We start from the raw sequence: 56,917 nt of genomic DNA, 5'->3' as shown, positions 1-56,917 counted from the left end.
CCACAAGAAATACAGTACGAAGACTGGAACCATAAACACATACCCACTAATTGAGCGGATGAGAATATCAGAAATTGGTATCATTATTATCTCCTTGTCAAATTCAAATTTATTGCCCATTCCAGCATTGAGCATTTTCTCATAAAGCAAACAGAATACTGTCATTAGTAACGACGGTATTCCCATAATGCTAATCGTAAGTCTAATTGTTCAATGTCGATTAGACATTCACTTTTGCATTTTGGACAAAAGAGAGGAAAATTTTTAAGTACGGTATCTTCCCGAATTTTGTCGCGTGTTTTATTCCCGCAGACTGGGCAGCGGATGAACTCTGTTTTCTCCATATTGTTCACTCCGAATTGCGATCATTCTTTTTCTTATCCCGATATTTCCGTATGAGTTTATTACGGATAGGAACGCCAACACCAAGCAAAAGCACAACTACCAAAATTGTAAAATCCATACAATCACCTCACATTTCTTTGTTCTTCATAATCCGAATGGACAAGAAGATTGAAACCGCATACATCACAACAATAGCAAAAACCGCAAGGAAAACGAGAAGTATCGGAGAAGATTCAACGACTGAAATAATTGAGTTCCCGATAGCTGGCATTTTAGAGAGAAGAAGTAAAGTCACCAAAAAACCGGCCACTGGAATATACATAAATACCCGTCCTTTGATTGAGCCGTACTTGTAATATCCCGGAATCTGGAACACGGTATAGAGTGCAAATAAGAATACTCCTGCAATAGCGGCAGTTACAATATCAAATACGCCAACTGTTTCACCCAGCACTTTCAAGACAAGCGGCTGTGCAATCAAAGAAATAATCAAGGAAAGAAGCCCCATTGCAAGGACAAAAACATAGCGTCCGATCACAAGCTCGCTTTTACGAACAGGTAAAATACCAAACAGACGATCCATGCTGTTTTTTTCTGTGATGGAAAAGGTATATCCCGTCGTCATGGCAATAAAGCACATAGCAAATGATACCCCTGTCAGCAAAGAACGATTGATTGCGGCAAACACAATCGGCAGGAGCAGGGTAAAGCAAATCGTCTTAAAATATGGTTTTACCAATGCAATATCTAATTTTGTGGATTTCAAAATATTACTCATAATCGTCACCTTTCTTGCTTGTAAACACTACAATTTCATCAATGGTGGCAGGATCAACGGTCAGGTTAGGGAAACCGCTAATATCTTCGGTTTTCATCAGAGCCTCAAATCCCGTAGGGAATGTACGAATACCAGCCGCCTTATTTTTCAGATCATCGGACAGTTCCTCAATTCCACCTTTTACAATGCGGAACATATCTACAAAATCATCTTTGCTGCCAGTAAAGTACAGCTCGCCATAACTGATGTAGGTAATATAATCGGCTGCACGCTCCAAATCGCCTGTGATATGGGTGGAGAACAAAACACTATGCTCGCCATCTTCAATATACTCTGAAAGAATTTTCAAAAGTTCATCTCTGGAAACCGGATCAAGTCCACTGGTCGGCTCGTCGAGGATCAGCAGTTTGGCGTCGTATGAAAACGCACAGGCAAGCATTAACTTCATCTGCATACCTTTGGAAAGTTCTTTTACCTTTTTGGTTGGTGCAATGTGAAATTTCCGTAACATATCCGCAAATTTCTGGCTGTCCCAATTTGGATAAAATACCGAAATGGATTTTTCAACCTGCGACACTTTCCAATCATCACTGAAATAATTTGTATCGAAAACAACGCCCAGCTCTGATTTTACTTTTTGTTCTTCTGCGATATTATCCAGCCCCATCACTTTGACTGTGCCACCGGTGCGCTTGAGCATATTCAAAATCAGTTTGATTGTCGTTGTTTTGCCAGAACCATTCGGGCCAATCAAGCCCATAATATATCCCTTTGGCAAAGTAAAGCTGATATTGTGAAGCTGAAAAGAATCAAAAGATTTCGAAAGATTCGTTACCTCTAAATAATTAGTCATCTGTTTTTACCTCCGTTAAAATGTCCAAAAGGCGATGTAATTCCTCTGTGGATAGATTTGCCATTCTTGCAGCTTTTATTGCTTCGGTGAGATTGTTTTCTACTTTGCAAATAAGCTGCTCCTTAATCAGTTCTGAACCAGACCCCATTACGAAACATCCACGCCCCTGCACATTTTTAACAAAGCCCTCTTGCTCTAATTCTGTGTATGCCTTTGTCACTGTTAAGACGCTGATCTTTAAGTCTTTGGCAAGTGTTCTAAGGGAGGGCAAAGTTTCTTCGGCTTGAAGCTCGCCAGATAAAATAGCCGCCTTGATCTGCTGTTTAATCTGCTCGTATATGGGGACGCCAGATACATTTGAAATAATCAGTTTCATTTCTGCATCCTCCGTGTGTTTTAACTGTTATGCTGTTGTGTATAACAGTATAGCACAAACGCGGCTAAGATGTCAATACATGGAGCTAAACTTACTGGCAAGCAATGCAATCTTACGTAAGATTGCGTATTTAGCAGAAATCCCGTTTCCGGAATTCCTGCTAATGCTTGTTGGTGACATATCCCCAAACCCCTGAGATCATTGCCGGTGGCAATGGCTGCGCGTTCCGTTGGAACGCTGAAAACCAAAAGCAGACAAATCTTATTGACGGGATTTTTCTGTGCTGCGCTGCGGTTGTGCTGATTGTAGTTTACGCAAGGCTTCTGCCAATTCATCATCATAAACACGAATATCGTAACCGCATACATTGAAAATCGTATAGTCCGTTTCATAATCGTCCCAGACAGCCAGATTTTCTACAACGATTTCTGGGAGTTCGCAAAAGAGCGTTTCTTTCTCTTGTCGTCGTTTTAATTTCTGCTGGTAGTCCTTAACAACATGACGGACAACTTTCTTCAAACAACTTTCAAAACGGCATTGAACTGTTTTCTGGAAGTCAGACGGTTTCATCAATCTCACCCCCTTTCCGCTATGACGTGAAAAGTGGTTCTCCCTCTTTCCGCACCATATAGGGAACGGCAGGTGTGATTTGTTAAGTTGAGAACTCAAAAAATCCAAAATTTTTCCAGAATGAAAAAAGCCCGCACAAAACAGACTGTTTGCACGAGCGAATGAATTTATATATCTAATTAACGATTTTATTGATTGCTTTTTCCATTTATAGCCGATAGATTTCTTTAAAACATTCCATGAAACATACTCCTTGATTTACACATCAAAATTATTTTCCAAAATCATAAAGTATATTTCTAAATAATTTCTAAATGTACCATAGACTTCTTTGTTTGATGTGGATAGCATAAAAACCTTATGATACAATATCTAATTAAAGGAGATGAAATCACATGAATAAAATTGCTATTATTGAAGATGATATAGACATTTGCAATATGATTGCAAAATTCTTAGAAAATAATAAATATATCGTTCATTATGCCTTGAATGGTGCAGAGGGAATAGAATTATGTAAATCGCTTGTTCCAGATTTAATAATACTTGATATTATGTTACCGAAGTTAAATGGAAATGATGTATTACAGAGATTGCGTAAATTTACAAACGCTCCTGTCATTGTTGTTTCCGCCAAAACAATGGTACAGACAAAAATAGATTTATTAAAATTAGGTGCTGATGATTATATGACTAAGCCGTTTGACCTGCATGAGCTTCTTGCTCGTATTGAAGCAAATTTGAAAAGGACTTCAAATACGTCCTGTCAAAATGATACTTTGACATATAGAGATATTGAAATCAATAACTCTCTAGTTTATATCAAAGAGGTATTAGTATCTTTTACATCAACCGAGTTAAAGATTTTAAGACTATTATTGCAATATCCGCAAAAAATTTTTTCAAAGCAAAATTTATATGAATCCATTTGGAATAAAACTTATGCTTATGATGATGATACGATAAATACCCATATCAGTCATATTCGTAAAAAAATTAAGGCGATTACAAATGAAGATTATATACAAACCATTTGGGGAATCGGTTATAAAATTAAATAACTTTAGATTTTCTTTAGACTTATTAGATATAGTGGCATAGAAAGGAGTGTTTAGAATGACAAAATTTATATGCGAAACAAAAAATCTAAGCAAAAAATATAAAGATTTCTATGCTTTAAAGAATGTGAACTTAACTATTCCAAAAGGAGAAATCTACGGTCTTGTAGGCGAAAATGGGGCAGGAAAAACGACTTTAATCAGGTTATTAACAGGTCTTAATTTTAAGAGCGAGGGAGAAATTATCCTATTTGGACATAAGGATAATCTGCAACATGAAAGGTCAAAAATCGGTTGCACGATTGAAATGCCTGCGTTATATAAGGATATGACAGCTTCTCAAAATTTGGAAGTACAAAGAATACAACGAGGTATTCCAAATAAAAAATGTATTACCGATACTCTAGAGTTGATAGGCTTATCCAATGCTGGTAAAAAAAGAGTAGCAAACTTTTCTTTAGGAATGAAACAAAGGCTTGCTTTAGGCGTTGCATTATTAGGCGAGCCAGAATTTTTGATTTTGGACGAACCCGTCAACGGACTTGACCCAACAGGAATTATTGAATTAAGAGAACTTCTTAAAAAATTAGTAAAAGAACGAGAGGTAACGATTTTAATATCCAGCCATATATTAAGTGAATTACATCAGCTTGCTACCTGTTACGGATTTCTTCATAAAGGAGAACTTTTGAAACAAATTTCTACCGAAGAATTAAACGAAGAATGTAAACGCCATATTTGTTTAAGGACAGATAATATCCAAAAAACCACTCTTTTATTAGAGCAAAAGGGAAATATTAACAATTACTCCGTTTACCCCGATAATTCTATTCGGATATACGAGTGCTTAGATAATGTAAGAATGATTTCTAAATTACTATCCAGTAATGGAGTTATTATTGATGAAATTTCTGTGCAAGGAGAAAATTTGGAAACATACTTTGAAAATCTAATAGGGGGACGAAAAAATGTTTAATCAAATAAGAGCAGAATTTTATAAGTTATTTCATACAAAGGCATTGTACTTAACCTTTGCTTTGATTTTAGCAGTCTTTGGAATTTTCTCCATAGGCGGTCAGCAACAATTTGTGGCATCAAGTTCAAGTTTAGACAAAACATGGAAAATAGGAGAAACTGTTGGATTTCTTGCTCGTGCTTATAGCGATACAGCACACCCATTGATTGAAGAAATAATAAGGACAGCCACATCTTATACTGTATTTTTCTGGCTGATTGTTCTTATATTTTCTGTCATTTTCTTTTCAAGAGAATATACGGATTCAACAATTAAAATTGCAATCGCAAGCGGACAAAGCCGAATTAAGTTTTTTGTTGCGAAATATATTGTGATTTCGATTACCAGTATATTTCTATACTTTTCATTTATTATGATTGCATTTATAATAGAATGTGCGAAATTTAATATTCCAATACAACTGTTTCCAATGCTGAAAATTGCAGGACTAAATTGTATGATTATGGGAGCATTTATCGGAATTACACTTATGTTATGTGTAATATTCAAACATACGGCAATCGTTGTAGGTGCTATGTCATTGTTTACATTTAGCGGACCGCTTATCTATATGATGACATGGGATAATATGTCAACTCAATCATGGAGAGTTCTAACCTATTTAAAAATAAATCCTATGTATTACTGGATGAATACCTGTTCTTATAATATGATAAATAATTTAGAAATCAATATTTTGATTTATTTCGTGGGAACTGTAATTATTACATTTCTTGTTTCAGCATTGATACTAAGAAAGCAAGAAATACGCTAATCATAACAGAAAGGGGAAATGCGAATATGTTATATTTCTTATTGATTTGCTTTATTTTCATATTAGCATTTTCCTTATTCTCTATTATCAGAACAATTCGCAACATAAATAAGCAAATAAAGCAACAACGGAAAATACGAGTATCTTTATCAAATAGGGACATTGAAGAATTAGCTTATGCAATCAATCAAAAAGATAATCTACATAAAAAATTACAGGTTCAAATTAAGCAGGAAGAAGAACAGTTAAAACAGTCTATATCTAATATAAGCCACGATTTAAGAACACCTTTGACATCTATACAAGGCTATTTAACACTTCTGCAAGAATGTGAAGATAAACAGGAACAAGGACAATGCATTAAAATCATTAAGGCAAAAACAGATTATCTCACGGATTTAGTACAAGAGTTTTATGATTTATCTGTGATAGAAAATGAGCAAGTTGATGTTGAATGTGAGCGTGTTGACATAAATAGAATTGTTACAGATTGCTTAATTGAAAAGTATTATGAATTTGGAGAAATCCAACCAACCATTCAAACAGAAAATACTCCTGTATGGATATACGGAAATAACCTTATCTGTAAACGAATTATTGAAAATTTAATTGTAAATGCACTTCGTTATTCAGATAATTACATTGAAGTTTCTATCAATCAAAAAGGAGTGTTCACAATTAAAAATTCAACAAAATCCCTTGATGATATTGATGTAAACTTATTATTTAACAAGTTTTATACTGTTGATAAATCACGCACCAAAGGAAGTTCTGGTCTGGGCTTGTATATTGTAAAGGAATTGCTGAAAAAGATTGACGGTAAAATTGAAAATGTAAGTTACGAAAAAAATATTTTGTCTATTAGCATTTGTTTTCCCTTGTATAATGATAAAAAGTTACTGTGATCAGAACATCTGAATACAGTAACTTTTTTAGTAGCTTTAACTCTCTTTTATAAGTTTTTCAAAATATTCTCTTTTCTTCTCTGGAAGTTGATTTAAAAATTCTTCCAGCCATTTTTCTTCTTCTTCTAAAATTCCCTCGTCCTCATAATACTCTGGATATTCCAAATATATTTCATGTTCTCTTTCTTCTCGTTCTTCGTCAGCTTGTGCTAAGTCCATATATTTTCCAATAAGGAATTGAAGATATTGACTATACCCAAGAGAACTAACTAAATAAGTAATTCGTTCATAGTCTTTCAATGTCATTTCTTTTTTTCCAGTTAAAAGGTCATGGTCGTAAGAAGAACAAACTTCTAAAAATTCCTGTTCCTGCGTTTCTGCTTTTTTCATTGTTCATACGGAATTTTCCATAAGGTAAGAGGTCAGCAGAAGTAGAAGCGATACCCTCAATATCGGTACGAATTATCTTTACCACTTCATTTTTCTTGTATAACTTGCCCTCAACCAATACCGCATTATCATTTAAGGAAATGATGTCAAAGGCAGTATCTTTCAAAGTAGCACTTCCTTGTGGCTTTGTATCGCCCGTTTCTAAATCTCGTTTCTGAATTTTGACACCGCCACGGATAACCTTGTCTGATACGGAAAACTGGTTACTTCCAGTAAGTACGGCAAGGTCGCCGTCCTCTGTAATTTGTGTAAGGTATAAGCCCTTAATCTGTTCGGACTTATCGCCAGCCTGCATATATGCACCGTCCAGCAAGTAACCGTTTGGAGCTTTTGTTTCTTCTACGGTTAGTGTTCCAAGTGGAAGAACTGCCTTGCCGTCCTGCATATAGAAACTGTCGCCAGATACTTTGTATGTGTCCGCTAATTTTGTAACATAATGGATTGTACCGTCGCTGTCTGTTTCGGCGATTGTCTTTGTAACCCATGTTCTTGTAGCTTCGGCAGGGAGATTGTCTTTATTGTAGAAGCCAGTATAATACTTCCATGTAAATTCCGCACCTGCTAAAGAAGCGTTCCCCTGCGGATTGTCTTTCTGTGTTTCCATATCAATCTTGAAGAGTTCAATCAAAGTGTCTGTTACCTTTGGTGTATCTGATACGTTCAAGGTCGCTGTCTTTCCAGCTTCAACCTTTAAGGAATATATATTTGTATCAACCTTATATCCTGCTGGTGCGGATAATTCCTTGATATAGACTGTGTCAGCCTTTACCTCTACGACATCTGTATTTCCGTTTTCATCAGTCGTAAGGGTGGCAAGCTGTTTCGTGCAGTCCTTATCAGCAAAGACACCGTATGTCGCACCAGCGATAGAGTAATTCCCGTTACCGTCTGTAATGCTGGTATTACTGGAAGTCTTTTGAAGTTTCGCATTTCCAACATTGAGTTTCGCCCAGAATTGTCCCAATTCCTGCCCTTCGCCAGAGTAGATATAACCGCCACATTCATAGCGTCCTTTATTCTCTTTGACAAAGGCTCTTGCACCAGAGAAAACTTCGTCCTGCGTAGCTTTTGGAATTTCATCATAAGAAGCTCGCACGTTGTCGCACTGCCAGCCAAGATGTACGCTCAATCTCTGCCAGACCACACATTGTTCCAACAGATAGACTTGCTTGTAGTTCAATTCCTTGTGAGTTTCGCCATACTGTTTGACATACTCTAAGGATAACGCCACATCTGAAATCTGGTCGGCACTCATACGTGAGCTTGCGTCAGCTCTGGTCTTGTAACCATTCTTAAAATCTGTATTGATGTCGATACAATAGGCAGTTTCGCCCTCGACTTTCATATAGCCCTCATTGAATGTCGAACCGATAGAACCGTCATTCATTACTTTTTCAATGATACCGACACGCTCTGCACTTTCCGTCCAGTATTGCTTACTTTCTGCATGGACGGGTGTAGTCGGTAAAGCAGTAACGACAGTTGCAAGAGCTAAGAAGCCCGTACACAATCGTTTTAACATCTTTTTCATAAAATCTAATGCTCCTTTCATTTTGGGTATAAAAATAGACGCTCATTTCTGAACGTCTACATTATTGAAAGGCTTGTCCTCTCACACATATTCTATTTTAATAGGTACAACAGTTGCCTTTCTCCTTGTATTTTCGTTGTTTTCATCACTTGCGTTATCTACAACCTCCATGTGGTGGGGAAGAAATCTCTAATAGATATTCCACATTGGCCCGAACATTATGAAGTTCTTTCATATCATTTTTGGCCTGCTTATAGGCAGAATAGGCTTTCCGTTTTTGTTCCAGAAGATCGGTGTATTCCTCTCGGAGAGATTTGACAGAGGGGAGCTTTTTGATTCCCAGTTCGTCAAAATGATTCTTCGCTGTCTGGTGCAGTAAGATTTCCGCCTCATGTGCAACACGGAATTAAAAGGCTGAGCGCCAGCGGAAAAGATACCTCCTGTCTACGCATTTAGGGCGTTAAAAGTCCACGGAAATCAAGGGTTTTTCCGCATGGCCGGCAGGCAGGTGGATAAAGTTATCCTGTTCCCCGCAAAACGGGGTTCTAAATGCGGGAAAAAGGACAAAAAAGAAGCGCCAGATGCAGAGGCTTTGATACCTCTGCGCCCGGCGCTTTTTCAGCCTATTAGCTGATCTACATAGGTAATTAGAGGGTGCAGATGTTTCAGGCGAAACATCTCAAATAACTTATCTGGATTTACCCATTGAACATCCACAACTTCTGTTTCCTGTAAACGCATTTCTTCAATCTTTATATCCTTATGAAATAGCCAAACATCGTAAAAATCCTGCACATTTTCCCGTCTGCTCTGATAAATCAATTTTTCACTTCCGGGAGTAAGCAGTATTCCTAATTCTTCTTTTACCTCTCGGATTGCTCCTTGTAAACTGGTTTCCCCGGAAAGTACAGAACCACCCGTACATTCCCAATAAAGAGGGTATTGCTTTTTCGGATGCCGCTGTGATAAAAGATACTGCCCCTGCTGGTTGACGATCCATACACTCACAGATAAATGATACAGCCCTTTGGGTATGATTTCTCCACGGCACACTGTTATTCCAGACTTTTCCCGTTTTGCATTATATAAATCCCATTTTTCCATTTTCATACCTCTTTGTGTGGGATCGGTGCTTGCCGAAAATCAAGTAAGTAAATATCCGCAATCCTTTCTATTTCTGTACGCTGATCTGCGGAATACTTATCATAAATCCCGCCTGCTAACATACGGGCTGCCTTTGCGCTTTTAATTGCTGGAAGCACATCATCAAACACAATACAGTGTTCAGGTGCAACCCCTAATTTTCTTGCGGCCAATTCAAAGACATCCGAATATTCTTTTCCCCGCTGAACCTCATCTGTTGAACATAGAGCGTCAAATAATTCTAAAATAGAATTGTTCTTTAAGCATGGAATATAGAGCTTTTCCGGCAACCCCGTAGCAACTGCAAGTTTTATTCCATGTTCTTTTAAGCGCAGAAGATAATCAAGGGCATGGGGCAGCAGACCGACATGGTTACTGTATTCCTCGACCGCCATATTATTCCATTCCTCAATAATTCCCTCTACCGTTTCCTGCAATCCAAAAAGATCAATGGTATATTGTGCGGCTTCCTCAAAACTCCTTGCACATATTTCAGTTACATAATTTTCCGGGACAGGAAGATTTCTCTTTTTCAAAAACTGAATATCTATATGCTCCCATACATCCATTGAATCCAGAATTGTTCCATCTAAATCAAAGATTGCCGCATTAAAATCCATGTTTCTTTTCCTTTCCGCAAAATAAATCTTTCAGTTCCGCAGCAGCAGCTTTTATATCGGACTGCGCTATGATGGCAGATACAACAGCCAGCCCGTCAATTCCCATGGGCTTGAAACGCCCTGTATTTCCTTTATTGATACCGCCAATAACAACGATCGGCAAAGAAACGGCTGTGCGGATTTTCTGTAATTCCTCCATTGATACAGAATCAGCGTCGGTTTTAGTTCCAGTAGGGAACATTGCGCCAACTCCCAAATAATCTGCACCATCCTGTTGTGCCTGTATTGCTTCTGCAATGGAAGATGCAGATACTCCCAACAGCATATTTTCCCCAATTACTTTGCGGACGGCAGCCGCAGGTAAATCATGCTGTCCAATATGTACCCCCGTAGCCTGCACAGCCATTGCAATATCTATCCGGTCGTTTATGATAAGGGGAATATGGTATTTATCCGTAACCTGTTTCACGGCAACAGCCTGATTGTAAAATTCTAATGAGGACAATTCTTTTTCTCGGAGTTGTATCATTGTGCAGCCTCCTAAAATTGCCTGTTCTACCGCTTCTGTCAGGCTATCGCAGCTCATTAGTTGACGATCAGTAACAAGATAAAGTGTATAATCAAAGTTCATTTTGCACCTGCCTATTCTTTAGATAAACCATGCTGATACAATTCGTAGAAATGGTGCGTTGGGCCACAGCCTTTTCCAATCGCAAGAGAGTGTTCGATTGCCATTGTGACATAAGCCTTTGCAGATTCGACTGCAAGCGGAACACTTTTTCCCTTTGCAAGCTGGGAAGCGATTGCAGAAGAAAAGGTACAGCCTGTCCCATGAGTATTTTTCGTATCAATGCGGGATGTTTCAAAATGGTAGAAATTTTCTCCATTAAATAGGACATCAACAGCATTTCCTATATGATGTCCACCCTTGACAACAATCGCCTTACAACCCATGGCATATATTTTTCTTGCGGCAGCCTCCATATCTGAAACTGTGGAAATCTGCATATCTGCTATTTTCTCTGCCTCTGGAATATTCGGAGTAAGTACATCGGCCAGTGGAATTACTGTGTCTATCAAGGTGGAAACCGCCGTAGGATTCATCAATGGGCAGCCATTTTTGGCATACATAACCGGGTCGATTACGACATTTTGGGGCTTATATTGTAATAGTTTCTTTGCCACCGCTTTCATACATTCTGGTGTAGAAAGCATACCGATTTTTACTGCGTCCACTTCAATATCTTCAAATACGGCGTCAATCTGTTTTTCAATCATATCCGGGGTAATATCTTGGATGTCGATAACACGGCTGGTGTTCTCTGCAACAACAGAAACAATAACACTCATTCCAAATACACCGTGAGCAGAAAAAGTTTTCAAATCAGCCTGAATACCTGCACCTCCGCTGCAATCTGATCCGGCAATGGACAATACTTTTTTCATTTTGCATTTTCCTCCATTCTCTCGTTCCGATAGGCCATCTTCCAAAAAGCAAGCTCTAACAAACTTGCTTTTTCAAAAATATCAGCCAGATACTTTTTATTTGCTACTGATAACCCGGCACATTTATGCTCTGCAAAAGCAGACCATTCTTTGCAGCTTTCTGCATATTGTTCATCCGCATAATCTTTGATAAAGTCCCAATATCTTGACTGTCTGCTTGTAGGAACAGCCGCCAATTTGCGGAATATATAGCTGTAACTTAGCATACAGGGAAGAACCGCCATTAAAATTTCTTCATTCTTTCCATGTGACGCAATCTCAAACATGAAATCAATGTAATTTTGATTTTCAGGCAGAGGAGCGATCAGTTCAATATCATTATCCGTCATGCAAAATTGCTTTAGATAATCCAGACGCACTTCTGATTCCGTATCATTTACAAAATTCAGCATGGAATAGTAAAGCTGAATTTCTCTTAATGTATCAGCATGAAAAATTGCCTTGCCGTATATACGGGCATAGTTTTTCAGATAGATACTATCCTGAATCATATATCTCTTGAACTTTTCAAGAGGTAGCTTTCCAGTTTGCACTTCCTGCACAAATGGGGTAGCTGCACATTCTTCCCAAATGGGGATGTTGCGGGTTAAAATGTCTTTCATAAATGCCATGTTTGTTCCTCCTAAAATAAAAAAATAGAGCCTCTAAAACAATTAGAAGCTCTTTCAGACGCAATACGAGCGTAAGAAATTGCTTCCCTACGCCGGTATTAGCCGACAGGTCCAGAGGTCAGGTCTTACCTTTTTCAACTTGTTCAGTTCCCTCGCAAACACATATCATATCTTATTCAATTAAAAAGGACATTCCCAAAACAGAGAATGTCCAAAAAATACGAATCTGTATTCTTTAGCTCCCTGCGTTGGTATTAGCCAACAGGTTCAAAGGGTCAGGTTTTAACCTTCTCAACTACAAGGTAGTCCCCCTGCTTGAGTATTATTATAGTTAAGAAGTCCCGGAAAGTCAAGGTCTATAGAATTCAAGTTAGCAAACCTTATTGACGGGATTTTTCTGTGCTGCGCTGCGGTTGTGGTGGGGAAGAAATCTCTAATAGGTATTCCACATTGGCCCGAACATTATGAAGTTCTTTCATATCATTTTTGGCCTGCTTATAGGCAGAATAGGCTTTCCGTTTTTGTTCCAGAAGATCGGTGTATTCCTCCCGGAGAGATTTGACAGAGGGGAGCTTTTTGATTCCCAGCTCGTCAAAATGATTCTTTGCCGCCTGGTGCAGCAGAATTTCAGCTTCATGTTCTGTTCGGAATTTTTTGCTGTACCCGGCTTTGCGATATTCTACATAGACAGCCCGCGTTTTCGCATAGTTTACGATCTGTTTTTGCAGCTCGGCATTGGCGTTCATTTTTGACTCCAGATCTTTGATCTGAACGGATAAGGTATTGAAATTAGTGGTAGTGGCGTTGGCTTTTTCCAGAAGATCCTCATAACCCATATCGCCATGTTCTTTTAAGTAGAGCACTGCCTGAGAAAGCTGCTTTAGGTTGAACACTTTTGCCCAGCGCTCATAACCAGGGCCCTTGCCGGAACGGATTGCAACTTCAATATCAACCAGCAATCCAACTTTGGAAACCGTTTTTTTAGAAAAGGCATGGCGGGGTTTTACTGTCCGTGTACCGGCAATCCGTTCTTTGATGGCTTGTTCTGTATAATCGCCTTTGAGCGTATCGCATCGGGTATAATTTTCTTGTCCCGGAACTCGGAACCGAAGATGTTTTCTTTCACGGTTGACTTCCAGCCCAGCAGTTTCCAGCTTCTGTAGAAGTTCCTCAAAATCTTTTGGCTTTTCCTCTAATGCAGCATCAATAGCAATGCGTATCTGCTCCTGAAAGGAAGGCTGCTTTTTATTCCCCAGCCATGTGCCATAATGCTCCCGGCTGGGTTTCGGATTTTCTACAATCGAAAGTCCATGTTCCAAACACAGCTTGTCATTCATTCGCCGGATTGCCCAGGTAGAACCCCAGAAGTTGCGAAATTTTTTCTGACAGTCCAGTGTAGTAGAGTTGATAATGATGTGATTATGGACATGGTGCTTATCCACATGGGTGCAGACAACAAAGGCATGGTTTCCTTTTGTGAGCTTCAGTGCCAGCTCCCTGCCGATCTGATTAGCTTCTTCTGGCGTAACTTCGCCGGGCTTAAATGCCTGACGGAGATGGTAGGCGATCACATCATCTGCACCCTGATTTCTGCCGGTCAGATTTGCATACTGTCGTTTGGACAGAAGAAACTCTGCATCAGCAAGCCGGGTATCACACTCATAGCCATAAATGAATTTTCCAAAATCGGTTTTCTGCGGATTTTCTACATAATCAATAATATCTGCAATCGCAGTAGAGATATTCCGACCTTTTCCTACATGCAGAGGCATCAGTCTTGTGGTCGCTATTTTCGTCACCTCCTTAACTTAATTTCAATCAGAGAAGTTATAATTGCAGAAAAAGAGCGGGGCTGCCTATGCGCCCCGCCAAATCTGCTTAACCAAATATAAAATCCTTTAAGGCACTGTTTGCCCCGCCAATGATCCCTACCAGCCATGCAGCCGCCAGAGGCAGACCGTATGGACTGATAAGAAAGGCGATCATAAGCCATGCAAGACCCGGCAAAAAACCTGCGACAAAGAACAGCACCAATGCCGCCAGAAAGATGATCCCGGAAAGAATCCCAAGTACCGCACCGGAAAAAACCACTAAAAATTTACATACCAGATAAAGAATCCCCGTAACCAGCATAAAGGGAAGTGCCAGTAATTTACCTATCAAACGCATACGCTTTGCCTCCTTTCAGAAGGGCATCTGCCCTTATAAAAATTTTACCGTGACGGCAAAAAGAAAGCAACGGCTTTCCGGTTGTTTATGAAATGTTTGCAAATCCCCGGATTAGTTTATCCATGCCATCCCAAAGGCTGTCCAGACGGGTGCGGATGTCCTCTATATCTGCGGCATAAATACTGCCGGTCTCATTGGCCCGTCTGGTATATTGGTTTAAGTTATTGGAACAAATGCGGAGAAGTCGGATCATTTCTTGAATGTCTCCCATATCAAGGTGAATGATGTAACCGTCTACGGCCATCTTTCGCAGATATGCCGACAGGTTGGTAATGCCAAGTTCCGCCATGCGTTCTTTTACCAGTTCGGCCTCCGCTTCGGACATGACAAATTCGACGCGGACGGATTTTTTGTTATGCCTGCCCTTCATCGTTCCAACCCTCTTTTATGAGATGAGACCTCCTGTGTTGAAACCACCGTCTTTGCTCTTTTGAGTTTTTCCCGCAGGGTGGTCTTTTCCAGCTTATCAAGATATTCCTCCAGATTTCCGGCTGTCGCATGATAGCTGCGTTTGAAGCGTTCCCGTTTTAGGATCATCATCAGCTCCGGCTCATTTTCCGGCAGATAAGTCATTGTTTTAGGGACTCCATGCTCTGGCATAAGCCGGTTCATAAGCTGTCTCCGTTCCTGATAGGGAATCGTGATAACATTTCCATCCTCAAATGCAACGGCTACATTTCCGATTGGACAGGTCAGCTTTTTCATCCGTTCCACATGTTCTCTATAATTTAGCGGATAGAGATCGCCAAATATTTTTCCGTCCCTGACTTCTTTCGAAGAGATGGCATAAGCCAAAACTGGATCATTTGTCTGTTCATGGTAAAACCGCCACACTTTATTTTCATGGCTTCCATCCAGATAAACTTCCCGTTCGCGCAGGGTATAGGTTCCGCAGGAGCGTGACATCCAAAGAAGCTGTTTATCCTCTGAACGTTCTGACACAGCCAGTTTTGAGATTAGTTCTTTATCCAGGTCAAAGTCCTCTTTATAATGTTGGGTATGAAGATCTACGATACGGGAAAGAGCACCCAGAAGATCTACATCCTCAAATCTTACCTCGGCCATCAGCGTTCCCTTTCCGGCACAGGAGGGATCATCTGCCTTGCTTCATGCTCCGGTTTGTCTGCTTTCAAACGGTCCATCAAAGACGGCTTTGCTTCCGGCACCAGCTCCCGGATTTCTTCATCCGTCTGTCCGTCTGTCAGATCCGGGCGCACAGGAGGTTCGTTGTTCAGCCTGCCATCCAGCATATTGTAGTTGCCGGTCTGACCTTCCTCATAAAGTTCCGCATTGCGCAGATAACTCTCCGGCGCCTGAAATGGCTGTCCGGCAAACAGAATTTCTCTTTGGGTGGTAAACTGTGCAAGGACCCCATTTTGCAGTCTTGCAAATTCTTCATACTGGCGCAGGGTAAGCCCTCGTTCCAGCATTTCCGCCTGGGTATGCGCCCAGCCTTCTCCATAGAGAAAATAGTACATGTCGGGCTGATCACAGACAAAACACAGGGAACCGTCCTGATTGTCATAGTAAGATGGCTGCATATTCTGGTAATGGCAGCGTTCCTCACGCCCCAAATACACACGGTTGTCCGCACCCAGCATAGCGACCATACCCGCGTAATTACTATGGACCGCAGAGCGGATTTCTACCAGCGGATCTGTTTGAGAAGGAATCTGTCTGCCCGGAATCTCATTTTGTTTTTCCGCTGCATCATTTCTTGGTATCACTTCTTCATGGCTGCGTGCATCCAGCTCCGATTGAGATGTTCCTTTCCGAACAGCACCGGGCTCCGGTTCTTTTTCTTTCACATAGTATCGGACATTTGCTGTCGTATGTTCGTTGGCTTCCTTTGCATAGTTTTCAGCAGCAGCTTTGGTATCAAACTCCAACGGTTTTCCATTTTCCTTGCACCAGCTTTGTGCCGGTCCGAAAATAGAAGTGCTGCTTCGTACTGCCCATACACCATAGGTCCGTTTCCTTTCCATTTCGCATCCCTCCTTATCGTTCCTGCTGTTTGGAAGTTTGTTGCTTTTTTACTGGGTCTGCCGGTTTTGTTGCCTTTAGCTGCTGACGGAGAGAATTCTTATGCTCCGGTTCGGAATCTGTGATGTTGACATATTCGCCAATGATACAGAGCGCTTCTCCATAACTGCCGGAAACAAATACCCGATCAGACATTTCTTTTGCCTGTTCTTTCAAACCATGCTCCCGCAAAGTACGGGAAGCAATACCCAGCAGATTAAAAATGTTCCCATCTGCTCCGATCAGCGGACAATCCGGTTTATCTGCCAACGCTTCCGGTGTTTCTATAAATCCGCCTAAATAATTCGGCACAAAGTCCGACAGCCATGTGCCGCCATAGACTTCATGGGTCTGTAAACGCCACAGGGCAAGTTTTCCTATATCCAGTTTCACATCATCAAACGGGTAAAGCAGACAGGTCAGTTCGCCGTGCTGAAAAGCAGCCACATTCTCAAACTGACAGCCATCTTTCAATATGCCTGCTTTTGTCAGCATTTCATTGATCCCGTCCACCCACTCTGTCAGATCCCAGCCACAGCCCTGTAAAATCAGTCCTTCCTTATCCGGCATGCGGCGAAGGTCCTCCGCGGTAATCGTGTTGATATTCAAAAAATCGCCTCCTATCGTTTTTGTTAAAATATATGTTTTGTCTGCAACTTAACCTCATTTCAAAGCACCGGAGTATTCTTATACAGCTCCCTTGAAAACAGGTGCAAAAAGCCCTTGAAAATCAAGGACTTTTAAGGCTAAGTTGCGGACATATCATGGTTGGTTTTGCCGCTTCCGGCGTTTGCGTTCCCGCTCGGATTTCCGTCTTGCATAGACCCGGCAGGCAGCGGAACAATATGCCTGGCTGGTTGTAGGAAGATATGCCTTTCCACACACAGGGCATATTTTCTGTCTCATGGAGGTGTCCTCGCCGGTAATGGCTGATTCCAGTGCTGCATCCACCGGCAGCACCGCTTTTTCAAAGTACCTGCAATAAGCACCGGTCCACCATTTATTCAGCATGTAACAAGGGCTGTCCAGAGGAAGGCAGATCTTATCCTGGGAGTCATAGTTGGCGCAAAGCTCCGTAACCAGCTTTCGGATCGTAGCCCGCTCCGAGCGGTTCAATTCTCTCTCCGCCATAACGCCTACCTTTCCGGGGCTCTGCTTTGCCGACCGCTGGAAATTTCGGTTGTATCAGTAACATTCCTGGGCTGTGAAAGGGCATCGGCGATAGAGTTCCGCTTTTTCTGTTTTGGTTCATGGTAAATAAAAAGTTCATTTTTTCCTGGTACATACAACAATCCATTTTCTTCGCAGCGGAAAATATCACATTCTTTGTCTGTTGAAACGGTATAAAAGTCTTTGTAATCATAAGGTGCTTTTTGCCGATCCTGATAGGTACACAGCCCTAAGTTGGGGTCACTTGCCAGCCGTTTCGATATGGCGAAAAAGTCGCCTTCTTTTTTGTGAAATTTTCGTATGGGCGTGAAGTGATAACCGCCATATTCAAAGGTTTTTCGATCGCTCATTTACGCCTGCCTTTCTTTACTGGAAATTCCAGCTTGAAATTCACATATTTACCGCCGGTATCATCCAGAATCACTTCCGCATCATAGGTCCTTCCTGTTTTTTCACTGTAAAGCCCGGACATAGAAATGCGGCCCTCTTTCAAAAGAGCCGCTGCCACAGACTTTGTGATAGATTTTTTCTTGCTGGAAAAGAAACGGTTATCTTTCCAAAGAGCAAAAGAACATTCCCTGTTGCCGCAGAAAAAACCTTTCTTTCCTTCAAATACCGGGGCACCGCAGCGGGGACATACCCCCACGGCTTCGTGTGCAGTTCCTTTGGAAGAAGGAAACAGATCCGCAAAACGTTCTTCCGGGGTAGTATGTTCTTTTACCAGCGTCCGGCTCATATCTGCAATCTGATCCATAAAAGATGTTGCCGACAGTTCGCCATGTTCCACTTGTTTCAGCATGGATTCCCATTCTGCAGTTAAGATGGGAGATTTGATATTGTCCGGCAGGACTGCGATCAGGTTCTTTCCTTTTTCCGTAGGAATGAGCTGCTTTTTCTTTCGCTGTACAAATCCGGCAGAAACCAGCTTTTCCAGTGTTGCCGCACGGGTAGCCGGAGTACCCAATCCTTTACGCTCGGCATCTTCCGGCATATCTTCCGCACCGGCAGTCTCCATAGCGGACAGCAGTGTGTCCTCCGTATAGTGTTTCGGCGGTGAAGTTTTCCCTTCACGGAGACTTGCTGATACAGCTTCAAAAGTCTGTCCTTCCTGCAGCACAGGGAGAGCGACAGCTTCATTTTCTTTGTGTTCCGTTTCACTCTGCCTGATACTCATACGGTGAATCCGTTCCACCTCTTTCCAGCCGGACTGTAAAATAGTCTTTCCTTTTGCCGTAAAAGTATATCCCTGGCAGTCCAATATAGCGGTGACCGCTTCAAATCGGTGTACCTGCGTTGTGGCACAAAGCAGTCTGACGGCAAGCAGGGTAAGCACATCCCGCTCCCCGGAAGGAAGCTCTGACAGGTCTGTCCGTGCGATTTCCACAGTTGGGATAATGGCATGGTGGTCAGTCACTTTGCTGTCATCTGTTACCCGGTCAATGTCCGGCTCTCCGGCGTAGCCTTTTCCAAAGGTCATATTGTCACGCAGCCACAGGATCAGGGAAGCGGCGGTTGCCTGCATGTCCTTCGTCAAATACTGGCTGTCCGTTCTCGGATAGGTTGCCAGCTTCTTTTCATAGAGAGATTGCACATAATCAAGGGTCTGTTGAGCCGTATAGCCATAAATACGGTTACATTCCCTTTGCAGAGTTGTAAGGTCATAAAGGCGGGGAGGCTGTATAGTTTTTACCTGCTTTTCCACAGAACGCACAAAAGCGGAGTTGTGGTCACAGTCCATACGGATTTTTTCAGCCTCGGATCGTTCCGTCATTTTTTCGCCGGAAGCAGTAAAACCTCCGCAGGTGATTTCCGGCACATAAAAAGGCTTACTGATGAAGGATTCAATATCCGACTCACGCTGTACCAAAAGTGCCAGTGTCGGTGACATAACACGGCCGACATTTAGGGTGACACCATACAGGACAGAAAAAAGCCGGGTGGCATTGATCCCGATCAGCCAGTCGGCTCCTGCCCGGCAGACCGCCGCATCATAGAGCTTATCGTAATCACTGCCGGGGTGGAGATGGTCAAAGCCCTCACGGATCGCCGCATCCTCCATACTGGAAATCCAAAGGCGCTCCATAGGCTTTTTACATCCGGCATATTCATAGACCAGACGGAAGATCAGTTCTCCTTCTCGTCCGGCATCCGTAGCGCATACCACGGAATCCACCCGTTTGTCCTTCATCAATCGGCACAAAAGGGCAAGCTGCGTTTTCTTATCCTTTGGCACTTCATATTTCCAGTTTTCCGGTAGGATCGGAAGATCCTCATACCGCCATTTGGCGTACTGTTCTTTGTAAGCCTCCGGCTGTGCCAGTTCCAAAAGATGTCCCACGCACCAGCTCACCAGATAGCCGGAACCTTCGAGATAACCGTCTTTTCTTTCCGTTGCGCCTAATACTGCTGCCAGTGACATAGCAACAGAGGGCTTTTCTGCAATCACAAGTTTCAATTTTTATTCCTCCTTCATAGTTTCAAATTCTTTATCCGCAAGTTTTCCGGTTTGCATAAGACACATCAACATAACGCCGGAAGCCATTCCTCCGGCAAAGGTAAGGAAATGTGAAATCAGGTTCCACATAAGCATTCCTCCTAAAAATGGGTAAAGAAAAACGCCCACTTCAAAGTGAGCGCATCAACAGGTATCTATTTTGTTTTTGGTTTCAAGTGATCCGGCAGGACGATCTCTCCAACCGGGATTTCCCGCAGTTCCTTTTTCATCCGATGGGTGAAGCGGATCGTCTTTGCCGTACCGCCGGTTTCCCGTCCGTCATATACAGCGATCACTCGGTCGGAGTGCTCCACCATATAGCGGTTTCTGTGGGAGTAGACGCTTGGGAGATATTTTTCCTGTATGACAACAACATCCGCACAAGCCTCCAGCAGTTCACGGGTTCTTGTTTTCTTATTCAGGCTGTCCAGACGTTTGCGGTAAGGGATCACTGCGATCAGCTCCAGCGCCGGATTAGTCTGCTTTCTTTCCAACACCAGCTCTGCAAAATACTGATCCACGCCATCTGCAAAGCCACTCATAAAACAGGTAAATCCATCTGTAACGGCAGCATCGATCTCATGTTCCAAAGCGGCTTTTATTTTGTTGATCTCATTCTGCGGCAAATCCCTGTGTCCGGTAACACAGCAAGTCTTTCCTTTCATCGGTCATCCCTCCATCTGATAGGTAAAATTCTTCACTTTTCATATAGTAATAGATTTAATTTAGCAAGTCAACGATAATACCCTTTTTCCTTTTGCGGATAATAAAGGGGCGTGAGGTACAATCTATTACAGAATGGGAGGTGAAGGCGATGTATGAAGATTTTGTCCCGGAACGATTAGCGAAGCTGCGGACACAAAAAGGAGTTTCCGCACGCGATATGTCTTTATCGTTAGGTCAGGCAAACAACTACATCAATAATATTGAGAATAAAAAGTCACTTCCCGCTATGCAGTCTTTTTTCTACATCTGCGAATATCTGGGTGTGACACCGCAGGAATTCTTTGATGAAGGAAATACCTACCCGGAAACCTTAAAGGAATTCATTGCAGAGGCAAGACAGCTTGATCCTCAATCCATGCAATATATCCTCGGTATTATGAAAGAACTCAATAGCAGAAAGTAAGCGGTCACGGTAATGGCCGCTTTTTTCGTGACTTTCTTTATTATATTTTATAATGTTCTCGAAATGTCCGCTCCCTATACCGATAAGTATTCAAAAACTGTTCTCCAAACAGCCTTTTTCTATTCGCCGGTACTGCCAAAGCTGCCGGTTCCTCGTTCTGTTCCCAGATCGGTTACAAAATCCGCAATGACGATCGGCGTGATCACAAGCTGCCCGATACGGGCTCCCTTAAAAAGAGACTGCGCCTGATTGCTTACATTGCTGATGATCGCATGGATCTCTCCACGGTAGCCGGAATCCACAGGCGGCAGTTCACAGACCAGACCTTTTACCGCCATGCTGGTACGGGGAAAGATATATCCCGCATATCCATCCGGTATTTCCAGTCCAAAACCCAAAGGAATTTTGGCGATTTCTCCGGGCTGTAAGGTACAGTCATAGGGCAGATAAACATCCGCTCCGGCATCATTGCCATGCGGACGGTAAGGACGCTGGTGCTCCGGTACGCCAAAGTCGATCAGTTTTATTTTCATCGGCAGTCTCCTTCCCAAAGAGCAGGATAATCTTTTTCCAAAATATCCTCTGGCGTCATATTTGCCTGCAGTTTTCGTCCGCAGGTCATTTTCCCTTCCAGACATCGATCCATCTGACAAAAAGGCCCGGTCAGTGATGGGGCAAACAAAGTAGGGCTTAGTTCATAAAGTTCTTTCCAGACCTTTAGCAGCACGATCCTTGTTTCATCTGTATTTCTCCGGCATACCCGCTGGCTGATGATATGTTTCCACTGATAAGGGGTGGCGCTGATGAGCAGTACATTCCGCAATCCCTGGGGCGTGGCATAGCCGGCCGCATCGTGCCCGCTTCCGGCAGTGCACAGGGCTTCATAACATTTCATGCTTTCATTACAGCTTTTTAAGTACAGTTCCCGTACCACTGCCGGAGCCGTCATAATAGAATACGGGACAGCGAAATCCGCCTGTCCCGTATAGTTGCTGTACTGCAGCGATGCACTCATAAATTTTACTTCGTTCTGGTGGCGGGTGATCTGCGCCAGAAAACGCCTGCTGGCGCCGACAATGGCTACCGTGATCACCGCAAATTTCTGGATGGTAGGATGGGGAAGCGCCCCCATAGCTGCTACTGTCTGAACGCTGAATGATTTTTCGTAGAGCTCCATCAGGTCGTCCATTGAGGCAATCTTATGTCCCTGCTGGGTAAGCCTTGCCGCAAAGACCATGTTTTTTTCTGCTTCCGCTACCGCCTGGCAGTTCAAAATTTTTACTTCAATCTGTTTAATTGGTATGTCCCTCCTTTACAATCGCTTTCAGTAAGAACAGATAGTTAAGACTGTCTGTGATCTTTTCGTCCCATGTGTCCATCGGATAAACCACTTCTTCGGCAAAGCACATATCGTATAGAGAAACAATATGCTTTGCCAGCATACCGGCAAGGGCACGCTGGGGCGTTGTGTGCTGTAAAGCTGCCGCTGCCTTAAATGCACCCAGCCGGTCCGGGTCATCCCCGGTGTATTCTTTGGTTTTCCGTTTCAAGGTATCAGCACAGAGCCGCACCTGTTCGTCAAAAACGGCATTGACTTCATTTTGCGTAATATAGCATCCCTCCTTTGAAAACAAGAAACCGGCTATTCTAAAGCATCTTAGAATAGCCGGCAAATAAATGGATATGTAATTGTTTATAGTGTATTGATCTCTTTTTCCAGTTCCTGGACCGCTGCTATGACTGTCTCAAATGTCGGAACATCCCCATACAACATATCCTGCATAGAGTTATAGTCCGCTTCCAATGCTGCAAACCGATATTCCGGCGGGAGTAATTTTAATGTGCCCGGCACAGCCTCCGGGTACTTCGCCCATGATCTGGGATAGAATTTCATTTTGAAATCTACAACTTTCTTCAGGAGGTCAAGCCTGGAAAAAGCAGCTTCTTTAACCGGTGTTGCAGCCATGCGGTAGAGATCATAATAATGTCTGGAATACCGCTGCGGCATTTCCAAATGTTCCGGTCTGTTCGCTTCATGGTGCAGGATTGTGGCTTTTTCCCAGAAGGTCCGTTCCGGGGCAACGGTAAGGATTGCGGTTTCTTTTTGCTCAAAAATCTTCGGATAATATTTTGCCGCGTATGGTTCGATCAGCGCTGTTTTTGCAGGAGTCCACGCTGCCAGCGCACCAATCTCTAAACGGATCACCTGTAAAGTCGCCGTATTCGTAAAAAGGTGCGGATAGGCGAAAATGACCGTCTGTTTATCCTTTTCATCTATGTAGACATTTGCTTCACAACCGATTTCCTGGGATAAGCCGGCTTTGACTGCCGGGCAGAATGTTTCGGACAGAAATACCTCTGCACGCACATTGGCTTCTTTGTTAAAAGCATCCTGTTTTGTATTGGAACGTTTCTCCCATGGTTCATCTTTGCCATATCCCAATACACGCCAGTCCAGAATCAAATCAATATCTTCTGAAAACCGGCTGATCAGGTGAAAGGCTTTTGAAAGGCTGGTACCACCCTTAAAGGTGATGGACTCTTTCCATGGTGAGCGGTGAAATAAATAATCCAGCGTAAAACATACCCAAAAGTCTTTTTCCACGATGGCATCATTCAGCCCCATTTTATCTGCTGTATTTCTGAACAGCTCCCTGCGGTCGTTATCTGAAAGTCTTGCTATATTTCTCATTGTACCTTTTCACCTCCACAAATCTGCCGTATCGTATCGTAAACCCAATCCGTAGACTCGGTTGCTTCCTTCAAACAAGCCTGTTTATCCTTGTCTGTCAGTTTTTCGGAAAGCATCTGTATGACTTCTGGCGTAACATTCGATCTGCCAAGCGTTTTTAATGCCTGTATAACCAAACTTGTCATATAGGACAATCCGGTAATCTCCTTATTGGTCCGGTGCTTAAATTCCAGCTTTGTAGAGTTCCACTCGTAGGTCTTATATGGACCATCGCTGATATAGGACCATACTGCTGTTACCTGTGTTGAAAGACCTAACAGGTTCAATGCTGTATTCCCACATGGGGCAATCGTCCAGTGATAACTTCGTGCCAATGCGTTCGCCACCGCTTCCGGGTCTGCCGCCACATATTCATCCAGAAGTTTGCTATATTTTGGTTTTTCATAAACTCCTTTCAAAATACGGCGCAATGTTCCTGATTGCACTAAACGGCTTAAACTTTGACGAATAGTGGATGTATCTGCAATATCCGCAAAATCAGACATCACAAAAACAGTTCCATCTTCAAGAGAAAGAACACGCTCTCGTATTCGTTTTGTATATCCGTTGTCCACAATACCGCCTCCCTTCATGTCACGAATATTATATATTATTCGTGACATGATTGCAATAGGTCCTATTCCTCTTATTTTGAGTGTTCCCATTAAAAATCTGATTTATACATCAAAAATCAAAAATTTTGCAAGGCAGTACAGTTTTCATATATGTCACATATTTTATATATTATTCGTGACATCAGGCAGTTGGCAGGTAGATCCAGTCGTGCATCAGGCACACGCTGGGTTCATCCTCCCTGGGAACCAGACGGTAGGTACATTCCCCATAGACCGTGCGTTTGTCCTCGATCTCCATGCCATAGGCTTTATAAAAGCGGTATTCCAGATTGGAGATAATACAGCGCAGGGTTTGCAGAGCCTCCCTTTGAGCTGATACGATCAGGTCACGGTCAATGCTGCGCTTCAAAAACAGCAGCGATTTGTAAAGCTGTACCTCTGTGCGGTAAGGGCGGCAGTCTTTCGTTTCCAGCCATCCGCAAAAAGCGACCGGTCCGCTCTGGATCACACTGCGGTCCGGGTGATAATACTCATAGCAGTCCAGGTTTGCCGTATTCAGAAGATAGAGCATTTCCCGGACTTCATTTTCCGGCATGTCGTAAAACCGCAAAAGCGAGCGGTAAAGATGGACATAGCCGGGAATGGAAATCATGGTATTTACCATAAAATAAAATCCTCCTTGTAAACAGCAGGTGCGGGAGCTTTTGCCCCCGCACCGTCTAAAATCTATATTTCGTTATCTACTTTCACGAGTTTTCCCATGACAAGAAAGCGTCCTGTGCCGCCCGGCGTACAGGTAGAAAGGGTCAGTACCTTATCGCTGCAGGTCACAGTCACATCACTTTCCACCGCAGAACGTTCCTTCATAGCTGTAAGCCAGGTAGTATAAGCACCGTCATCCTTCCAGGAAAGCTGCCAGGGAGAAGTTTTACTGCCGGATTCTTCCGGTTTTGCTGCAAATGCCGTAAAGATCTCCATGACATAACCCCCCTTCGGAGTAACGAGATACATCTGCCTGTGAGTATCAAAGTAACTTTGTTCATCGTACCGGTTCAGCAAGGCAAACATGGAACCATCCCGCATATTATGACCGTAAATGATCGTATTGCGGTCTGAAAAATCTGCCCGGTTTTCATAGTCGGCAAACAGGCAGCCAACCTTGTTATAGGTCCCGTCATAAAGATGGTTCAGGTAATACTCGTTGTTGTCGGTCTGCGTCACCGGATAATTGAGCACCGTATCAGGAAGAGAAAGCCATCCGATGATGTCCGGTCCATTTTCACGGAGCGTTTCAAAGTCTACCGAAGGCAGGACAATATCGGTATCGTCCCGTTTTGGTTCTGTCGGATCGGGTGCCGACTCCGGGGAAGCTGTCTGCTCCGGCACTTCCACATATCCGGCAAGATCTCGATAGGCATCTTTACTCTCAGCATACTGGTTCAAGTCACGGAACACCAAAAAACCGCTGCCAAGAGCCACCAGAACGCAGAGTGAAAGGACAGAAACCCCGACAGCCGTTCTTTTCAGGGAAGTCCTGCTGTATTTTCCCTTTTTGAAATAATACACAGCAAATACGCTGCCGCCGATCAGTGCGGCTGCCAGCAGTCCGCCATACAGGAAAATATACGGATCATCCCCGGTCTGCGGTACCGGCTTTTGAGGGGTGGAAGGATTGGAGGGAACAGAAGGCTTTTCCGGGTTCTTTGGGTTATCCGGCTTTTCCGGTTTTTCATTAAAGAACTGGACCGTAGATGTCTGATCTGCCTTGATCTCCACCGTAGCGGCATCAGGAATGATGTAATCCTTGCTTGCCCGGTTTGCAACTTCTGTTACGGTATAAATACCGACACGAAGGCCCTTAACTTCAATCACGCCGGATTTTGGAGTGGTGAATGTCTCGCAGTAGGAGCCGTCCGCACTCTTAACCTCGATGGCAAAACCATCTTTGCGCCCGTCGCTGGAATCCTTTGTGATCTTTAAGTTGCCGCGGTAAGCCTCATTGGTAAATCCGTGCCCGGCTTCTCCATTTTCCACAACTGCGACCTGTCCATCTTCTGTGATGGAAAAATAGTAAGCGTTTGAGTCAGGCTGATAGCCCTCCGGCGCTTTGCTTTCTTTGATAAAGTAGCCGCCAGCCAGAAGGTTTTCCGCCGTATGATAGCCTGCATCGGTTTCTTTCAGCGTACCGATCTTTTGATCGTCAGGATCATATTCCTGGTTGGCGTTGGAATCCGCATACAGGTCGAACACTGCACCGGGCAGGAAGCGCAGGAAAGAATTCTTGTCTTTCTTATCCTCCTTTTCCACAGGGGACGGTTCCTCCACAGCTTCGGTTTTAGTTACCTGCACACTGCCGCGGATCAGGGTGTTTTCCACACGGATCTCGATATGCTGTCCGTCTGCACCGATATATACATGGTGCTGCTGCGGGCTTACCGTATAAAGGTCAGGGGCAGAGATCTCCTTGACGATCCAGGGTCCGTAAGGAATGTTCTCAAAGGAAAAACTGCCGTCTTTTCCGGTAATAGCAGTAAGCAGCGCATTTTCTTCAGTAAATTCTTCGGTATCAGGTCTAAACAGACCCATGAGCGCACCGGCAAGCGTGACATCCTCGCCGCCTTCCGGGTTTTCCCCGACTTTTACACCGTCTACACGCCCACGGAGAAGTTCATTGGAAACAGCCTCGCCTTCATTGACAAGGATCTGTACCAGGGCGGTTTCCTGACCAGCATACTCAAAGACAACCGGATATTCCTGATTCGAAAGGATATAGGCGCCGTTGGTTGTGCGTTCCTTGACATAATAGCTGCCAAAAGGCAGGTCGGAAGCGAAGGAAGCGCTGTAACCGCCGGATTCCTCAGACGAAACAGAGACCACTTCCAGAAGTCCACCTGCCGGGATTACGCTGCCATCTGCCGCCGTCAGGTCTGCGGAAGCATAAAGTCCAAAGGAAATATCCTTATATTCCTCGTTCATGCCAAGACCGAACAGGTCATCGGTCTCCATTGCCTTGAAAAGTGTGACATCCACTTTCTGGCGTTCGTCATAAAGACCGGCCGCTGTCTGTGTAACCTCTACGGTCTCACCCGCATAGGTCAGTTCCACATATTCCGGTTGAGGATTCAACACACAGCCGGAAGGCGCCTGACGTTCCTCCAGACGATAACGGCCAAGATAGAGAGACCCGCTTTTCGCTGTGCCGTCCTCGCCGGTCGTAAGTGTTTCCACAACCGTATCTTTTTCTGCCCGCAAGGTACCGTCACCGGTATAAATATCTTCATCTGCGATCACATCATAGACCGCTCCAGGAAGTCCGGCAACCTCATATACCGGTTGGTACAGTCCGTCGTTTTCCTGGACAGAAGCAAATACTTCTCCGGTCTTTGTGATGGTAAGCTGGCCTTTCTGCGGCATATTGTACTGAGTGACCGTCACAACCGCCTCGCTGCCGTCAATGGTAAACGGTACCGGCTGATCGGAAAGCACATAGCCATAAGGGGCAGCCACCTCATAAAGTTCATAATCCCCGGCGGCCAAAGGCTCCGGCAGCATCAGCCAGCCCTCGTCAGAAACATAGAAGGTATCCAGTGTTTCCGGGTTCGGATAGTAGACGGTCTGGGTGATAAATTCCCCGGTGGAAAGATCCTTGATCTGAAAACCGGTTCCGGTCACAGGGATAATCTTTCCGGTCTCTGCGTCACATTTTTCAACTTTCAGACGGGCTGTGATGGTGCGGTTGTTCAGGATATAGCTGTAAGTCTTTCCGTCAGAGGAAATGAATACCGTAAAGTCCGGGACAAAGGCTTTGCCTTCCTCGCCTGCGATCTGATGGACCGTATAATGTCCATAAGGAAGCGGTTTACTGGAAGCAAAACCATCCGCATCCGTGGTAAGAAGGTCACGTTCACTTTCCTTTGCCGCGTCATAGCTCCCGGCTGCCTTTAAGTAAACTTCAAAGACTGCGCCTGCTTCCGGGCGTTCGATGATACCAGCATTGGGATCGTCGGTATTTTCGCCCTCAGGCACATCCGGGTCCAGGTCATCGGTGTGCTTGACAAGCTGGATATTTCCGTAAATAACCGTTTCCGTCACCTGATTTTCTGTGGTATTGAGTTCCACTTCATACAGGGAAGGGGATGCACCCACTTCATAAATGGTTTCATTCAGAAGATACCCGGTGCTCGGTTCGATTTCCCGGATCGTCCAGCCATCCCCGCATACATAATAGCGGGTCATAAAGCTGCCATCCGGTCCGGTAGTATAAGTGTCGATCAGTTCGCCATCACGGAAGATCCCATAGGCCGCCCCTGCAAGCGTGGCATCCCCCTGAGCATTTCCGGTGTCAGCATCACTCTTTACCACATGGACGCGAAATTTCTTCAGAATATTGCTGAAATGTACCGAAGAAGTCTGCCCGCTTTCAATGGTCACGTACTGTGCGGAAGGGGTCACATAGCGGTCCACCGGAAGTTCTTTTACCAGATAGGTTCCCGGCAGGAGCTTCTTTTCAATCTGGCCGTTTTCTCCGGTCGTAACTTCCTCATTGACTTCATTTCCCAAAATGTCCGTACCGGAGATATGGAAGGTGATACCGGAAACAATGCCGTCCTCACTGGTCTTGACAAGTTTTGCGGTACCGTAAGTTTCCGTTTTGAATTTTACAAAGAAGGAAACCGGATCGCTGGCGCCGGTCATCATGGTCTGGTAGCCGGGTCTGCCCCAGATCAGCATGTCGTTTGCCACCGGGATATTCTTTCGGAATTCAAACAGCACCGGGTCCATCATCATCTGCCTGCTGGTAAAGGTGTATTCATTTCCGTTTCTTGTCACAGAAACGCCGCTGCCTTTCAAAGCCTCCAGATCGATCTTCAAGTTATTGGTATCTGTGACCGTCAGGGTATAGACCTTTTTTTCTACATCCCATTTCAGTTCCAGTTCCGGTGCTTCGCTTTTCTTAGAAGAAGTAAAGGAAGGTACTGTGGAATGGGAAGCGACCTGTGCAAGAATCCAGTCATAGGCTTTTTCTGCCGGTCGTCCGGCGATCACGCTGAAATACTGGTCGGCGTCTGCGTGGCCGTTTCCGTGGCGGTTGTACGGATCGCTTCTAAGTTGCTGCTGGTATTCCCAAAGGATGATCTGGGTTGCCATCTTATAGTCATCCTCGTTGATTCCGGAAACAGGGAGCGCCGCACCGGGTTTCCAGCCATAGATCGCAGTCAGGGTGATCCCCCTCCTTGCCTCGGCAGGAAGCAGGTTCAGGTATTGGCTGTTGGTCCCGCTTTCCGAAACATAGGTATTTTCCGAAGTATGGTAAGGAATCCCGCTCTCCACACAGTAAACCTGGTGGCTGATCCCGTCAGAATCCGTCAGCATATAGTGCCGGTAAGCATTGCCCCCGGAACTGGTGTGTACATCGATGGTTCCGTCTGCATGGTAGGCAAGATAGGTGTAAGGCGCCGGGGCACGGTAGTGGTTCCCATCAGAGCCCACATACTGGTCGCCCAGCCAGGAGCTTGCCGTCTGTCCGACAGACATGGCAAAAGCCTGAGCCGGAAGAAGCCCCAAAATGCTTGCCATACAAAGCAAAAACGCCAACAGCTTGCGAAAGCCGCGGCGTCTGGTTATGATATGTTCCATGAAAAAATCCTCACTTTCATAAAATCTAAAAGGACAGCCTTATTTGCTGTCCTTGTCGTCAAAATCATCCTCGGAAAGATATTCCGGTTCCCCGTATGCCTCATCCGGGTCAAAGCCTTCGCCATAACCGTCATCCTCAAATTCCGCATCGTCCTCGGCCTGCTGTTTCGGACGCACGATTTTTACATAGTAACCGATCCCGCCGACCGCAAGTAAGGCAGCAAGGATAAACAGGATCGTGCCGACGCTGCCGGTTTCTTTCTTCGGCTTTTCCGGTTCTGCCGGTTTTTCAGTTTCCGCCGGCTTTTCTTTTCCTTTGCAGCCATTTAAGTCATTTTTGCAGACCGGACAGCCGGTATTAACCTTTCCTGCCTCACATTTTTCTGTGCAGTTACAGCTTTCTTCCTGGGGGATCATGCTCATGCTGCCATTGTTCTTTTCTGCAAGTGCCATCAGGTCGGACTCTGTGACGCCGTTTAAGAAGTAGACATTGTTATCTTCCCGTTTCCCGTCGATCACCAGATAAAAGACATTGCCCGCGTCCGTAGTGATGGTGTAAAACTGTTTTTCCCCATCCGTACCGCTGATGTTGTCCTGTACCGTTCCGGTGCCTTCCGGGGTAAATGCACCTTCCGGGATCGCAGAAGTATTTTCCTGCTGTCCGGTACTGTTATCTGAACCGGAAGAATTTCCGCCGCCGGAAGGGGTTGCAGCGTTTGAGCCGGAAGGTTTTTCTTCCTTAGGCGGTTTTGTCTGTGTACCGGACGGACTCTGGGGTGCTGTCGTAGCAGGTTTCTTTTCAGGAGCCGGTTCTTTGTAATACGGATTATCCAGCTTTACCACATCAGAACGGTTGCCGGCATAATCTTTTGCGTATATGCTTACCTGTTTTTCTGTTCCGGCATAATCTTTCAGTGCGACCGACGCTTTCCCGTCGGTGAGGGAGTTGATACGGTTTTCATCAACAAAGACCGCCTCCACGCCGGATAGATCGTCACTGCTTTCTATTTTCAGGGCATCGCCCTCCATGGAAGCAGTCAGCGTTGGCGGTGTGGTGTCTTTGGAACCGCCGGCATGAGCCGTTACAGGTAATGCGCTGACACTTACAAGAAGCGTAAGCGCCAGCAGCAGGGAAAGTTTTTTAAGCCTCATGCACATCCTCCTTCTCCTGCGGTAAAACAGTTTCCGAAGGGGCTGCCTGCTGTGATTTCAAAAAATCCGCAAGCTGCTGGGGCGTCAGTTTGAAACTGCGCGCCACCGCTACATAATCGGTATTTTCCAGCTCTGTTTTCTGTTCCTCCAGCTTATGGAGCTTTGCCTGCATTTCCGCAATCCTTGTTTTGGTCTTTTCAATTTCCTTTTCCAGTTTTTCAATTTTAGGATTCAATTTATTACCTCCAATCTGTTAAGGCAGACGCCCAAATGTATAAAAATGCTGCTGCCAGTAGCTTGTATTGATGTTTGCATAAGAAATCGGGTCTCCACAGTGGATCATCATTCCATTTCCCACATAGATCCCTACATGGCTTGCGCCGCTGGTGTTGTAGGTCCCCTGGAAGAAGATCAGGTCGCCCGGTTTTGCATCCGCACTTGATACCGGCGTACATACACCTAAAAGACCATCCGCGGTCAGCCTTCCGAAATTCCAGCCAACGCCGCAGTTGTTGATCACCCAGGACACATAGCCGGAACAGTCAAAGGAAGTGGAAGGGCTTGCGCCTCCCCATACATACGGATAGCCAAGATATTTTTCCGCCTCGGCCATCATTGCGGCAAACTGTTCATCCGCAAGGGCTTCCGGTGGAATGTCATAATCGAAGTAGTTTCCTGTGCCGCCTGAACCAACTTCCGGCAGGTGCCGTTCGCTGGTATCGCCGGTATCGGCAAAATACAGGGGATTCAAATACTGGCCGTCAACCAGGACTTCTAAGTGCAGGTGGGCCCCGGTAGAATTTCCGGTATTCCCGACCTTTGCGATCACATCCCCGGCTTTGACCTCCTGCCCGGCAGAAACAAGGATCTGGGAACAGTGCCCGTATTTGGTCGTCAGGGTATGTCCTTCGTATGCCTCGCCTTCAATAGCGACACACAAGCCATAACCGCCGGCATTTCCCGCAAGGGTGACCGTTCCGTCATGCCCGGCAAGGATCTCTGTGCCCTCCGGCATCCCGATGTCCACACCGGTGTGATAGTTCTTTTCCCCACTGATGGGATGTACCCGGTAGCCGTAATAACTGGTCACATAAGGGAGCCAGTTGGTGCCAAAGACATTTTTGACATACTGGCGGTTTCCTTTTGTCTGCAGCAGGATCTCGCAGATCTCTTTCTGGTCTGCGTTCATCCGGGAAACGACCAGGTTTTCTAGAGGTGTGACTGTGAGCTTGACATTTAAGATGCGCCATTCATAAGGCACTTCCTCCTGGGTTTCTTCCCCGGTTTCCGGATCAACGGAAGTTTCGGTGCGGTAACGGATCTCGGTTTCTTCTGAAAAGGACAGGGTATATTGTTCCTGGAAAAGCTGCCGCAGCACGCTTTCCACTTCATCGTAAGTAAATCCCTGATAAGCAGAAGTCAGATACCCCATCAGCACATACGGGTCATGCTCGATTGCGCCCAGGTTATACCGGTATTCGTCATAGCCGGGGCGGTCTGATTCCACCCGGTCTATTTCCATTTGCAGATCCGTTTCCCATTCGGTATAGGTAAGCTCCGCCTGGTTGATGTCCTGATCATCTGCAAGATAGGTAGAAGCAGCCAGACTTCCCAAACCGCCGGTCCCGATATTGGAGAACGTGGAAAACAGGGATGTGATCAGGAAAATTACCAAAAGGAGAAGCAGGAGGACAAGGCAGATTACAGGGTGCCGTTTGACCGCATGGACAATACCGACGCTGACCCTCTCTGTTGCGACTGCGGCATTTTTTGCCTGTTTCCCGGCTTCACGGGCAGCCTTGGCATACTGCCTTTTCAGTTTTTGTTTCTGCCATATCCGGGCAATCGCATGTTTCTTCAGCTCCGGGTGGTCGCTAAGAGCCTGCCGGTAAGCAAGTCTTGCGTTTGCTTTTGCTGATTTTTGCTGTAATTTCGCTGCCTTTCGGTAGGGGGCAGTTTTATGCCGGTGATATGCCGTGCGAAGCCCTGCCTCGCCCACAAGTTCAGAGCGGTGGGCTGCCTTGATGCCCACATTTTCATCCTCTGCCTCATAAATCTTTTTATGAGCGTAACCAATGGCAGTATTGGCGCCCGCCTTGACCGGACGCAGGGGTACAGGTCCTTTTACATGGACCTTTTGGGATTTGACCTCCTTTTCAAATTTTAAGTGTTTTTTGGCTTTTCCGGTCTCCGGGTCGGAAACCGTCTCCATGCGCAGTTTCTTCCGGGCAGGTAGACGATTTTGCGCCTGCTCTGCTTTTTGTGCAGTCCGTTCCGCCTTCCGTCTTGCATGGGTGAGCTTTTTATCCTTTGTCTCCGGCGGTAGTTCATCCGCAGTAAATTCCAGCTTGGATGTTTTCGGCGGTTCGCTATCCATACCCTTTTCCTTCTGCGCTGCCTGTTCCTCCGCCTGTGCCGCTTCCTGAAAACGCTGCTGATATTTGTTCCCATGCTGGTGTGTTCGGTAACGGTGTTCCTGACCGGATCTGTCTGTGCCGTTCGGTGGGGCTGAGCCTTCGGAAGAAGGAGCATATTTTCCGGTATCATGGTCTGTCACATCCTCTGTTACAAAAGAACGCCTGGAAGCCTCCTGCCGGAAATTGCTTCGCACGTTGTCCTGTATCGGGGGCGCTGTCCTGGTAGCATCCGGTGTCTCAAAGTGTTCCGAAAAACCATCCAAAGCGGTTGCATACGCTTCGCCCTGTTCCAGCAAGGACGCCGGTGTTTCCGGTGACAGATGGGAAAATTCCGTCTGTACAGGGATGTCCTGCCTGTGTGTCTTGCCGTTGACAGAAGAAGGGGTGTCCCGTGCCCTGCGCAGGTCAAAATCCTGTTCGGTCTGCCTGGCTGCCGGTTGATCCTCCCCGTGGGAATCACGCACCGGCATCCGGGTATCTTTGCGCTTCCTTTGAAATTCCCTGTCGTGTGCCATTGTTCTCACCTCCGATCCATTTTAATTTTTGTCTCACGCTTTGGTCCCCGCTACTTCATCCGGTCTTGTGGTAAGCACGCTGTACAAGAGTGTGTCCTTCGGGAAGTGGTCCACAAAGGGGATGATCACATTTCCAAAGAACAAAAGCCCCTCGCCGGGACCGGAATGGGTCACATACGAAAGCTGGTGCGGGGAGATTCCCAACTGCTTTGCCAAAATCTGACGGTCTCCCTGGGCCTGGTTGAGCATATAGATAAAGTCCGAGTTCTCAAAAATATTTTCGATCTCACGGGAAGCCAGAAGGTCCTTGACATTCTGCGTTAAACCTGATGGGATTCCGCCCCATTTACGGAAGCGTTTCCAGATCTCCACGCTGAAACTTCCTGTCTGCCCTTTCAAAAGAAGATGGAATTCGTCGATATAGAACCAGGTTGTTTTATGTTTGGAGCGATTGGCCGTGACACGGTTCCACACCGCATCCTGCATGATCAAAAGCCCGATTTCCTTTAAGGCTTTTCCCAGTGACTTAAGCTGGAAACACAGTACCCGGTGTTTATCCATCTGGATATTGGAACGGTGGTTGAACACGTTAAGGGAACCATTGACATAGATTTCCAGCGCCGTTGCGATATTCTGTGCCTCCGGTTCAGACTGTTTCAAAAGCAGCTCGTAAAGATCACCTAAGATCGGCATATTTTCCGGGCACGGGTCCTGCAGGTATTCCCGGTACACCAGTCTGGTACAACGGTCGATGATCGTCCTTTCAATGGGGGAAAGTCCTTCTTTGCCGCCGATGATAAGGTCACACAGCGACAGGATAAAATCACTTTTCAAAGTGATCGGGTTTTCATCATCGGAATAGTCCAGATTGATGTCCATCGGGTTGATGTAGTTCGTGGAAGTAGGGGAAATATCAATGACCTGCCCCTGGGAACCGAACTGCTGTACCAGCGGCCCATACTCATTTTCCGGGTCGGCGATAATGATGTCGTCCTCCGTCAGAAGGAACACATTGACGATCTCACGCTTGGCAGAGAAAGATTTGCCGCTTCCTGGGGTACCGAGAAACAGCCCATTGGGGTTTTTCAGCGTTTTTCTGTTCGCCATGATCAAGTTATTGGAAAGGGCGTTCAGGCCGTAATACAATGCCTCGCCCTCCTGGAACAGTTCACAGGTCGTAAACGGTACAAAAATCGCTGTGCTGCTGGTCGTAAGCCCGCGCTCAATTTCAATCTGGTTCGTACCAAGAGCAAGCGAGGACATAAGCCCCTGTTCCTGCTGGTAATCCAGCCGTTTTAAGGCACAGTTGTATTTCTGTGCCACACCCGAAGCGGCAAAAATATCATTGAACAGCTTTTGGCGTTTGGCAGCGATATTTTCCACCAGTACCGTCACAAGGAACATGCGCTCATTGCGGCTCTGCAAATCCTGCAAAAGATTTTTGGCTTCCTCTCCATAGGTGGCAAGGTCGGTGGGAATGATGTCCATGTCATACCCGGATCGGACCGCTTTCTTTTGTTCCTCAATGGTCATTTTCTGCAGGTCCGACATTTTGCGCTTGATGTTTCGGATCGCCTGCGCCTGGTCGATAGACTGGATATGCAGGTTGACGGTCACGGCGTCGTTTAAGTCAAGAAGATCCGCTAAAAGCCGGTCAGTAAGCTCCGGCGCTAGAATCTGCAAAAAGGAGACAGCACCGGAATGGTCGCCTACCCGAAATGTCTTTCCATCCTTTGAAAAAGACAGCCCGGATGGGGAAACGAAGTCTTTGGTAGAAAGACCGGTCTTAGGCAGATCCGACCACTGGAAATGAAACTTTTCCTGGCCGTCCGGGTGAAGCTGGCTGTGAAGAAGTTCCAGACGTTCCAGTCCGTTTAAGGATCTCGCCTGAACTCCCAGAGTCTTGAAATTTGCCAGCACATCCGTTTCAATGCGTTCCAGACGCATTTTCGCAGTACGCAGGTCATCTGCCTCGATCCCAAAGGTAATGTATTTGCGTTTGGTGAGACCGTTATTTCCTTTCTGCAACTGGTTCTTTAACATATCCCCGTATTCCTTGCGGATTCCGTCATACTCGTCGCCGCGGGGAGGGATGTCAATGCTTTTGGTAAAATCCTGCATATTGGCTCGCTGGTTGATAAAGGTAAGCTGCACATGGATCGAGGCGTCGAAGTAATTTAAGAAATCGCAGTAACCCTCGAAGATCTGTGCTTTATCATCTGCCTGTGCAAGCTGATAGTTAATATCAAAAAACTGCACCGTTTTGGTGTAAAGGGTATCGGTCAGCCGGCAGATCCCATCCCGGTACATTTCACGGTAGGGAATGCTCTGCTGGACCGTCTGCGGGGCATCTGCTTTCAGCCCGGCAAAAAAGCCGCCTTTTTTAGACGGCTTGGAACGGGCAGACTTAGTTTTGCCCTGCTTTGCATCGGCTCCGGTCTTTTTGGCCTGCCTGATGTTTTTTTGCAGACGCTTTTCCTGAGCTTCCTGCTGCTTGTTTTTTGGCAATCTTTGTAACCTCCTTCTTTGACATAGATTTATACAGGTTATCCGTCCTGTATGGACGGTCCTTCGGCCAGAGCTTATAACGGAGCCGGTTCTTCAAGATCTTTTCTGCCGGCTGCCCGTCACGCTCATACATGGCGAAGAAGAAAAAGGGCATCATCAGCCCGATCATCAAAAGTACAGCCGCCGAATTGCCGATCGCCCCGCGGGTAAAGAAATACACCGGAAGGCCGACAAGTCCGGCAAGGCTGAAACAAATAAGCTGGCGCTTCGTCAGATTGAAGGCCAGCTTAGTCTTAACTTTGGTTAAATCCTTTGGTACAGGTACATAAGGCATCTATACACCTCCCATCGTAATATAATTTCCGGCCCATTACCGTGCACCGAAATCGCGTACCGGTTTCTCCACAGCCGGACATTCCCGCACTTCCTGAGCCGCATTTTGCAGCCGTGCCAGGACAGAAACAGCCGGCTCTCTCTGACACAGGTATTCCTGGCTGTCTCGGATTCCGGCAATATTTTCCCGAATATCCATATCCACGTCGAGCACATCTGAAACCGGCATAAGCCAACGGTCTGCAAAGTATTTCAAAGGATTCTCAAGCGCCAGCACATCATCCAGCATTTCATCCCTGAACTCAAACTTTGTTGTCAGATAGGAATACGCCTCCTGCATGGCTGTAATTTCAGCAGCTTTTTCAATTAAGGATTCCTTATCTCTTGACATAAGGCTTTCCCTGTAAGCAAAGTAATTCTGTCCCAGCCGTTTCATCAGGAGCGTATATTTGTCCTGTGCGGAAGGTTCGCTTGTGAAATGTTCAAATTTTTGCGCTGCATCAATTTCTTTGAGAAGATCGCAGATCGGGAAACTGTGTTCATGGTTATTTTCTTCCCAACACCATCGGGCTACATCCAACGGGTCCTGAAAAGAAAGAAGCGCCTCTACTTCCGCCGGAGTAAATACATGCTCAACCTTCAGATAATAGTGGAGTTCCGAAAGTCCCTGTAACTCGTAAATACTGCCGATGTTCTGTGCATCCAGCATATCCGCATGAACCTTCAAACACTCGTCCAGCCGTTCCATAAGCAGCCGCTTTGCATCTTGTTCTATCAAAATCACCCCTTTCGCTCCGGCATAGTCAGCGTACAGTTCACTTCATTGCCCCATACATCCCAGCCGGGTGTCTTTTGTCTTGCAAACAGTTCCACTCTGGGCTGATCGCCCATGAGTTTTACGATCTTATCCCGCACCTCGTCCGGTTTCTTGCTGTGCTGCTCAATATGGGAGATCACAAACTGATGGATTCCCGCACATTGGCGTTTCGGACGGCCTCTGGTTGCCAGCAGGCAGACCTCCGCGTTTGAGCGGGTCCAAAAGCCCATGCCATAAAACCAGCTATCCGCTTTCCGGTTCTGTTTGAGCCATAGAAAAGCCAGCGTTTTATATTTGAATCCCCAGGCATCGATCACCCGGAAGGCTTCATTGAGCTGCGGGAAGGTCGCCCACAGAAAAAGGGCACTGTCTTTTGCGGCAAGTTCCGATACCGGCAGGGCACAGATTTCTTCAATGCTCATTGTGGGGTAATGGTTTTCCGCAACGCCGCTTCCATGTTTCCTGTCATAATGCCAGGGCGGATCGGCATAGATAATGCCGTACTGTTTCGTTTCCGGCATTAGCGAGCCTGCTCATTCTTAGATGTGGCCGGTTTGGCCGGCTGTTCTTTGACCTTACCGGCATTTTCTTTCAATGCACCGGTCAGGGAAGGCTTTTCCGCTGCTCCCTTTGTCGCTTCAAGAGTTGCCTGCAAATTTTCAATAGCCTGCCCGTACCCATCGATTAAGGCATCGTTGAGCTGCTTGCGGAACTCTGCCGTAACCGGCCAGCAGACATCTTTCCAGTTGCCTCCCTTATCCTGGGTTGCGGGCATATTGACATACAGCCCCTTTTCACTGGAACAGATACGGAAGCCGTCAATCTTAAAGCATCCGCCAATCGTAACATTGGCAAACGCCAGCAGGTTTCCCATTGGGGCGATCGGACGCACGCGGACATCCAGCTTCATGCCGTTTGCCATTTCCGGCGTCTGTGTCTCCGGCGCCATTTTTTCTGTATTGGTTTTACTCATATATAAAATCCTCCTTTTTAGAATTGGTTTTGTTCATGCTATCTTGCATTAAATATGGATTTGGATAACGAACCTGTCTTAAACAGGGCAAAAGCCAGCAGTACCGTATAACCCGCCGTTCCCCAGATCGCGCCGTGCACGTCGCCGGACGATGGGATAGACTGGACCAGCACTGCATAAATGGCAACACAGATCAGGATCAAAAACCCCTGAAAGCCCAGGGCAAAAAGGGAACGCAGATACCCGGTTCCCATTTGTCCCCATTCCCGGTTTGCCATTGTGGAAAACGGGATCGGTGCAAGGCTCACGGTTAAATAAATCTCGATCATACGGCCATATACAATGACAAAGATCACGATGGACAGTACCCACATACACAGATTGATGATGTTGGTTTCCAGCCACAGTCCAATCAGTTCCCACATTCCCATTGCTTCAAGCTGGGTTTTCAGATCAGACAACGCCGCCTGCACATCCAGGTTCCCGTTTATGACACCGGCACTTTGCGACACCACATTTTGGGCCACATCAAAGACCGCCATCACAATCGTAAAACAGTTGGTGAGCAGGTAAGTGGCAACAAAAGTCTTGAAAATCCACTTGAAGATGTTGAATGTATCGAATTCGTGCATGTTGTTCTTTTCGAGAATCATCTGGATCAGTTCATACACCAGAACAAAGGTCAGGATCATGCCCGCAATGGGAATGACGACGGTTTCTGAAAGATTCTGAATCATGGAAAACACGCCGCCATTCCAGCCCTGCGGGGTCTGTCCTACCTGATTTGCCACATCCGCAACCTGATTGTTGACGGAGTTGAAAATACTGGTGTACTGTCCGGTGATCGCATCGATCAGGCCCTCTTTAATCCAGTCTGTTATCCATTCAAACAGACTGCCCATAAGTCAGCCCTTAACCGAACAGGCCGGAAAGCAGCGGGATCAGCGTTGCACCAACCAGAGCGATACCTCCGCCTGCCATAAGCTGCTTGATCCCCTGGGATTTTGCACCTGGGTTATCATTTCCGTAACCTTCGAGAAGGTTTACAACACCCCATGCGCCCAGACCTGCGCCCAGGGCGATCACAAGGATCTTCAAAGTATCAATCGCGCTTGCAAAAAATGCCATATAGTTCCTCCTTTAATTTCAGAAATTTTAATTTGTGATATGGCCGTATCAGGCCGGAAACAAAAAAAGCCGCCGCACTGTTTTTAGAAAAAAATCTGTTTCAAACAGCACGGCGGCATGGGGCAGGAAAAATCCTGCGGTTATTTACTTTTCAGGGAGAATCACGAATCCTCAAAATATCCTCCTTTCATCGTGACAAAAACAAAGCCTGCCAGGGCGTCATGCTTTGACAGGCAGGAACAACTCTATAAAGTCTGGGAAGCCAGATCTTCGGCTGTGACTTCATAATTACGGTATCGTTCACCGGGACGCATCGGCATCCGGGTAGAAAGAAACTTTTCGATATTAAAAGCGTTCTTCTCATTAAAATCGGAAAGCAGTTTGTAATTTGGGTGTTTGGTTATATCGTATTTCCGGGAGAGGAACGGCCGCACACCCCTGATCTGCAGCAGACATTTGCCCCCGTCCATAACTGCCAGTTCATCCACCGACATCAGGTCCTTTCCCAGCTTTTGAAAATTTTGTCCGTGGGATTCCTGATTTCCCTTTGTGACACTGGTGTTATACAGATCAATAGTCTCTTTCCCTAATAGGGAGTTCCAGCTTTTTAAGGTAGTTTCTTCTTTGCCTCCTAAGAAAAGAGAGGCGTCACAGTTACCGATGATGGTGTCCATGTTGTCTTTATACAGGGCTTTGAGCTGGCTTTGCGCCTGCAGCACCAAGCAGGCAGAGATCTCACGGCTTCGGATGGTCGCCATAAGACGCTCCAGGTTCGGGATCTGCCCGATATTTGCCGCCTCGTCGATCAGGCAGCGCACATGGATGGGAAGCCTGCCCCCATATACATCATCCGCCCGCTCGCATAAGCGGTTAAACAAAATGGAATAGATCAGACTGATCAAAAATGCAAAGGTTCCGTCCGTATCACTCATAATAAGGAAAAGAGCGGTCCGTTCATCCCCCAGCATATCCAGATCCAGCTCGTCATACATGGTAATTTCCCTGACTTCTTTAATGTCAAAAGGAGCCAGTCTGGAAGCACAGGAAATAAGGATCGACTTCGCTGTTTTTCCGGCAGCGAGCTTATATTTTTTATATTGACGCAGGGCAAAATGATCCGGGTCTTTCTGTTCCAGAGCGTCAAAGAGAAGGTCAACGGCATTTTTGAATGACTCGTCATCCTCACGGACCTCCATTGCGTTCAGCATTTCTACCAGTGTGGCAAAATTCTGTTCGTTTACCGGAGCTTCATAGTAGATATATCCGATCAGTGCCGTATAAAGCAAGGTTTCTGCTTTGACCCAGAAATCGTCTCCGGCTTTTCCTTCGCCTTTGGTATTGGCGATCAGGGTAGTGACGATCTTCAGAATATCTTTCTCGGAATGAATGTAGGCGAATGGGTTAAAGTGCATACTTTTCTGAAAATTGATCGTATTGAATACCCGTATTTTATAGGGCTCATAGATAATCTTTCCTTTTTCATTACGCATAGGCTTTCCGTCCTTGTCCAGCTTTGGTGTGCCTCGCTGCAACATCTTTCCGCATTCCACAAGGACTGTACCTTTCGGATCGGTGACGACGTAGGAACTGTGCATTTGCATCAGATTGGGCTTGATGAAAAAGCGCGTTTTTCCCGAACCTGATCCTCCGACTACCAGTACATTTTTATTTCTTGCATTGGCCGGATTTTTGGGCCGTCCGTTTAACATCAGTCCTTCACTTTGGGTAAGAATGATATTGTTTTCCGGCTTTGGGTCCATAAATGGGGCAATATCGGCTTTATTTCCCCATCTTGCAGAACCATATTCCACATTTTTGCGGTATTTCTTAGCGTCTTTCCCTCTAAGATAGACTGCCAGCCGCATAATGGCTGCACCGCATAAACCAATCAGCCAGTCCATTGCCGCTCCCGGCCACATACTCTGAAACGCAAGGGCAAAGCCTTCGGACAGTCCTAACAGCTTTTGGGAAGCGTCTGCTCCGGGAGCCAGACGCACCGCCTCGCCCAGCTTGGCAAATACCAGAAGGAACAGAATATAAGGCAGATGGAGAATGACCTGTTTTTTCAGTGTTTCTGCATCAATCTTCATCGTTCCGGTCCTCCGTGTTCTTTGTTCTTTACACGGTCACGGCCAAGCGACTGCGCCAGTTCTTTGAACTTATGAAGCTGTGTAAGCAGCGACGGTCTGGTGCTGCGTGTAAGGTCTTTCTTCGTATATTCCTTAAAAGCTGCCGTCAGTGCATCCGCCTGGTTTGCCTTGAAATATACCGTCCATTTTGGGGGATCGGTCCCAAGTTCCTTTTCTATATGGTAGCGTACCTGATGTTTCCTGGCATACCGTTCAAAAGAGCGGATTCGCCCTGAAACTTCAATGGTATTGGCTCCGGGGTCTTTATAAGTCAGCCGCTTCATGCTGTTGCGCCCGACTTTTGGCATTGTGCGTTCCTGTTCCATCTTTTGGAGTACCGCAGCAATAGCCGCACGCAGTACCCGCCCTGACAGTTTTGCTGCCTGTATAGAAACAGAAACCGTTCGTTGTTCGAGATCTTCCTGCAAGAGCATCCTCCTTTCTGATAAAATCGGTATTTATAATATGGAAATAACTTTTTACCGGCTTTCCCCAAGAACCTGCTGTCGGGAAGCGTGTTCAAAGGCTTTTGCTGCCTGATCGACCTGAATTTTAGCATGTTTCAAAAGCGTCTTGATGATCGTAGCCGGGCGTTCCTGTTCCTCCAGATGATCGACCATCCCTTTGCACTCATCCGGGAGGTATTCCGCCATATCTTTCAACACATCGGAAAAGTTACCCATAAAGCCCCAGCAGCTATCCGACAGCTCCCCGTTTTTATAAAGCTCAAACCCATAACATTCGCCATGCAGATAGGAATCGTAAGCGGCGACTTCACTGCGCATCAGTGCGTCCGCTTTCTGCCGGATGGCGCCGGTCATCTTGTCAGCGTCAAATTCCTTTAGGGCATCTTCTTTGGAAACATAGATCCAGCCGACCTGTCCGCTGTCCCATTCTGCATGAGGGGCCCTGCCTGAGAAACTTTCTGTACTCATGGCAAGACCTGAGTGGTCGTAGAGATAGAGGGGGAGCATCAGATACTTTTCCGAAATTACTTTCTGCATTGCTTCATCGATCGCCCGTTCCTCTGTCTTTGGTCCATGCCGGAAACGGCTGCTTACAATGTTTACCATCCGTTCATAGCGTTTCATGCCGGCTTCATCATGTCCTACGGTATCTAAATACATTTCCCGCAGGAAGTCGTCTTTGTCCATATAGTTGTGATGGTCGCCCAGCGCATAGCGGGGATGGAAGCATACCATCGTCCCAAAATGTTCATCTACCTCACGGGGAGAGATCAGAATATCGTCCGGCTGCACCATAAGGGCATAAGGTTCATTTACTGCCATTAACATAATTGGCTCCTTTCTTTCTACAAATCCGGGCCGGAATGGTGCATCCTCGGTTTTTCCCGGTGTTCATTGGTTGCAGGCTGCTTGACTGCAATGATCTCGCCGGCAATCCTTGCAAATTTTTCAGGGTACTTGAACTGCTCCCCGTATTTCTCCATCAAGTCCGGGGAAAGGTCTGTAAAATCTTCCTCGCCAAGACCAACGATCAGAAAATTCCCGGACACAATATCATAAACGTGGCCGTCATCATCAAAGAGAGCCCGGTTCAGAGGCAGTCCCATCAGCTTGCCTTCATCATTGCAGATCAGAGCCACCGGGTCCTCATACGGATAGACCGCCTGAATGTCTCCACCCACTGCCGCCTGCAAAGATTTCAGACCGCTTTCAATCTCCGCAGCATAAGGGGACTTGCCCGGCTCTACCATTAACACTTTCATAACTGTATATCCTCCTTCTTTTTCATTGCCATACCGGGAGCGGCTGGCGTTTTTTCCTGGGTTTTTGCCACAGAGAGCTTCCCCAGGACGGAAGGCTTCTCCTGGTTTTGGGGCGTAAAAATACCGCCCTCCGAAACCTCGGCGGCGGCATGTTCCGTTTTGGTCTGTTCCAGTCCTTCAACCGTATAACCAGGTAAGAGAGTGCCATGAACCATAAAATGACGCTCATATTCTTTCGGAATTGGCGGGGAAATTTCCGTGAATAAATGGGAATAGGCTTTCTTCCGCCCGTCCAGGTATTTTATGGCTGCATTCTTATCTGTATATCGTTTCTGGTTTTGTCCGGCAATCTTTTCTCCATATCCCTGCTTCGGGGAATGAATACGGACTTCCCATGTCACATACCAGGCAACCGGAATACTCTGTTTTGTTTCCCTGTCATATTTCGTATCTTCCCAAATACTGCAGGTCATCTGATAGACCCGGTTGCTGATTTTCTGATCCGCCCTCCAGTTATCGGTGTCTTTCCACTGATTGCCGGTATGTTCAATCTCAGGTGTACGAAGATATTCCAAAGCCCGGTTGATCGTCTGTGTTGCCGCTGCCTGCTGTTCCCACTGTTTTGCGGCAGCCACCACGATTTCATAGGCTTTCTGCTCCCCGTCGATACTTCCCTGGCGCATGGCTTCCAGGCTATCGGTTCCCATTGTGATCAGTGTAGAAATATCCACATTTTCACAAACTACGCTGTGCTCAATTTTAAGCTCCGATCCCGGCGTCAAGTGGTCGCCATACCGGTAGGCACGATAATCTTTATTTTCTTCCAAAATGCTGTTCACCTCCTGCTATATTTCCGGCTCGTGGTTTTTTCTGGAAAACGTCTGTGCCGGTGATTTTTTATCTGCCGGCCTGTTTGCCGCAAGCTGATCCATCACGGAAGGACGGCCGACGCCGAACATGGATAGCTGCCCGTCCGCCGCCTCACGAAGTTCAGAAACAGAGAGGGGAAGCGTTACATCGGCATGGGTCAATAGCTGTTCCCGTTTCAAATCCTGAATGATCTCGTCAAAAACAGCGTTGATTGCACGGCGTTCTTCCCCCACAGGGAAGGCTTTCAATACCTCCATTTCTCCGTCTTTACCGGAAACCAGGGTAAGGGCACAGTCGGCATGGCCTGCCAGATAATCCGATGTGTAGGGCAGTTTGTCCTTGATATAACAGGCAAAGGCTCTGGCTGTCATTTCCACATTGCTGTCCCAATAACCGCCGTCTTTTTCACATTCTTTTCCCATGCGTACCGAATTACGGTAAAAATCAGTTTCCGTCCGTCCAATCTGCGGAGCTTCCTGCGCCTGCATCCCGGAAAGCATACGCTCAAAAATTTCCAGCCGTTCCCGTTCACTTTTGGGAATTACCCGGCCGGTAACATTCTTCTTAAATGCGCTGATCTGTTCCACAGAGCCGGGTTCGCCGGACAAAAATGCTTCCCGCAAGACTGCGTAGGTTTCCATCTGTTCCTCATTGCCATACCGTTTCAGGGAGGCAAGAACCGAGGAATCCAGCCAGCTTGCCGCATTTTTCCGGGTGCGTTCTGTTTGTGCTTCCGTGCGCTTTGCTGCCTGTTCCGGTGTTTCCGGTTTATACTTCATGGTGTCAATGAGTTTTTGGAACGGCGCATAGAGGTGGGGCTGTTCTGACAGCATCCCTTTTGCTCCCATCTTTGTACCAAGATAATCGTCAAGTCCATGCCACCATTCATGTGCCAGGGAACCGGCCCCGTGCATTTTTGTAAGATTGATGACTGTACGCAAAGGTTCATAATGAGCTGCAGCATTGCCACTGCCTCTTGCACCAAAAGCGATAGCAAGTGTTCCCTGATAAGCAATATCTTTATCGCTGATCTTAAGGGCTGACGCCAGATCCTTTAGTGCTTCAAATCCCATGTTAAGGGAGGTCTGCCGGTCGTTCTGGTTCATCCAGTTTCCAAACTCACCGCCGCGGAACCCAAAGGTATCAAGATAATGCTGTCCGGTGATCTCCACGCCATTCCGATAATCCGGTCCGGTACGTTTGACATGGGCAAGCTGTGGAGGGACAAAACGGATCTTTCCGTTTTTGTTCCTGCCTTTGGCAAGTTCCTGCACCCATTTCAGGGCAGCTTCTTTGGTCTCAAAATTGGTCCGCAGGATCGAATAGCCTTTTGTCACATAGTAGGTACCGGGTTTCCAGTCCCCATTTTTAGAATAGGTCTGTTTCCCGTCGTTGAAGTGGATCGCATAACCTTTCGGTATTTTCTGCTCTTTGGAAACACAAAACTGTTCCTTTTTTGCTTTCTGAGCAAAGTTGCGCTCAAAATATTCAGCCGAGCGGATCAGCATGGTATTGGACAATTTGTTTGTAATCACGGGATTGTCCTGACCCTTTTTCGTTGCCCGGTAATGGATTCCGCTTACCCAGCCCTGTACCTTTTCTAAATATCCATTGTCAACGAAAAAGCGGTCATAGGCTCTCATGGCATCCTCCACAGTACGGACATCTGAAAGCACTGTCTGCAATTCCCGGACTGTTTTTATATACTCCTTTTGCCTCGCAGTCCGTTTTTCCGGGGTGTCATCCGTGCGGTAATACTGAGGAGAGGCGTTTAAGCCGTCCCTTGCTTTTTTGATAAAATAGACCACGCCAAGAGGAATCCCTTCCTCCAGCATGGCTGCATAGTCCGGCTTTTTCCAGACATTATCCTTTTTCACAAATTTTTCGGCTTCGCGCTCATTCATGGCTTCCAGATCATCCGCATACAGCCCGCGGTCTTTCCACAGGTCTTTTTTCGCACCGCCGATCTTTTCACCGAAATCTTCATGCACTCCTGCCAATCTTCATCACCTCCAGTCAGTGTAAAATTCTTATCGCTCCGGGGCAGGGCGACGTTCTTCGTTTTTGTGAAGTTGTGGGAGGTTTCCTGTGAGCCGGTCAGTTTCCCTGCGGATCAGTTTGTCCAGAGCGCCTAAATCCTCTGGTGCAATGGCAAACTCCCGGTAATTTTCATACCACAGGCCCGTAGAGATTGCCGCGATGGGCGCAATTTTCTCCGAACCGGATGGAAGAAGGCGATACACAGGGGCTTCGTCATAAAGAAGCATCTGCTTTGCCGTTCCCTGTGGTATGCGGTACTTATCCATATCCGGGTTCTGGGCTGCCTCCATATATTGCATATTCAGGCGTTCTTCTAAATCCTGGGGCATATAACGAAATGCCTGATCCATCCACTGTCTGAACATCGTGGAATAGTGGTACTGCCATTCCGTAACTTGATTCGGGGCATAAGAAAACCCCCAACTTTTCAGAGCATCTTTTTCGTAAAGCTCCATTTCAGTCCATTCTTTCAGGCTGACCGTAGCCGCTGAACCATCTTTGCGTTCGATATTGACGCCGCAAGGATAGAGGATATTTCTTTTTATATCCTGCCGCAGCGTGTCTAAATCCATCATCAGGACATCTCCGTACAAGTGACCGCCCTCTCTGCGATCCGTATGAAACAGGAAAGCCCTCGCTCCGATAAACTCCGTTGTTGAGATCATTTGATAAAGATCCGCCGTAGAACAATAAGCAAACAAAGCGTCGGAAAGCCATATGTGATTTTTTCCCATGATGGCAATGGAATCAGCCCCGGTATTTGTCGCCAGAGAACGCATATTAAATTCGCATTCCCTAAGAAAATCTCCGGCAAAAATATGGAGCTCATACGCAAAGACGGATAAGTCTGTATCACGGATCAAATGAATCTGCGGTAGTGGTTCCTGATTCAATCAAATTCCTCCTTTCATGTGAAGCAGCTCTTTGACCTGCTCATTTTCCGCAAACGGCTGGCTATCTGTCTCCGCCATTTAATCAATCCCTCCCATCTGCCGGTAGCTGCCCGCCGGCAATCTTGCCGACAATCTCCGGACCGGTTTCATAAATCTGCATGAGGCGTTTTGCTGTGCCGCAGGGCTGTGCAGCTCCGCTGGTCCAAAGACGCACTGTGGATGGGGCAACATTCATCAAAAGAGCAAAGCCCTTTTCGTTCATGTCCAGCTTTTTCATCAGCGATTTAACCATATCGGGGCCGTAGTCTGGACACCGGGAAGCCTCGGCAATCATCTGCAAAGCGGTATTTTCAATTTTTTTCATTTTCAAATCCTCCTGTTATTTGTTTTCCAGCCTTATGCCGGAGCAAAGCTGATCTGGTTGTGTTTCATCCTTTTGGCAAAATCCGGCAGCGAATAATTTACCCCGTCAATTTCTGCATGGGTGTCATCCAGACGATGACAAACAGCAAAGTGCCTGTCCCCGTTTCCATAGAACAGGCAGAGTAAACCATTGTCGGGAATGGAAAACAGCGCTTTTCCGGCGCTGTCTGTAAAGCAGATATGTTGAGATCCATTCATGTTGAAATCCTCCCTAAATTGAAACAGCCGCCTCTTTTGGGCGGCGTTGGTGCTGGCTGGTTTGCAGTTGTTCCCGAACCAGCAGCAATTTCTCATTGTAATCTTTTCCCATCCGGGGAGGGTTGACACTTACCCGGATATGACGGAAACGTTTATCCTCGTGAAGCATGGTCTTGATTTTCCGGGCATTGACAAATCCGGCAAGGTCGTGGTCCATATAAAGGGTAACACGCCGGATCTCCGGGTGGCGTTCCAGGAAAGAAGTCAGCGCCACATGGGAAGTACCTCCCAAAGACAAGCGGTAACCATTCCATTTCCATCCCTCCAGCTCTTGAAGTGTCGCATGGGAAAGCGCATCAATAGGAGCTTCAAAGACTGCCACATGCCGGCTGCCCGGACTTTGCGGGGGATAACAAAAGTTATATCCTTTGTCGCTGCCATAGACATCCTTTTTGAGATTGCCGCTGATACTGCGCATACAGGCAAACTTCGCTTTCCCGGAATCATCTTTCCCAACAAACACACAAACCGGTTCTCCATGATACCGGGCTTCGTAAAAAATCCCGGCTTGTAAACACTGGCGAATGACTTCTGAGCTGATCCCCCGTTTCTGCAAATAGGAGACCGCAGCGGTCGCGCAACGTCTGGCCCAGGGGAGAGCGAATGTTTTCTTTTCCGGCTCTTTTGATACCTGTATTTCTGCCGTACTTCGGTAAGCCGGTTCCTGTGGGATTTCGCCACCTACCAGAGCATGAACCGCATCCACAAGACCATATCCCCGAATCTGGATCAGGTAGTCCAGCGCATTGATACTCCGTCCGCGGCTGTTCCAGTACCAGTACCTTTTCCCGGTCACATATACCAGACTGTCATGCTCCTTATGCCGGAAATTAGGTCCATCCTGTTTCAGCACGCCGGGTTCATGGAATTGCAGGTAAGTAAACAAGTCAGCTTCCCGCGCTGCCTGAATCTGTTCTTTGGTTACGCCGGGCATAGTACCGGCACAGTGTTTCTTTTCATTGTGCTTTGCCTCCTTCCTGTGATGAAATGAAAAAAGACACCCAAAGGTGCCTAACAGCCGTACAGGTCGTGATTGACCTCGGCACGGTAATAGCTGTCCATTGTAGCCGGGGCATTATACAGCGCCGCCAGCAGATACGCTTTGATGTTTCCGACCTTCGTTGTGTTCTTGTCGATACAGTCAAAGACATACTCTAAGTGGCCGGAATTGATCTTCAGGAACCGGCTCTTGACGATCTCCCTCGGAAAATCATCTCCGGCAATGCGAATGTAAGGGCGTTTCGACAAAATCACTTCAAGCATAAGTTCAAGGGCTTCATCCAAACGTTCCCTGCCATACCGTAAGACCAGTAAGTCATATTCAATATTTTCTTTGATGATTTCACGATAGGCTTCTATCAGCTCTATCCGATCCATCCCATCCGTGCGGTTTGCCGCTTCCGGCTCTGCCGGATAGATTGATGGATAAGTTATTGATTTATCTTTTTTTGATTTTTTTGTTTTTAATGGATTAGTATTTAATTGTGCCGGATTTTCCTGTTCAGGTTCCGCCTGTTTAGGTTTTGCCTGTTCTGGTTTTACCTGTCTTGGATTTTCCCGTTTAGGTGAAAGCCCTGTGTTTTCGGTACTTACAGGCTGCTCATGGATCGTATATTCAATGTCTCCCAACTGCCCGTTATCATAGCGGAGGCGCTGTCTGGTGAGATAACCATGCCGCTCCAGTTCCTTCAGGGCAGTAGTGATAGAATCCACACCATCCTTGCAGATATGGGCGAGTCCCTTTGTGGTATAATCCCAATCTTCCGGCAGCGACAACATAAGTGATAAAAGCCCCTTTGCCTTTAAGGACAACTCCGTATTGCGCAGATGGTGATTGCTCATTATCGTAAAGTCCTTTGTTTTCTCTACACGGAATACTGCCATTGTACCGCCTCCTTTCTTCGACTATTCCGTTACAAGGCATGATCCCTGCGGTCATAATGGAGATGACCGTCAGAGACCTTCGCATGGTTTTTCAGTTTCACTTCGCCCCGTTCCTGGCTCTCTAAAAATTTCTGATAGCCGGCATCTGTAAGGAACAAGCGCATCTTATCGCCTTTGTCGCCAACAGGGGAATCGTAAGACAATACATCAAAGACGATCATGTGCTTTACTTCTGGATCAAAGCGTTCAAGTGCCATGATGTCATGCCCCTTCAATTTTTCTGCCCCTGATTGTTGTCTGGCCTCGGCGATCTTTTCTCCAATCGTCCGGGCTGGATAGGGCAGACGGTAATTCTTCTGAATATCTTTTACCAAGTCCATGCACTCTGCATTTGACAGAACACGAAGTTTTGCCATAAGACCTTCTGCCGCCTCCCGCTGTTCGGAATTATTTGAATACCGCACGGTCATATAAAGTTCATTCAGGATCTTTGTCTGATAATCGCCCTCCACTTGAAAGAGCAGCTTTTTTTCCATTTCGTTTAATTCCATGTGGATCTCCTTTCTCTCGAAAATGAGTATGAAAAAAGGGCGTCCACCTATAAAAGTGAAACGCCCACGGCAACCAGCGGTCAGACATAAAGCCGGACCGCTGGCACTATTAAATTTTGTCGTTAATAAAACAGCCTCCTTTTTTCTTTATAGTTTTCGTCAATTTTCAACTTGGAAAAGGAATTGAATAAAAGACGACAAACGCTCAAACCCCTTGAAAATAAAGGCTTTTTCTGTTTGTCGTTATTATACCGTAACGGCACAGCCACATTTCACTCTTGATTGATATGGGCTTTTCTGCGGTGGCGATTGCTGACCGAGTTGGTCACGAAAGTATTGATATTACTTATCAGTACGCACACCTCTTTCCGTCAAAGCAGATTGAGATGGCAGAAAAATTAGATGATTTAGGGAAAGGAGATTTTGAAAATGTCAGCTAAGAACAGAGATAACAAAAATCGTTGGAGGAATATCACAGTAGGGTTTCGAGTATCGCCCGAAGAAAACGAACTCATTAACAGAGCTGTAGCTCTATCAGGATTGCCAAAACAGGAGTATTGTTACCGCCGTTGCTTAAATCAGGATGTGGTGGTACAGGGCAATCCGAGAGTGTATAAGGCGTTGAAAACGGAATTTGCCACAGTCCTTGCGGAACTGAAAAGGATTGAAGCAGGAAAAGGTGTGGATGATGAACTGCTGAGTGTAATAGAACTGATTTCCATTATTCTCGGCGGTTTGAAAGGAGAGGATGCGAATGGAGAATAAAAAAGAAATGACTATTCCAAATGTATCTGCGGCAACAGATGCGGAACAGTCACTTTCCAAATGTACTGACAATAGTATAGTCAATCAGGATACGGATTTCAAGGGGTACGAGCAATCTTTTGAAGAAATGCAAAGGGAAATACTCAGACAGTTAGACCCTTCCTATCTGAAAACAGTATCAATGACAACGCTGTATGATACGGTGTTTGAGGTTCAGACACCACTTATCGACGGTCTGCTCCAAAGGGGAACTTACCTTTTCGTAGGTTCCCCGAAAGTGGGAAAGAGCTTTATGATGGCACAGCTTGCCTATCATATCAGCACAGGCACACCGCTTTGGGAGTATAAGGTGCGTAAGGCAACGGTGCTTTATTTTGCCCTTGAAGATGATTACCCACGTTTGCAGAAGCGATTGTTTCAGATGTTCGGTGCAAAGGAGACAGGCAATCTGTATTTCGCAACGGAATGTAAAACGGTCAATGGCGGACTGGAAGAACAGATAAGAGGGTTTATGAGGGAACACCCAGACACAGGCTTGATTATCATAGACACCTTAAAGCGTGTGCGTGAAGCAGGCGGAGCAGATTACAGCTACGCAAGTGATTATGATGTTGTGGCAAGGCTGAAAGCGTTGGCAGACAGTTACAAGGTTTCAATGCTTATTGTTCATCATACACGCAAACAAAAATCGGAAGATATATTCGATATGATTTCAGGCACGAATGGTCTGATGGGTGCGGCAGACGGTGCATTTGTTCTCAGTAAGGACAAGCGTACTTCCAACAATGCCACACTTGATGTTGCTGGCAGAGACCAGCAGGATATGAAAATCCATCTTGTAAGGGACAGCGAGCGATTGGTGTGGAACTTTGCAAAATCGGAAACGGAGATGTGGAAAGAACCGCCCGAACCTCTGCTTGAGAAGATAGCGGATACGCTCTTTTCGGAAAGTGACAGATGGGAAGGAACTGCTTCGGAACTTTGCGAAAGGCTTGCGGTGGATATAAAGCCGAATGTACTTTCTTTAAGGCTCAGTATCAACGCAAGCAGGCTGTTTCGTGATTACGGTATCCGTTATCAGAACAGCCGCACACACGACGGAAGAAAGGTTTCACTTTGGAAAGAAACCGAGCAGACGGCGTGACAAACGGTGTCAAAGGTGTCAATGTTTTTGAGAGCAGCACGCTGTGAAAAACATTGTCACCATCGTCACACTTTGACACCGGATAAAGTTTAGGGGAGTGTGCAGAGAGTGCCTTTTCAAAGGCGGCTCTTTGGTCTCGCCTGCTGGCTCGGTCGGTTCGCAGGCGTGTGTGCCACCGGCACACGCTCACCCCTCGGAGAGCCTTCGGAGAACGCAAAACCTGTTTACAGGTCGCATTTTTGATGGGTGTACCCGTCAAAAGTGCTTTTGCGTTACTTTTGACAAAAGTAACAAAACCTGAGAATGTTGAAATTTACAGATGGGAGATGAAAAAATGCAGAGAACGATAAGTGCAATGGTCGGTAAAGGCTCGGTCAATCACAATAGCCGAAAGTTCCGAGCAGAAAATGTAGACGGAACTCGTACTCATCTCAATATCGACTACTGCAATGAAAATATAAAGACAGTTTATCACGAATTGTTTGATGAAGCATTGGAAAGATACAATGCCAAGCAGATAAGGTCAGACCGAAAGATAAAAGATTATTATGAAAAAATCCGAAGTTCCAAGCAGGAAAAACCGTTCCACGAAATCATTTTACAGGTGGGCGGTAAGGGAAATATGAACGCCGATACGGAAAACGGAGAACTGGCAAAGCAGATTTTAGATGAATACTATCAGGGTTTTCAGGAGCGAAATCCACAGCTTCGGGTGTTCTCGGCTCATCTGCATATGGATGAAGCTACACCACATCTGCACATAGATTTTGTACCTTTTACCACAGGCAGCAAGCGTGGACTTGATACAAGAGTGTCACTAAAGCAGGCTCTTGCAACGCAAGGTTTTAAGGGCGGCAGTCGTGGCGATACGGAGTGGTCGCAATGGATACAGTCCGAAAAAGAACAGCTTGCGGCGGTGATGGAACGTTATGGGATTGAGTGGGAACATTTAGGCACACACGAAAAACATCTTTCTGTTTTGGATTATAAAAAGCAGGAAAGAGAAAAAGAAGTGGCGGCATTAGGTGCGAAAATCGAGCAGAAACAGATTGAATTTGATGTGTTGTCGGAACGAGTATTGAACTATGATAAGGCAAAAGACGAGCTGTCAAATCTTGAAATAGAGCTTGATACTGCACCGAAATATCAGTTGCCAGAACCAGAGAAATTTATGACTGCAAAGGCATATAAAACCAAAATGGCAGAGCCGGTTGTAAGGAAATTGAAGCAACTTGTCAAAACGGTGCTTGCCCGCTGCTTTGAGGGGTGGGACAACTATCATAGGCTGAATACAGCGAATGCACAGTTATACCGCACCAATCAGCGTTTGGAGAAAGTCAATGAAAGATTGACCGAAGAAAACAAAATCCTAAAAGCAGAAAATAAAGATTACAGCCTGCTCCGTAAGGTTTTTGGTCGCAAACAGATAGATGATTTGTTGGAGCAGGCAAGAACAGTTAAAGGTCGCAAGCGTGATAATACACGATCACGATAGACAAAAATCACAGGAGGAAAAGGAAAATGACAAAGACAATTTTTGAAGAAATGGGCGGAACTTATAGACAGGTGGGTGATTATTTATTGCCGAACATCACAGTACCAGCCGAAGAAGAAATAGAGCCGATTGGTTTATGGGGGAAACGACATGCAAGGCATTTAAAGGAACACTATAAAGTGTTATATATGAACCTGCTGACAAGCGGAAAGCTGCATAGTTATCTTGCAGAAGTCGATAAGCAAGCAGAGGATATGTTTCTTCGACTGGTAAAGGAATATGCCGACAGACAAGATGTGACGGAACAATTAAAGAAAGATAATCCCTACGAATGGATTGGAAGAATGAATAATATTCAGGCTTGTGTGAGGGAAGTTGTAGGAACGGAGTTGATTTACACATAAGCGTTTTACGGTATGGTGCTCCTGCGTTTGCTGGAGTGCTGTGGTTGTGGTTGTAAAGAGGTTGTGAAAGATTGAATTTCGTAATGGTTGGATGTATAATTAGGAAGTGAAAATTTTAATTTGCACTTCCATAAGGTGAAATGTATTGACACAAAAAATACAGTATGATAGTATTGCCATTAGAAGAAAGAAAGGCACATTTTGTGTAAGGTGAGGAAATGATTAATAGATAATTTGATTTAAGTAAGACACATATAGTTATTGAGCCTGTAGAGAATAGGTTTGTTTTGTGTACGCTTAAGTTGGATTATCGCAAGAGGCATTTCCTTTGTTTTCCTTTTGGAAAAGAAATAAGGGGCTATTTAGCGAGTCTATTTTTGCGTATGCAAAAAAGACTCGTTTTTGTGTGTTCAAAATAATAATTGGCTCAGACTTCGAAAAGGAGAAACTTTAATGTTGCAGATAAAAAAATTAAATTTAACACATAAAAAAGACCTGAGAATAATTCTTAATGATTTCAACCTTGTGCTAAATGATGGAGATAAGGCAGTTATTATTGGAGAAGAGGGAAATGGGAAATCGACATTAATGAAGTGGATATACAATCCGTCGCTTGTAGAAAACTATATAGAAGCAGATGGGGAAAGGATAATGGGACACGAACGTCTTGGTTATCTTCCGCAGGAGATGCTCGATGAAGATAAGGAAAAAACAATATACGAATATTTTTCTGAAGAGGAAATATTCTGGGAGAAAACGCCTAAAGAATTGTCTGTTATTGCGGGAAAATTTGGAATGAAAAATGATTTTTTCTACAGTAACCAGACAATGGGTAGTCTTTCAGGAGGCGAAAAAGTCAAGACACAACTTATGAGGCTTTTCATTCGCGATGTTTCTGTGCTGTTGTTGGACGAACCTTCCAATGACATCGACATTGCGACGCTTACATTACTGGAAAAAATCATAAATGACTGGAAGCACATTGTGCTTTTTATTTCACACGATGAAACGCTGATAGAGCGTACTGCCAACATGGTGATACATATCGAGCAGATTATACGAAAAACAAAGGCGAGATATACCGTGGCAAAGCTTCCCTATAGACGCTATGTGGAAGAACGGCTTCATAAATTTGAAATCCAAAAACAGCGGGCACTGAGTGACCGTAGGGAGAAAAAGATTCGCGATGAAAAATATCAAAGAGTTATGCAGAGTGTACAAGGTGCATTAAGAAGTTGTACCAGACAAGCACCGTCTGTTGCCAAAAACTTAAAGGACAAAATGCATACGGTTAAGGCAATGGAACGAAGATTTGAAAAAGAAGATGAAAATATGACTCAGATGCCGGAACAGGAAGAAGCAATCTTTGTCAAATTAGGGGATGAAAACTCACACATTCCCGCAGGAAAAACGGTCATAGAATATGAACTTTCAAAGCTTGTGACTCCGGATGGCAAAAGAATTTTAGCAGAAGGAATTCATTTAAAAATAAAAGGTTCAGAAAAAATCTGTATGATAGGAGCCAACGGGGCAGGAAAAACGACTCTTCTAAAAAAGATAGCGGAAGAACTCCTAAATCGGAATGACATTAAAGCAGAATATATGCCTCAAACTTATGAAGACCTGCTGGATTTGGATGTTACACCGGTTGATTACCTTGATAAAACAGGAGATAAAGAAGAGCGTACAAGAATTAGAACATACCTTGGTTCACTTAAATACACACCAGATGAAATGGAGCATCCGATTCGGGAGTTATCAGGCGGACAAAAGGCGAAAGTGCTTCTCTTGAGGATGAGCTTAAGTGGTGCAAATGTTCTTATTCTGGATGAACCGACAAGAAATTTTTCACCATTGTCCGGTCCGGTAATAAGAAAAATGCTCCGAGAATTTCCGGGGGCTGTCATTAGCATTTCTCACGATAGAAAGTATATTGAAGAGGTGTGCGATAAAATATATCAGCTAA

The 56,917-nt window shown here is 45.6% G+C and carries 61 protein-coding genes, 3 pseudogenes and 2 riboswitches (2 of these 66 only partly in view); of the genes and pseudogenes, 11 read left to right on the top strand and 53 right to left on the bottom strand.

Translation table 11 applies throughout. The features are described from left to right. The 6 genes and pseudogenes from DW739_RS08655 to DW739_RS08630 all read right to left on the bottom strand — a co-directional run. Window positions 1–84, bottom strand: the 5' end (the start) of a protein-coding gene (locus DW739_RS08655; RefSeq protein WP_025580950.1) for a VanZ family protein. It extends 540 nt beyond the left edge of the window; the window shows 84 of its 624 coding nt (coding positions 1–84); it begins with the start codon at window positions 82–84; its stop codon lies off the left edge, out of view. A gap of 80 nt (window positions 85–164) precedes the next feature. Then, window positions 165–344 (bottom strand): cysteine-rich KTR domain-containing protein, encoded by a 180-nt coding sequence (locus tag DW739_RS08650; RefSeq protein ID WP_074021989.1) that lies wholly within the window; start codon window positions 342–344, stop codon window positions 165–167. A 128-nt stretch (window positions 345–472) separates the two neighbouring features. Continuing rightward, the gene (locus DW739_RS08645; protein WP_117468893.1) at window positions 473–1,123 is read right to left on the bottom strand and encodes an ABC-2 transporter permease; all 651 of its coding nucleotides are present in this window, start codon (window positions 1,121–1,123) and stop codon (window positions 473–475) included. Continuing rightward, window positions 1,116–1,976 (bottom strand): ABC transporter ATP-binding protein, encoded by an 861-nt coding sequence (locus DW739_RS08640; RefSeq protein ID WP_004611597.1) that lies wholly within the window; start codon window positions 1,974–1,976, stop codon window positions 1,116–1,118. Before DW739_RS08640 ends, DW739_RS08645 begins: the two co-directional genes overlap by 8 nt. Then, window positions 1,969–2,352 (bottom strand): GntR family transcriptional regulator, encoded by a 384-nt coding sequence (locus tag DW739_RS08635; protein ID WP_002578893.1) that lies wholly within the window; start codon window positions 2,350–2,352, stop codon window positions 1,969–1,971. Before DW739_RS08635 ends, DW739_RS08640 begins: the two co-directional genes overlap by 8 nt. A 306-nt stretch (window positions 2,353–2,658) precedes the next feature. Further along, window positions 2,659–2,922 (bottom strand): annotated as a pseudogene (locus DW739_RS08630) (hypothetical protein); the annotation flags it as partial. A gap of 395 nt (window positions 2,923–3,317) precedes the next feature. On the opposite strand from DW739_RS08630, the gene DW739_RS08625 reads away from it, so the two are divergent. The 4 genes from DW739_RS08625 to DW739_RS08610 are packed head-to-tail and all read left to right on the top strand — an operon-like array spanning window position 3,318 to window position 6,675. Then, window positions 3,318–3,983, top strand: a complete 666-nt coding sequence (locus DW739_RS08625; protein ID WP_077326101.1) for a response regulator transcription factor — start codon at window positions 3,318–3,320, stop codon at window positions 3,981–3,983. Between the two features lie 55 nt (window positions 3,984–4,038). Next, on the top strand, window positions 4,039–4,956 hold the full coding sequence (locus tag DW739_RS08620) for an ABC transporter ATP-binding protein (RefSeq protein ID WP_004611594.1): 918 nt from the start codon (window positions 4,039–4,041) through the stop codon (window positions 4,954–4,956). Further along, the gene (locus tag DW739_RS08615) at window positions 4,949–5,770 is read left to right on the top strand and encodes an ABC transporter permease (protein WP_117552654.1); all 822 of its coding nucleotides are present in this window, start codon (window positions 4,949–4,951) and stop codon (window positions 5,768–5,770) included. The genes DW739_RS08620 and DW739_RS08615 overlap by 8 nt, the downstream gene beginning before the upstream one ends. Before the next feature lie 26 nt (window positions 5,771–5,796). Further along, window positions 5,797–6,675, top strand: a complete 879-nt coding sequence (locus DW739_RS08610) for a HAMP domain-containing sensor histidine kinase (protein WP_004611592.1) — start codon at window positions 5,797–5,799, stop codon at window positions 6,673–6,675. 36 nt (window positions 6,676–6,711) lie between these two features. Here the strand turns inward: DW739_RS08610 and DW739_RS08605 are convergent, their stop codons facing one another. From DW739_RS08605 to DW739_RS08515, 18 genes and pseudogenes are all read right to left on the bottom strand, one after another. Continuing rightward, window positions 6,712–7,065: a hypothetical protein gene (locus DW739_RS08605; protein WP_005361149.1), complete on the bottom strand. Its 354-nt coding sequence runs from the start codon at window positions 7,063–7,065 to the stop codon at window positions 6,712–6,714. 4 nt (window positions 7,066–7,069) lie between these two features. After that, window positions 7,070–8,656: pseudogene (locus tag DW739_RS08600) on the bottom strand (SrtB-anchored collagen-binding adhesin); the annotation flags it as partial. Between the two features lie 618 nt (window positions 8,657–9,274). Continuing rightward, window positions 9,275–9,760, bottom strand: coding sequence for an NUDIX domain-containing protein (locus tag DW739_RS08590; protein ID WP_223385983.1), 486 nt, complete (start codon window positions 9,758–9,760; stop codon window positions 9,275–9,277). Window positions 9,761–9,762: 2 nt separating this feature from the next. Then, window positions 9,763–10,419 (bottom strand): HAD family phosphatase, encoded by a 657-nt coding sequence (locus DW739_RS08585; protein ID WP_005361145.1) that lies wholly within the window; start codon window positions 10,417–10,419, stop codon window positions 9,763–9,765. Next, on the bottom strand, window positions 10,409–11,050 hold the full coding sequence (thiE, locus tag DW739_RS08580) for a thiamine phosphate synthase (protein WP_055200143.1): 642 nt from the start codon (window positions 11,048–11,050) through the stop codon (window positions 10,409–10,411). The genes DW739_RS08585 and thiE overlap by 11 nt, the downstream gene beginning before the upstream one ends. 11 nt (window positions 11,051–11,061) lie before the next feature. Then, window positions 11,062–11,865, bottom strand: a complete 804-nt coding sequence (thiD, locus tag DW739_RS08575; protein WP_055200142.1) for a bifunctional hydroxymethylpyrimidine kinase/phosphomethylpyrimidine kinase — start codon at window positions 11,863–11,865, stop codon at window positions 11,062–11,064. Next, window positions 11,862–12,536: a TenA family protein gene (locus tag DW739_RS08570; RefSeq protein WP_055200141.1), complete on the bottom strand. Its 675-nt coding sequence runs from the start codon at window positions 12,534–12,536 to the stop codon at window positions 11,862–11,864. Before DW739_RS08570 ends, thiD begins: the two co-directional genes overlap by 4 nt. A 66-nt stretch (window positions 12,537–12,602) precedes the next feature. Further along, window positions 12,603–12,700, bottom strand: a riboswitch (TPP riboswitch). A 59-nt stretch (window positions 12,701–12,759) separates the two neighbouring features. Further along, a riboswitch (TPP riboswitch) is annotated at window positions 12,760–12,859 on the bottom strand. A 57-nt stretch (window positions 12,860–12,916) separates the two neighbouring features. After that, window positions 12,917–14,326, bottom strand: coding sequence for a relaxase/mobilization nuclease domain-containing protein (locus tag DW739_RS08565; RefSeq protein ID WP_118051356.1), 1,410 nt, complete (start codon window positions 14,324–14,326; stop codon window positions 12,917–12,919). Between the two features lie 88 nt (window positions 14,327–14,414). Further along, the gene (locus DW739_RS08560) at window positions 14,415–14,705 is read right to left on the bottom strand and encodes a CD1845 family protein (RefSeq protein ID WP_117552653.1); all 291 of its coding nucleotides are present in this window, start codon (window positions 14,703–14,705) and stop codon (window positions 14,415–14,417) included. Between the two features lie 85 nt (window positions 14,706–14,790). Further along, complete coding sequence (mobC, locus tag DW739_RS08555; RefSeq protein ID WP_117552652.1) at window positions 14,791–15,135, bottom strand: plasmid mobilization relaxosome protein MobC; 345 nt, start codon at window positions 15,133–15,135, stop codon at window positions 14,791–14,793. Beyond that, entirely contained in the window at window positions 15,132–15,830 is a 699-nt protein-coding gene (locus DW739_RS08550; RefSeq protein WP_117552651.1) for a hypothetical protein, read from the bottom strand. The genes mobC and DW739_RS08550 overlap by 4 nt, the downstream gene beginning before the upstream one ends. Further along, complete coding sequence (locus tag DW739_RS08545; protein WP_117552650.1) at window positions 15,830–16,750, bottom strand: DUF4316 domain-containing protein; 921 nt, start codon at window positions 16,748–16,750, stop codon at window positions 15,830–15,832. The genes DW739_RS08550 and DW739_RS08545 overlap by 1 nt, the downstream gene beginning before the upstream one ends. Before the next feature lie 13 nt (window positions 16,751–16,763). Next, window positions 16,764–17,396 carry a hypothetical protein gene (locus tag DW739_RS08540; RefSeq protein WP_118742911.1) on the bottom strand — a complete coding sequence of 211 codons (633 nt, stop codon included), beginning with the start codon at window positions 17,394–17,396 and terminating at the stop codon, window positions 16,764–16,766. Between the two features lie 153 nt (window positions 17,397–17,549). Then, a complete protein-coding gene (locus DW739_RS08535) occupies window positions 17,550–17,918 on the bottom strand; it encodes a cysteine-rich VLP protein (protein WP_055156923.1) in 369 nt (122 codons plus the stop codon). 5 nt (window positions 17,919–17,923) lie between these two features. Continuing rightward, window positions 17,924–18,307 (bottom strand): hypothetical protein, encoded by a 384-nt coding sequence (locus tag DW739_RS08530; RefSeq protein WP_025580944.1) that lies wholly within the window; start codon window positions 18,305–18,307, stop codon window positions 17,924–17,926. Next, window positions 18,304–20,412 carry a DNA topoisomerase 3 gene (locus DW739_RS08525; protein WP_055156921.1) on the bottom strand — a complete coding sequence of 703 codons (2,109 nt, stop codon included), beginning with the start codon at window positions 20,410–20,412 and terminating at the stop codon, window positions 18,304–18,306. The genes DW739_RS08530 and DW739_RS08525 overlap by 4 nt, the downstream gene beginning before the upstream one ends. 3 nt (window positions 20,413–20,415) lie before the next feature. After that, window positions 20,416–20,541 carry a DUF3789 domain-containing protein gene (locus DW739_RS08520; protein ID WP_081017347.1) on the bottom strand — a complete coding sequence of 42 codons (126 nt, stop codon included), beginning with the start codon at window positions 20,539–20,541 and terminating at the stop codon, window positions 20,416–20,418. A 65-nt stretch (window positions 20,542–20,606) separates the two neighbouring features. Further along, window positions 20,607–21,116: an SLOG family protein gene (locus DW739_RS08515; protein WP_055158503.1), complete on the bottom strand. Its 510-nt coding sequence runs from the start codon at window positions 21,114–21,116 to the stop codon at window positions 20,607–20,609. Between the two features lie 149 nt (window positions 21,117–21,265). Between DW739_RS08515 and DW739_RS08510 the strand changes: the two genes are divergently transcribed. After that, window positions 21,266–21,580, top strand: coding sequence for a helix-turn-helix transcriptional regulator (locus tag DW739_RS08510; RefSeq protein WP_005361112.1), 315 nt, complete (start codon window positions 21,266–21,268; stop codon window positions 21,578–21,580). 119 nt (window positions 21,581–21,699) lie between these two features. On the opposite strand, the gene DW739_RS08505 is transcribed toward DW739_RS08510, so the two are convergent. From DW739_RS08505 to DW739_RS08365, 29 genes are all read right to left on the bottom strand, one after another. Then, window positions 21,700–22,113, bottom strand: coding sequence for a deoxyuridine 5'-triphosphate nucleotidohydrolase (locus DW739_RS08505; protein WP_005361111.1), 414 nt, complete (start codon window positions 22,111–22,113; stop codon window positions 21,700–21,702). After that, on the bottom strand, window positions 22,110–22,877 hold the full coding sequence (locus DW739_RS08500; RefSeq protein ID WP_199596375.1) for an FAD-dependent thymidylate synthase: 768 nt from the start codon (window positions 22,875–22,877) through the stop codon (window positions 22,110–22,112). Before DW739_RS08500 ends, DW739_RS08505 begins: the two co-directional genes overlap by 4 nt. Continuing rightward, on the bottom strand, window positions 22,873–23,214 hold the full coding sequence (locus tag DW739_RS08495; RefSeq protein ID WP_223385985.1) for a hypothetical protein: 342 nt from the start codon (window positions 23,212–23,214) through the stop codon (window positions 22,873–22,875). The genes DW739_RS08500 and DW739_RS08495 overlap by 5 nt, the downstream gene beginning before the upstream one ends. Before the next feature lie 59 nt (window positions 23,215–23,273). Beyond that, a complete protein-coding gene (locus DW739_RS08490; protein ID WP_064785857.1) occupies window positions 23,274–24,272 on the bottom strand; it encodes a nucleotidyl transferase AbiEii/AbiGii toxin family protein in 999 nt (332 codons plus the stop codon). Next, window positions 24,269–24,886, bottom strand: coding sequence for a DUF6088 family protein (locus DW739_RS08485; protein ID WP_055158509.1), 618 nt, complete (start codon window positions 24,884–24,886; stop codon window positions 24,269–24,271). The genes DW739_RS08490 and DW739_RS08485 overlap by 4 nt, the downstream gene beginning before the upstream one ends. 181 nt (window positions 24,887–25,067) lie before the next feature. Continuing rightward, complete coding sequence (locus tag DW739_RS08480; protein ID WP_015542949.1) at window positions 25,068–25,550, bottom strand: hypothetical protein; 483 nt, start codon at window positions 25,548–25,550, stop codon at window positions 25,068–25,070. A 62-nt stretch (window positions 25,551–25,612) separates the two neighbouring features. Next, on the bottom strand, window positions 25,613–30,523 hold the full coding sequence (gene srtB / locus DW739_RS08475; RefSeq protein WP_117552648.1) for a class B sortase: 4,911 nt from the start codon (window positions 30,521–30,523) through the stop codon (window positions 25,613–25,615). Window positions 30,524–30,562: 39 nt separating this feature from the next. Then, a complete protein-coding gene (locus DW739_RS08470) occupies window positions 30,563–31,675 on the bottom strand; it encodes a DUF4366 domain-containing protein (protein WP_117468867.1) in 1,113 nt (370 codons plus the stop codon). Beyond that, window positions 31,665–31,910, bottom strand: coding sequence for a DUF4315 family protein (locus DW739_RS08465; RefSeq protein ID WP_117505244.1), 246 nt, complete (start codon window positions 31,908–31,910; stop codon window positions 31,665–31,667). The genes DW739_RS08470 and DW739_RS08465 overlap by 11 nt, the downstream gene beginning before the upstream one ends. Before the next feature lie 18 nt (window positions 31,911–31,928). Next, window positions 31,929–34,607 (bottom strand): CD1108 family mobile element protein, encoded by a 2,679-nt coding sequence (locus DW739_RS08460; RefSeq protein ID WP_117552647.1) that lies wholly within the window; start codon window positions 34,605–34,607, stop codon window positions 31,929–31,931. Window positions 34,608–34,640: 33 nt separating this feature from the next. Next, window positions 34,641–36,917: a VirB4-like conjugal transfer ATPase, CD1110 family gene (locus tag DW739_RS08455; RefSeq protein ID WP_117552659.1), complete on the bottom strand. Its 2,277-nt coding sequence runs from the start codon at window positions 36,915–36,917 to the stop codon at window positions 34,641–34,643. A gap of 97 nt (window positions 36,918–37,014) precedes the next feature. After that, the gene (locus tag DW739_RS08450; protein WP_117505240.1) at window positions 37,015–37,449 is read right to left on the bottom strand and encodes a PrgI family protein; all 435 of its coding nucleotides are present in this window, start codon (window positions 37,447–37,449) and stop codon (window positions 37,015–37,017) included. A 36-nt stretch (window positions 37,450–37,485) separates the two neighbouring features. Further along, a complete protein-coding gene (locus DW739_RS08445) occupies window positions 37,486–38,232 on the bottom strand; it encodes a hypothetical protein (protein WP_222847487.1) in 747 nt (248 codons plus the stop codon). After that, window positions 38,229–38,786 carry an MT-A70 family methyltransferase gene (locus DW739_RS08440; RefSeq protein ID WP_005361089.1) on the bottom strand — a complete coding sequence of 186 codons (558 nt, stop codon included), beginning with the start codon at window positions 38,784–38,786 and terminating at the stop codon, window positions 38,229–38,231. The genes DW739_RS08445 and DW739_RS08440 overlap by 4 nt, the downstream gene beginning before the upstream one ends. Further along, a complete protein-coding gene (locus tag DW739_RS08435) occupies window positions 38,786–39,238 on the bottom strand; it encodes a SpoVG family protein (RefSeq protein WP_117442477.1) in 453 nt (150 codons plus the stop codon). Before DW739_RS08435 ends, DW739_RS08440 begins: the two co-directional genes overlap by 1 nt. 38 nt (window positions 39,239–39,276) lie before the next feature. After that, window positions 39,277–40,140: a VirB6/TrbL-like conjugal transfer protein, CD1112 family gene (locus DW739_RS08430; RefSeq protein WP_117442478.1), complete on the bottom strand. Its 864-nt coding sequence runs from the start codon at window positions 40,138–40,140 to the stop codon at window positions 39,277–39,279. Window positions 40,141–40,150: 10 nt separating this feature from the next. Then, window positions 40,151–40,366: a Maff2 family mobile element protein gene (locus DW739_RS08425; RefSeq protein ID WP_005361081.1), complete on the bottom strand. Its 216-nt coding sequence runs from the start codon at window positions 40,364–40,366 to the stop codon at window positions 40,151–40,153. A 245-nt stretch (window positions 40,367–40,611) separates the two neighbouring features. Beyond that, window positions 40,612–42,456, bottom strand: coding sequence for a VirD4-like conjugal transfer protein, CD1115 family (locus DW739_RS08420; RefSeq protein WP_117552645.1), 1,845 nt, complete (start codon window positions 42,454–42,456; stop codon window positions 40,612–40,614). Continuing rightward, on the bottom strand, window positions 42,453–42,929 hold the full coding sequence (locus tag DW739_RS08415) for a PcfB family protein (protein ID WP_223385988.1): 477 nt from the start codon (window positions 42,927–42,929) through the stop codon (window positions 42,453–42,455). Before DW739_RS08415 ends, DW739_RS08420 begins: the two co-directional genes overlap by 4 nt. 45 nt (window positions 42,930–42,974) lie before the next feature. Continuing rightward, window positions 42,975–43,790: a hypothetical protein gene (locus DW739_RS08410; protein WP_117442480.1), complete on the bottom strand. Its 816-nt coding sequence runs from the start codon at window positions 43,788–43,790 to the stop codon at window positions 42,975–42,977. A 17-nt stretch (window positions 43,791–43,807) separates the two neighbouring features. After that, a complete protein-coding gene (locus DW739_RS08405; RefSeq protein ID WP_117552644.1) occupies window positions 43,808–44,224 on the bottom strand; it encodes a DUF3846 domain-containing protein in 417 nt (138 codons plus the stop codon). Next, entirely contained in the window at window positions 44,221–45,051 is an 831-nt protein-coding gene (locus DW739_RS08400) for a hypothetical protein (RefSeq protein ID WP_117552643.1), read from the bottom strand. The genes DW739_RS08405 and DW739_RS08400 overlap by 4 nt, the downstream gene beginning before the upstream one ends. Window positions 45,052–45,069: 18 nt before the next feature. Continuing rightward, window positions 45,070–46,998, bottom strand: a complete 1,929-nt coding sequence (locus tag DW739_RS08395) for an LPD1 domain-containing protein (RefSeq protein WP_242994080.1) — start codon at window positions 46,996–46,998, stop codon at window positions 45,070–45,072. A 126-nt stretch (window positions 46,999–47,124) separates the two neighbouring features. Continuing rightward, window positions 47,125–48,027: a hypothetical protein gene (locus DW739_RS08390; RefSeq protein ID WP_117468897.1), complete on the bottom strand. Its 903-nt coding sequence runs from the start codon at window positions 48,025–48,027 to the stop codon at window positions 47,125–47,127. Between the two features lie 82 nt (window positions 48,028–48,109). Beyond that, on the bottom strand, window positions 48,110–48,391 hold the full coding sequence (locus DW739_RS08385) for a hypothetical protein (RefSeq protein WP_005361060.1): 282 nt from the start codon (window positions 48,389–48,391) through the stop codon (window positions 48,110–48,112). Window positions 48,392–48,423: 32 nt separating this feature from the next. Beyond that, on the bottom strand, window positions 48,424–48,648 hold the full coding sequence (locus tag DW739_RS08380) for a hypothetical protein (protein WP_055156485.1): 225 nt from the start codon (window positions 48,646–48,648) through the stop codon (window positions 48,424–48,426). Between the two features lie 13 nt (window positions 48,649–48,661). Beyond that, a complete protein-coding gene (locus tag DW739_RS08375; protein WP_055156483.1) occupies window positions 48,662–49,642 on the bottom strand; it encodes a DUF3991 domain-containing protein in 981 nt (326 codons plus the stop codon). 77 nt (window positions 49,643–49,719) lie between these two features. Then, the gene (locus tag DW739_RS08370) at window positions 49,720–50,592 is read right to left on the bottom strand and encodes a DUF6017 domain-containing protein (protein WP_005361053.1); all 873 of its coding nucleotides are present in this window, start codon (window positions 50,590–50,592) and stop codon (window positions 49,720–49,722) included. Window positions 50,593–50,621: 29 nt separating this feature from the next. Then, a complete protein-coding gene (locus tag DW739_RS08365; protein WP_005361050.1) occupies window positions 50,622–51,143 on the bottom strand; it encodes a DUF5720 family protein in 522 nt (173 codons plus the stop codon). Between the two features lie 257 nt (window positions 51,144–51,400). On the opposite strand from DW739_RS08365, the pseudogene DW739_RS08360 reads away from it, so the two are divergent. The 6 genes and pseudogenes from DW739_RS08360 to DW739_RS08335 form a co-directional block, all read left to right on the top strand. After that, a pseudogene (locus DW739_RS08360) lies at window positions 51,401–51,583 on the top strand (site-specific integrase); the annotation flags it as partial. Then, window positions 51,573–51,908, top strand: a complete 336-nt coding sequence (locus DW739_RS08355) for a hypothetical protein (protein ID WP_009247526.1) — start codon at window positions 51,573–51,575, stop codon at window positions 51,906–51,908. The pseudogene DW739_RS08360 and the gene DW739_RS08355, both read left to right, overlap by 11 nt. Then, window positions 51,898–53,052, top strand: coding sequence for an AAA family ATPase (locus DW739_RS08350; RefSeq protein ID WP_009247525.1), 1,155 nt, complete (start codon window positions 51,898–51,900; stop codon window positions 53,050–53,052). The genes DW739_RS08355 and DW739_RS08350 overlap by 11 nt, the downstream gene beginning before the upstream one ends. Before the next feature lie 334 nt (window positions 53,053–53,386). After that, window positions 53,387–54,547, top strand: coding sequence for a plasmid recombination protein (locus DW739_RS08345; protein WP_009247524.1), 1,161 nt, complete (start codon window positions 53,387–53,389; stop codon window positions 54,545–54,547). A gap of 26 nt (window positions 54,548–54,573) precedes the next feature. Beyond that, on the top strand, window positions 54,574–54,951 hold the full coding sequence (locus DW739_RS08340) for a TnpV protein (protein ID WP_009247523.1): 378 nt from the start codon (window positions 54,574–54,576) through the stop codon (window positions 54,949–54,951). A gap of 453 nt (window positions 54,952–55,404) precedes the next feature. Next, window positions 55,405–56,917, top strand: partial view of an ATP-binding cassette domain-containing protein gene (locus DW739_RS08335; protein WP_009247522.1) — the 5' portion only. 32 nt of this gene lie beyond the right edge of the window; only the first 1,513 of its 1,545 coding nucleotides appear in the window; the start codon lies at window positions 55,405–55,407; its stop codon lies beyond the right edge, outside the window.

It is taken from the genome of Clostridium sp. AM28-20LB (genome assembly GCF_003480665.1).
Taxonomy (GTDB): Bacteria; Bacillota; Clostridia; order Lachnospirales; family Lachnospiraceae; genus Otoolea; species Otoolea fessa.
Note: the sequence above shows the minus strand (reverse complement) of the source record. Positions and strands in the feature narration are given on the sequence as shown.

Coding starts and splice junctions, on each gene's coding strand:
- DW739_RS08650 (WP_074021989.1), bottom strand. CDS start 344: ATGGAGAAAACAGAGTTCATCCGCTGCCCAGTCTGCGGGAATAAAACA.
- DW739_RS08645 (WP_117468893.1), bottom strand. CDS start 1,123: ATGAGTAATATTTTGAAATCCACAAAATTAGATATTGCATTGGTAAAA.
- DW739_RS08640 (WP_004611597.1), bottom strand. CDS start 1,976: ATGACTAATTATTTAGAGGTAACGAATCTTTCGAAATCTTTTGATTCT.
- DW739_RS08635 (WP_002578893.1), bottom strand. CDS start 2,352: ATGAAACTGATTATTTCAAATGTATCTGGCGTCCCCATATACGAGCAG.
- DW739_RS08625 (WP_077326101.1), top strand. CDS start 3,318: ATGAATAAAATTGCTATTATTGAAGATGATATAGACATTTGCAATATG.
- DW739_RS08620 (WP_004611594.1), top strand. CDS start 4,039: ATGACAAAATTTATATGCGAAACAAAAAATCTAAGCAAAAAATATAAA.
- DW739_RS08615 (WP_117552654.1), top strand. CDS start 4,949: ATGTTTAATCAAATAAGAGCAGAATTTTATAAGTTATTTCATACAAAG.
- DW739_RS08610 (WP_004611592.1), top strand. CDS start 5,797: ATGTTATATTTCTTATTGATTTGCTTTATTTTCATATTAGCATTTTCC.
- DW739_RS08605 (WP_005361149.1), bottom strand. CDS start 7,065: ATGAAAAAAGCAGAAACGCAGGAACAGGAATTTTTAGAAGTTTGTTCT.
- DW739_RS08590 (WP_223385983.1), bottom strand. CDS start 9,760: ATGGAAAAATGGGATTTATATAATGCAAAACGGGAAAAGTCTGGAATA.
- DW739_RS08585 (WP_005361145.1), bottom strand. CDS start 10,419: ATGGATTTTAATGCGGCAATCTTTGATTTAGATGGAACAATTCTGGAT.
- thiE (WP_055200143.1), bottom strand. CDS start 11,050: ATGAACTTTGATTATACACTTTATCTTGTTACTGATCGTCAACTAATG.
- thiD (WP_055200142.1), bottom strand. CDS start 11,865: ATGAAAAAAGTATTGTCCATTGCCGGATCAGATTGCAGCGGAGGTGCA.
- DW739_RS08570 (WP_055200141.1), bottom strand. CDS start 12,536: ATGGCATTTATGAAAGACATTTTAACCCGCAACATCCCCATTTGGGAA.
- DW739_RS08560 (WP_117552653.1), bottom strand. CDS start 14,705: ATGCGTTTGATAGGTAAATTACTGGCACTTCCCTTTATGCTGGTTACG.
- mobC (WP_117552652.1), bottom strand. CDS start 15,135: ATGAAGGGCAGGCATAACAAAAAATCCGTCCGCGTCGAATTTGTCATG.
- DW739_RS08550 (WP_117552651.1), bottom strand. CDS start 15,830: ATGGCCGAGGTAAGATTTGAGGATGTAGATCTTCTGGGTGCTCTTTCC.
- DW739_RS08545 (WP_117552650.1), bottom strand. CDS start 16,750: ATGGAAAGGAAACGGACCTATGGTGTATGGGCAGTACGAAGCAGCACT.
- DW739_RS08535 (WP_055156923.1), bottom strand. CDS start 17,918: ATGGCGGAGAGAGAATTGAACCGCTCGGAGCGGGCTACGATCCGAAAG.
- DW739_RS08530 (WP_025580944.1), bottom strand. CDS start 18,307: ATGAGCGATCGAAAAACCTTTGAATATGGCGGTTATCACTTCACGCCC.
- DW739_RS08520 (WP_081017347.1), bottom strand. CDS start 20,541: ATGTGGAACCTGATTTCACATTTCCTTACCTTTGCCGGAGGAATGGCT.
- DW739_RS08515 (WP_055158503.1), bottom strand. CDS start 21,116: ATGAAAGGAAAGACTTGCTGTGTTACCGGACACAGGGATTTGCCGCAG.
- DW739_RS08510 (WP_005361112.1), top strand. CDS start 21,266: ATGTATGAAGATTTTGTCCCGGAACGATTAGCGAAGCTGCGGACACAA.
- DW739_RS08505 (WP_005361111.1), bottom strand. CDS start 22,113: ATGAAAATAAAACTGATCGACTTTGGCGTACCGGAGCACCAGCGTCCT.
- DW739_RS08490 (WP_064785857.1), bottom strand. CDS start 24,272: ATGAGAAATATAGCAAGACTTTCAGATAACGACCGCAGGGAGCTGTTC.
- DW739_RS08480 (WP_015542949.1), bottom strand. CDS start 25,550: ATGGTAAATACCATGATTTCCATTCCCGGCTATGTCCATCTTTACCGC.
- srtB (WP_117552648.1), bottom strand. CDS start 30,523: ATGGAACATATCATAACCAGACGCCGCGGCTTTCGCAAGCTGTTGGCG.
- DW739_RS08470 (WP_117468867.1), bottom strand. CDS start 31,675: ATGAGGCTTAAAAAACTTTCCCTGCTGCTGGCGCTTACGCTTCTTGTA.
- DW739_RS08460 (WP_117552647.1), bottom strand. CDS start 34,607: ATGGCACACGACAGGGAATTTCAAAGGAAGCGCAAAGATACCCGGATG.
- DW739_RS08455 (WP_117552659.1), bottom strand. CDS start 36,917: ATGTACCGGGATGGGATCTGCCGGCTGACCGATACCCTTTACACCAAA.
- DW739_RS08450 (WP_117505240.1), bottom strand. CDS start 37,449: ATGCCTTATGTACCTGTACCAAAGGATTTAACCAAAGTTAAGACTAAG.
- DW739_RS08440 (WP_005361089.1), bottom strand. CDS start 38,786: ATGCCGGAAACGAAACAGTACGGCATTATCTATGCCGATCCGCCCTGG.
- DW739_RS08435 (WP_117442477.1), bottom strand. CDS start 39,238: ATGAGTAAAACCAATACAGAAAAAATGGCGCCGGAGACACAGACGCCG.
- DW739_RS08430 (WP_117442478.1), bottom strand. CDS start 40,140: ATGGGCAGTCTGTTTGAATGGATAACAGACTGGATTAAAGAGGGCCTG.
- DW739_RS08425 (WP_005361081.1), bottom strand. CDS start 40,366: ATGGCATTTTTTGCAAGCGCGATTGATACTTTGAAGATCCTTGTGATC.
- DW739_RS08420 (WP_117552645.1), bottom strand. CDS start 42,456: ATGAAGATTGATGCAGAAACACTGAAAAAACAGGTCATTCTCCATCTG.
- DW739_RS08415 (WP_223385988.1), bottom strand. CDS start 42,929: ATGCTCTTGCAGGAAGATCTCGAACAACGAACGGTTTCTGTTTCTATA.
- DW739_RS08410 (WP_117442480.1), bottom strand. CDS start 43,790: ATGTTAATGGCAGTAAATGAACCTTATGCCCTTATGGTGCAGCCGGAC.
- DW739_RS08405 (WP_117552644.1), bottom strand. CDS start 44,224: ATGAAAGTGTTAATGGTAGAGCCGGGCAAGTCCCCTTATGCTGCGGAG.
- DW739_RS08395 (WP_242994080.1), bottom strand. CDS start 46,998: ATGAATGAGCGCGAAGCCGAAAAATTTGTGAAAAAGGATAATGTCTGG.
- DW739_RS08385 (WP_005361060.1), bottom strand. CDS start 48,391: ATGAAAAAAATTGAAAATACCGCTTTGCAGATGATTGCCGAGGCTTCC.
- DW739_RS08380 (WP_055156485.1), bottom strand. CDS start 48,648: ATGAATGGATCTCAACATATCTGCTTTACAGACAGCGCCGGAAAAGCG.
- DW739_RS08375 (WP_055156483.1), bottom strand. CDS start 49,642: ATGCCCGGCGTAACCAAAGAACAGATTCAGGCAGCGCGGGAAGCTGAC.
- DW739_RS08370 (WP_005361053.1), bottom strand. CDS start 50,592: ATGGCAGTATTCCGTGTAGAGAAAACAAAGGACTTTACGATAATGAGC.
- DW739_RS08365 (WP_005361050.1), bottom strand. CDS start 51,143: ATGGAATTAAACGAAATGGAAAAAAAGCTGCTCTTTCAAGTGGAGGGC.
- DW739_RS08355 (WP_009247526.1), top strand. CDS start 51,573: ATGTCAGCTAAGAACAGAGATAACAAAAATCGTTGGAGGAATATCACA.
- DW739_RS08350 (WP_009247525.1), top strand. CDS start 51,898: ATGGAGAATAAAAAAGAAATGACTATTCCAAATGTATCTGCGGCAACA.
- DW739_RS08345 (WP_009247524.1), top strand. CDS start 53,387: ATGCAGAGAACGATAAGTGCAATGGTCGGTAAAGGCTCGGTCAATCAC.
- DW739_RS08340 (WP_009247523.1), top strand. CDS start 54,574: ATGACAAAGACAATTTTTGAAGAAATGGGCGGAACTTATAGACAGGTG.